Source organism: Pseudogemmobacter humi (genome assembly GCF_900609055.1).
Lineage (GTDB): Bacteria > Pseudomonadota > Alphaproteobacteria > Rhodobacterales > Rhodobacteraceae > Pseudogemmobacter > Pseudogemmobacter humi.
In genome coordinates this window covers 55,274-111,154 of sequence record NZ_UXAW01000051.1, presented here as the reverse complement: position 1 = coordinate 111,154, position 55,881 = coordinate 55,274, and the positions used below count along the sequence as shown (strand labels likewise).

General features: G+C 66.7%; 51 protein-coding genes and 2 pseudogenes (2 of these 53 only partly in view). 38 read left to right on the top strand and 15 right to left on the bottom strand.

Features of this window, described 5'->3' with window-relative positions:
• Window positions 1–1,249, bottom strand: partial view of an ABC transporter substrate-binding protein gene (locus tag XINFAN_RS06800; protein ID WP_233352152.1) — the 5' portion only. 74 nt of this gene lie to the left of the window's left edge; the window shows 1,249 of its 1,323 coding nt (coding positions 1–1,249); its start codon is at window positions 1,247–1,249; its stop codon lies off the left edge, out of view.
• A 401-nt stretch (window positions 1,250–1,650) separates the two neighbouring features.
• Between XINFAN_RS06800 and XINFAN_RS06795 the strand changes: the two genes are divergently transcribed.
• The 7 genes from XINFAN_RS06795 (at window position 1,651) to XINFAN_RS06765 (ending at window position 8,956) form a co-directional block, all read left to right on the top strand.
• The gene (locus XINFAN_RS06795; RefSeq protein WP_233352151.1) at window positions 1,651–2,355 is read left to right on the top strand and encodes a response regulator transcription factor; all 705 of its coding nucleotides are present in this window, start codon (window positions 1,651–1,653) and stop codon (window positions 2,353–2,355) included.
• Window positions 2,352–3,872 carry a hybrid sensor histidine kinase/response regulator gene (locus XINFAN_RS06790; RefSeq protein WP_124085732.1) on the top strand — a complete coding sequence of 507 codons (1,521 nt, stop codon included), beginning with the start codon at window positions 2,352–2,354 and terminating at the stop codon, window positions 3,870–3,872. Before XINFAN_RS06795 ends, XINFAN_RS06790 begins: the two co-directional genes overlap by 4 nt.
• A gap of 70 nt (window positions 3,873–3,942) precedes the next feature.
• Window positions 3,943–5,154, top strand: coding sequence for an ABC transporter substrate-binding protein (locus XINFAN_RS06785; RefSeq protein ID WP_124085731.1), 1,212 nt, complete (start codon window positions 3,943–3,945; stop codon window positions 5,152–5,154).
• A gap of 248 nt (window positions 5,155–5,402) precedes the next feature.
• Complete coding sequence (locus XINFAN_RS06780; RefSeq protein WP_124085730.1) at window positions 5,403–6,851, top strand: metal-dependent hydrolase family protein; 1,449 nt, start codon at window positions 5,403–5,405, stop codon at window positions 6,849–6,851.
• 10 nt (window positions 6,852–6,861) lie between these two features.
• Window positions 6,862–7,587: a hypothetical protein gene (locus XINFAN_RS06775; RefSeq protein WP_124085729.1), complete on the top strand. Its 726-nt coding sequence runs from the start codon at window positions 6,862–6,864 to the stop codon at window positions 7,585–7,587.
• Window positions 7,588–7,599: 12 nt separating this feature from the next.
• Window positions 7,600–8,646 (top strand): linear amide C-N hydrolase, encoded by a 1,047-nt coding sequence (locus XINFAN_RS06770; RefSeq protein ID WP_124085728.1) that lies wholly within the window; start codon window positions 7,600–7,602, stop codon window positions 8,644–8,646.
• A 13-nt stretch (window positions 8,647–8,659) separates the two neighbouring features.
• Window positions 8,660–8,956, top strand: coding sequence for a hypothetical protein (locus XINFAN_RS06765; RefSeq protein WP_124085727.1), 297 nt, complete (start codon window positions 8,660–8,662; stop codon window positions 8,954–8,956).
• A 929-nt stretch (window positions 8,957–9,885) separates the two neighbouring features.
• On the opposite strand, the gene XINFAN_RS06760 is transcribed toward XINFAN_RS06765, so the two are convergent.
• The 3 genes from XINFAN_RS06760 to XINFAN_RS06750 all read right to left on the bottom strand — a co-directional run bounded on the left by XINFAN_RS06760 (window position 9,886) and on the right by XINFAN_RS06750 (window position 11,833).
• Window positions 9,886–10,929, bottom strand: a complete 1,044-nt coding sequence (locus tag XINFAN_RS06760) for a YeeE/YedE family protein (RefSeq protein ID WP_124085726.1) — start codon at window positions 10,927–10,929, stop codon at window positions 9,886–9,888.
• 54 nt (window positions 10,930–10,983) lie between these two features.
• Entirely contained in the window at window positions 10,984–11,325 is a 342-nt protein-coding gene (locus tag XINFAN_RS06755; RefSeq protein ID WP_233352150.1) for an ArsR/SmtB family transcription factor, read from the bottom strand.
• Between the two features lie 115 nt (window positions 11,326–11,440).
• Entirely contained in the window at window positions 11,441–11,833 is a 393-nt protein-coding gene (locus tag XINFAN_RS06750; RefSeq protein WP_124085724.1) for a thioredoxin fold domain-containing protein, read from the bottom strand.
• Between the two features lie 62 nt (window positions 11,834–11,895).
• Here XINFAN_RS06750 and XINFAN_RS06745 point away from each other — a divergent pair, with 62 nt between their 5' ends.
• From XINFAN_RS06745 to XINFAN_RS06685, 13 genes are all read left to right on the top strand, one after another.
• The gene (locus tag XINFAN_RS06745) at window positions 11,896–12,645 is read left to right on the top strand and encodes a cytochrome c biogenesis CcdA family protein (RefSeq protein ID WP_124085723.1); all 750 of its coding nucleotides are present in this window, start codon (window positions 11,896–11,898) and stop codon (window positions 12,643–12,645) included.
• Between the two features lie 12 nt (window positions 12,646–12,657).
• Complete coding sequence (locus XINFAN_RS06740; protein ID WP_124085722.1) at window positions 12,658–13,212, top strand: SoxW family protein; 555 nt, start codon at window positions 12,658–12,660, stop codon at window positions 13,210–13,212.
• Window positions 13,213–13,355: 143 nt separating this feature from the next.
• Window positions 13,356–13,799, top strand: a complete 444-nt coding sequence (gene soxX, locus XINFAN_RS06735) for a sulfur oxidation c-type cytochrome SoxX (RefSeq protein WP_233352164.1) — start codon at window positions 13,356–13,358, stop codon at window positions 13,797–13,799.
• 65 nt (window positions 13,800–13,864) lie between these two features.
• Complete coding sequence (gene soxY, locus XINFAN_RS06730) at window positions 13,865–14,287, top strand: thiosulfate oxidation carrier protein SoxY (protein WP_124085720.1); 423 nt, start codon at window positions 13,865–13,867, stop codon at window positions 14,285–14,287.
• A 22-nt stretch (window positions 14,288–14,309) separates the two neighbouring features.
• Window positions 14,310–14,639, top strand: coding sequence for a thiosulfate oxidation carrier complex protein SoxZ (soxZ, locus tag XINFAN_RS06725; protein WP_124085719.1), 330 nt, complete (start codon window positions 14,310–14,312; stop codon window positions 14,637–14,639).
• A gap of 30 nt (window positions 14,640–14,669) precedes the next feature.
• On the top strand, window positions 14,670–15,542 hold the full coding sequence (soxA, locus tag XINFAN_RS06720; RefSeq protein WP_124085718.1) for a sulfur oxidation c-type cytochrome SoxA: 873 nt from the start codon (window positions 14,670–14,672) through the stop codon (window positions 15,540–15,542).
• Between the two features lie 118 nt (window positions 15,543–15,660).
• Window positions 15,661–17,355, top strand: a complete 1,695-nt coding sequence (gene soxB / locus XINFAN_RS06715; protein WP_124085717.1) for a thiosulfohydrolase SoxB — start codon at window positions 15,661–15,663, stop codon at window positions 17,353–17,355.
• A gap of 19 nt (window positions 17,356–17,374) precedes the next feature.
• The gene (gene soxC / locus XINFAN_RS06710; protein WP_124085716.1) at window positions 17,375–18,646 is read left to right on the top strand and encodes a sulfite dehydrogenase; all 1,272 of its coding nucleotides are present in this window, start codon (window positions 17,375–17,377) and stop codon (window positions 18,644–18,646) included.
• Window positions 18,630–19,739, top strand: a complete 1,110-nt coding sequence (locus XINFAN_RS06705) for a c-type cytochrome (RefSeq protein WP_124085715.1) — start codon at window positions 18,630–18,632, stop codon at window positions 19,737–19,739. The genes soxC and XINFAN_RS06705 overlap by 17 nt, the downstream gene beginning before the upstream one ends.
• Window positions 19,740–19,744: 5 nt before the next feature.
• On the top strand, window positions 19,745–20,449 hold the full coding sequence (locus XINFAN_RS06700; RefSeq protein WP_124085714.1) for a c-type cytochrome: 705 nt from the start codon (window positions 19,745–19,747) through the stop codon (window positions 20,447–20,449).
• 38 nt (window positions 20,450–20,487) lie between these two features.
• Window positions 20,488–21,750 (top strand): NAD(P)/FAD-dependent oxidoreductase, encoded by a 1,263-nt coding sequence (locus XINFAN_RS06695; protein WP_124085713.1) that lies wholly within the window; start codon window positions 20,488–20,490, stop codon window positions 21,748–21,750.
• Between the two features lie 14 nt (window positions 21,751–21,764).
• Window positions 21,765–22,673, top strand: a complete 909-nt coding sequence (locus tag XINFAN_RS06690) for an MBL fold metallo-hydrolase (RefSeq protein WP_124085712.1) — start codon at window positions 21,765–21,767, stop codon at window positions 22,671–22,673.
• Window positions 22,673–23,611 (top strand): MBL fold metallo-hydrolase, encoded by a 939-nt coding sequence (locus tag XINFAN_RS06685; RefSeq protein ID WP_124085711.1) that lies wholly within the window; start codon window positions 22,673–22,675, stop codon window positions 23,609–23,611. The genes XINFAN_RS06690 and XINFAN_RS06685 overlap by 1 nt, the downstream gene beginning before the upstream one ends.
• Window positions 23,612–23,961: 350 nt before the next feature.
• On the opposite strand, the pseudogene XINFAN_RS06680 reads toward XINFAN_RS06685, so the two are convergent.
• Together XINFAN_RS06680 and XINFAN_RS06675 are read right to left on the bottom strand one after the other, a co-directional pair.
• Window positions 23,962–24,183, bottom strand: a pseudogene (locus XINFAN_RS06680) (3-oxoadipyl-CoA thiolase); the annotation flags it as partial.
• Window positions 24,183–24,649, bottom strand: a pseudogene (locus XINFAN_RS06675) (CoA-transferase); the annotation flags it as partial. The pseudogenes XINFAN_RS06675 and XINFAN_RS06680, both read right to left, overlap by 1 nt.
• Before the next feature lie 260 nt (window positions 24,650–24,909).
• On the opposite strand from XINFAN_RS06675, the gene XINFAN_RS06665 reads away from it, so the two are divergent.
• Window positions 24,910–25,668: an IclR family transcriptional regulator domain-containing protein gene (locus tag XINFAN_RS06665; RefSeq protein WP_124085710.1), complete on the top strand. Its 759-nt coding sequence runs from the start codon at window positions 24,910–24,912 to the stop codon at window positions 25,666–25,668.
• 229 nt (window positions 25,669–25,897) lie between these two features.
• Here XINFAN_RS06665 and XINFAN_RS06660 read toward each other — a convergent pair whose 3' ends face one another.
• From XINFAN_RS06660 to XINFAN_RS06625, 8 genes are all read right to left on the bottom strand, one after another.
• Window positions 25,898–26,692, bottom strand: coding sequence for an IclR family transcriptional regulator (locus XINFAN_RS06660; RefSeq protein ID WP_124085709.1), 795 nt, complete (start codon window positions 26,690–26,692; stop codon window positions 25,898–25,900).
• Window positions 26,693–26,848: 156 nt separating this feature from the next.
• Window positions 26,849–27,661: a substrate-binding periplasmic protein gene (locus tag XINFAN_RS06655; RefSeq protein WP_124085708.1), complete on the bottom strand. Its 813-nt coding sequence runs from the start codon at window positions 27,659–27,661 to the stop codon at window positions 26,849–26,851.
• A gap of 28 nt (window positions 27,662–27,689) precedes the next feature.
• On the bottom strand, window positions 27,690–28,349 hold the full coding sequence (locus XINFAN_RS06650; RefSeq protein WP_124085707.1) for an amino acid ABC transporter permease: 660 nt from the start codon (window positions 28,347–28,349) through the stop codon (window positions 27,690–27,692).
• Window positions 28,346–28,987: an amino acid ABC transporter permease gene (locus tag XINFAN_RS06645; RefSeq protein WP_124085706.1), complete on the bottom strand. Its 642-nt coding sequence runs from the start codon at window positions 28,985–28,987 to the stop codon at window positions 28,346–28,348. The genes XINFAN_RS06650 and XINFAN_RS06645 overlap by 4 nt, the downstream gene beginning before the upstream one ends.
• Entirely contained in the window at window positions 28,987–29,763 is a 777-nt protein-coding gene (locus XINFAN_RS06640) for an amino acid ABC transporter ATP-binding protein (protein ID WP_124085705.1), read from the bottom strand. Before XINFAN_RS06640 ends, XINFAN_RS06645 begins: the two co-directional genes overlap by 1 nt.
• The gene (locus XINFAN_RS06635; RefSeq protein ID WP_124085704.1) at window positions 29,763–30,929 is read right to left on the bottom strand and encodes an NAD(P)/FAD-dependent oxidoreductase; all 1,167 of its coding nucleotides are present in this window, start codon (window positions 30,927–30,929) and stop codon (window positions 29,763–29,765) included. The genes XINFAN_RS06640 and XINFAN_RS06635 overlap by 1 nt, the downstream gene beginning before the upstream one ends.
• 32 nt (window positions 30,930–30,961) lie before the next feature.
• A complete protein-coding gene (locus tag XINFAN_RS06630) occupies window positions 30,962–32,281 on the bottom strand; it encodes an aspartate aminotransferase family protein (protein ID WP_124085703.1) in 1,320 nt (439 codons plus the stop codon).
• Between the two features lie 70 nt (window positions 32,282–32,351).
• Entirely contained in the window at window positions 32,352–33,899 is a 1,548-nt protein-coding gene (locus tag XINFAN_RS06625; RefSeq protein WP_124085702.1) for an aldehyde dehydrogenase family protein, read from the bottom strand.
• A 252-nt stretch (window positions 33,900–34,151) separates the two neighbouring features.
• Here XINFAN_RS06625 and XINFAN_RS06620 point away from each other — a divergent pair, with 252 nt between their 5' ends.
• The 3 genes from XINFAN_RS06620 to XINFAN_RS06610 are packed head-to-tail and all read left to right on the top strand — an operon-like array spanning window position 34,152 to window position 39,497.
• Window positions 34,152–34,742, top strand: coding sequence for an ImuA family protein (locus tag XINFAN_RS06620; protein WP_124085701.1), 591 nt, complete (start codon window positions 34,152–34,154; stop codon window positions 34,740–34,742).
• Window positions 34,657–36,132 carry a Y-family DNA polymerase gene (locus XINFAN_RS06615; RefSeq protein WP_124085700.1) on the top strand — a complete coding sequence of 492 codons (1,476 nt, stop codon included), beginning with the start codon at window positions 34,657–34,659 and terminating at the stop codon, window positions 36,130–36,132. Before XINFAN_RS06620 ends, XINFAN_RS06615 begins: the two co-directional genes overlap by 86 nt.
• Window positions 36,129–39,497: an error-prone DNA polymerase gene (locus XINFAN_RS06610; protein WP_124085699.1), complete on the top strand. Its 3,369-nt coding sequence runs from the start codon at window positions 36,129–36,131 to the stop codon at window positions 39,495–39,497. Before XINFAN_RS06615 ends, XINFAN_RS06610 begins: the two co-directional genes overlap by 4 nt.
• A gap of 167 nt (window positions 39,498–39,664) precedes the next feature.
• Here the strand turns inward: XINFAN_RS06610 and XINFAN_RS06605 are convergent, their stop codons facing one another.
• Complete coding sequence (locus XINFAN_RS06605) at window positions 39,665–39,919, bottom strand: hypothetical protein (RefSeq protein ID WP_124085698.1); 255 nt, start codon at window positions 39,917–39,919, stop codon at window positions 39,665–39,667.
• A gap of 207 nt (window positions 39,920–40,126) precedes the next feature.
• Here XINFAN_RS06605 and XINFAN_RS06600 point away from each other — a divergent pair, with 207 nt between their 5' ends.
• From XINFAN_RS06600 to pdeM, 14 genes are all read left to right on the top strand, one after another.
• Window positions 40,127–41,209: a helix-turn-helix transcriptional regulator gene (locus tag XINFAN_RS06600; protein ID WP_160144554.1), complete on the top strand. Its 1,083-nt coding sequence runs from the start codon at window positions 40,127–40,129 to the stop codon at window positions 41,207–41,209.
• Between the two features lie 233 nt (window positions 41,210–41,442).
• Window positions 41,443–41,769, top strand: coding sequence for a hypothetical protein (locus XINFAN_RS06595; protein ID WP_124085696.1), 327 nt, complete (start codon window positions 41,443–41,445; stop codon window positions 41,767–41,769).
• A gap of 14 nt (window positions 41,770–41,783) precedes the next feature.
• Window positions 41,784–42,803, top strand: coding sequence for an HlyD family secretion protein (locus tag XINFAN_RS06590; protein ID WP_124085695.1), 1,020 nt, complete (start codon window positions 41,784–41,786; stop codon window positions 42,801–42,803).
• Window positions 42,800–44,041 (top strand): hypothetical protein, encoded by a 1,242-nt coding sequence (locus tag XINFAN_RS06585; RefSeq protein WP_124085694.1) that lies wholly within the window; start codon window positions 42,800–42,802, stop codon window positions 44,039–44,041. The genes XINFAN_RS06590 and XINFAN_RS06585 overlap by 4 nt, the downstream gene beginning before the upstream one ends.
• 1 nt (window position 44,042) lies before the next feature.
• Window positions 44,043–44,732, top strand: a complete 690-nt coding sequence (locus XINFAN_RS06580) for an ABC transporter ATP-binding protein (RefSeq protein ID WP_160144553.1) — start codon at window positions 44,043–44,045, stop codon at window positions 44,730–44,732.
• Entirely contained in the window at window positions 44,729–45,892 is a 1,164-nt protein-coding gene (locus XINFAN_RS06575) for an ABC transporter permease (protein WP_124085692.1), read from the top strand. The genes XINFAN_RS06580 and XINFAN_RS06575 overlap by 4 nt, the downstream gene beginning before the upstream one ends.
• Before the next feature lie 552 nt (window positions 45,893–46,444).
• The gene (locus XINFAN_RS06570) at window positions 46,445–46,762 is read left to right on the top strand and encodes a hypothetical protein (protein ID WP_124085691.1); all 318 of its coding nucleotides are present in this window, start codon (window positions 46,445–46,447) and stop codon (window positions 46,760–46,762) included.
• A 154-nt stretch (window positions 46,763–46,916) separates the two neighbouring features.
• Window positions 46,917–47,378, top strand: a complete 462-nt coding sequence (locus XINFAN_RS06565) for a TspO/MBR family protein (RefSeq protein ID WP_124085690.1) — start codon at window positions 46,917–46,919, stop codon at window positions 47,376–47,378.
• Window positions 47,379–47,613: 235 nt separating this feature from the next.
• Window positions 47,614–48,678: a hypothetical protein gene (locus XINFAN_RS06560; RefSeq protein WP_233352149.1), complete on the top strand. Its 1,065-nt coding sequence runs from the start codon at window positions 47,614–47,616 to the stop codon at window positions 48,676–48,678.
• 131 nt (window positions 48,679–48,809) lie between these two features.
• Complete coding sequence (locus XINFAN_RS06555; RefSeq protein ID WP_124085689.1) at window positions 48,810–50,858, top strand: catalase; 2,049 nt, start codon at window positions 48,810–48,812, stop codon at window positions 50,856–50,858.
• Complete coding sequence (locus XINFAN_RS06550; protein WP_124085688.1) at window positions 50,855–51,850, top strand: ligase-associated DNA damage response exonuclease; 996 nt, start codon at window positions 50,855–50,857, stop codon at window positions 51,848–51,850. Before XINFAN_RS06555 ends, XINFAN_RS06550 begins: the two co-directional genes overlap by 4 nt.
• Window positions 51,847–53,400: a cisplatin damage response ATP-dependent DNA ligase gene (locus tag XINFAN_RS06545; protein ID WP_124085687.1), complete on the top strand. Its 1,554-nt coding sequence runs from the start codon at window positions 51,847–51,849 to the stop codon at window positions 53,398–53,400. The genes XINFAN_RS06550 and XINFAN_RS06545 overlap by 4 nt, the downstream gene beginning before the upstream one ends.
• Window positions 53,397–55,793 carry a ligase-associated DNA damage response DEXH box helicase gene (locus tag XINFAN_RS06540; protein WP_124085686.1) on the top strand — a complete coding sequence of 799 codons (2,397 nt, stop codon included), beginning with the start codon at window positions 53,397–53,399 and terminating at the stop codon, window positions 55,791–55,793. The genes XINFAN_RS06545 and XINFAN_RS06540 overlap by 4 nt, the downstream gene beginning before the upstream one ends.
• On the top strand, window positions 55,786–55,881 hold the start of the coding sequence (gene pdeM / locus XINFAN_RS06535) for a ligase-associated DNA damage response endonuclease PdeM (RefSeq protein ID WP_124085685.1). The gene runs 594 nt beyond the window's last position; only the first 96 of its 690 coding nucleotides appear in the window; the start codon lies at window positions 55,786–55,788; its stop codon lies beyond the right edge, outside the window. The genes XINFAN_RS06540 and pdeM overlap by 8 nt, the downstream gene beginning before the upstream one ends.

The window sequence follows — 55,881 nt, the reverse complement described above, 5'->3', positions numbered from 1 at the left end:
CCTGGACCTGGACGAAAAGCTGCGCCATGCCCTCTTCCAGCACATCGGTCTGGTTGTCGAAGCCGTTATTGGGGTAGTGCAGCCCCTCCTGGAGGTTGTTGTTCATGTTCATCATGCCGCAGACGCCGCGATAGGGATTGGCGCGGATCCAGGCGCAGTTGGCGGCGAAATCCTCGGGATTGCCGGTCGCCTCCCAGGCAAGCTTCAGATATTGCACGATATCATAGCCGTTTCCGGTATAGACGAGGCCCATATTGCCCGCATATTCCGGGTAGCGGGCCAGATATTTCTGCCGGTAGGCCTGGCCCTTCTCATCGCCATAGATGCCAAGCACGGTGCTCCAGCAGAAGCCCTCGGCCGCGCGGCCCGCCAGTTCCAGAAATTCCGGCTGCGAGGGACCGTATTGCAGATAGACCAGCGAATCCGGCACCGGATTGGCGGCGAATTGCTTGCAGAAAGCGGAATATTCCGAGGCGACCCAGTGGTCGATCATGATCGCCGCCGCATCCACCTCTTTCAGGCGGCGGATCACCGGGCTCCAGTCATTGACCGGGAACTGGATGTCGGTGACTTCGGCCAGCTCGAAATCATAGTTCGGGATCGCCTCGCGCGCGGCCTTGAGGATGGTCTGGCAATAGGCGACCTGCTCGGCGACGATGTGGATCTTGCGGTTCTTCGGCTTCCAGACCCCGGTTTCCTCCATCTTTTTCAGCCAGAGCGGATAGGTCCAGCCGTAATTGACCTCGGACGGGTCGGTCTGGAAGACATGGGCGTATTTCTCGGGATTTTCGCGGTAAGCCTCGGTCGCCGCGCGCTGCGTATTGCCCTGGACATAGGGGCAGCGGTATTTTGCGGATTCGTCCATGGCCGGGATCGGCGCGAAGATGAACGAGTTCGAGATCGCATGGACCTTGCGGTCGATACAGGCTGCGATGGTCTGGCGCGCGCTTTCCGGCGACAGCTTGTCCACATCGGCCACGAAAATCTCAAGCTCGCGCCCGAGCACGCCGCCCGCGGCGTTGATCTCCTCGACCGCCAGCATGGTGCCGTTCACATGGTCGGTATCATCCGCCACGCCGTAAGGCGTCGACAGCGAGGCGGGCACCCCGATCAGGATCTTGTCGCTGCCGACCTGCGCAAGGGCGGGGGCGGCAAGATGGGTCGCGGCGGCGCCCAGCGACAGTTTCACCGCGGTGCGGCGGGTCATCCGCAGCCCGCCGGCGGCGGTGCGGAACGGAAGGTTCTTCATCTTTCACCTCTCCTTGTTGGTCGGCCTTTGGCCGTCTGATTTGATGCTTTACACATCTATATTTATCGTTTCATCTAGACGTATGATCATGATGACTTCCGTGTCAATGGAAGATTTCAACGGAAATGTGCGTCGATCTCCCCAACCACACATTCAGGAGGCCAAATTTGACCGAAATCCAGCAAGACGACCGGAAAGCCTCGTCTTATGCAGACTTCCTTCACCGAAAGCGTCTAGACATTGCAGCCATACGCAGATCCTGCGCCAGAGGTATCGCGCTCCGGGCGTGCTCCGGCTCATCGTCTAGCTGTCAGCGTTGCAACCTTTGCCAGGAACAACTAAACAGCCTTCAATATGGCACTTTGCCCGAGGTGCCGGTCAGATGAAGGATATCGCGCAAGATGAGCATGATGGATCGCGCCCCTGACCTCGGCTCGCCGCTGACGATTCTGATCGCGGACGACCATTGGGTGGTGCGGGAATCGCTGAAGCAGGTCGCTCAGGGGCTGGACAGCAATCTGCGCATAGAAGAGGCGGGCGGCTTCAACGAGGCCCTGGCGGTGTTGCAGGACAACCCCGATGTGGGGCTGCTGCTGATCGACCTGGTGATGCCGGGCTTTACCGAGATGGAAGGACTGCGGCTGATCCGCAGCAACTACCCGTCGATCCCGATCGTCATCGTCTCGGTGCATGAGGATCCGCATTACGTGCTGCGCGCGATCCAGCACGGGGTGATCGGCTATATCCCGAAATCATCGGGGCCAGAGGAGATTCAGCTCGCGCTGCAACGGGTGCTGGCGGGTGAAGTCGCCTTCCCGCGCAACCTGATCGCCCGCGGCTGGAGCGAACAGCCCCCGCCCGAGACCCCGCCCGCACCCGATGCGGCCCGTGCCGGTCTCAGCCGGCGCGAGAGCGAGATCCTTGTCCTGCTGGGCAGCGGCTGCTCGATCCAGGACATCGCCGGGCAACTGGAGATCAGCCGCCAGACGGTGCGGGTCCACCTGGGCAATGCCATGCGCAAGCTGGACCTTCGCACCCGCGAAGCCGCGATCCGCTATGCGGTCGAGAACGGCGAGGCGCTCGCCCAGATGCGCGACCGGGCATGAGCGCCGCCGCGGCCGGGCAATACGCTGCCGCGACGCTGGACAACCTTCGGCTTCCCGTCTCCTACTGGTCGGCCGATCTGAAACTTTTGTCCTGGAATCCGGCATTTGCCGAGCGGTTCAGCTGCTTCCCCGCCGGTATTCCCACCGGCATCACCCGCGACCGGTTCATCGACGCGGTGGAGCGCGCGGGCCTGCTGGTGCAGATCGAGACCCGGCCCGCCGAAACGGGCGAGGCCACCGATGCGCCCACGCTCTATTTCTCGGACGGCAGCATCTACCGCCTGGAAAGCTGGCAGGCGCCGGATGGCTGCCGGACCACCATTTGCCTCGACATCACCACGGCGCAGCGCAACGAGCGCGCGCTTCGCAAGGCCCGCGACGCCGCCACCGCCGCCGATCAGAGCAAGTCGCGGTTTCTGCGCGCCGCGAACCACGACCTGCGCCAGCCGCTCGCCGCGATGAAGATCCTGATCTACAGTTGCATCGGCGCCCGGGAAGAGGCCGAACGCCAGCAGGCCCTGCACGCGATGGAAGTCTCGGTCGCCATCATGGAGGATCTGCTCGGCGCGCTTCTGAACATCGGGCAGCTTGATGCAGGCCGCATCCATCCTTCGATCCAGACCTTCCAGATCTCGGCCATCCTGGAGCGGCTGCGCATCCAGTTCGACCACCAGGCCCGTGAAAAGGGGCTGGAACTGCGCATCATCCCCTCGACCGCGGCGGTGGTCAGCGACCGGGTGCTGCTGGAGCGCATCCTGTCCAATTTCGTCAGCAACGCGATCCGATACACCGAGGTGGGCCGGGTGGTGATCGGCTGCAAACAGGCCGGAGGGCAGTTGCAGGTCCATGTCATCGACACCGGCCCCGGCATCGCGCCCGAGTTCCGCGAAGAGATCTTCGAGGAATTCTTCCGCATCTCGAAACATCAGGACAAGCGCCGCCACAGCCTGGGCCTGGGTCTCAATATCTCGCGCCGGCTGGCCGACATCCTCGGCCATCGCATCATGTTGCGCAGCCTGCCGGGGCGGGGCTCGGATTTCGCCATCGAGATGCCGGTGGGCAATATCTGGCACAGCACCATCAGCGAACCCGAGATCAGCGAACAGATCGGCGGCGAGTTCGCCGGTCTCGCCTGCCTGCTGCTGGAGGACGACCCCCATGTGCGCGAGGCGCTGGCCGCGCTCTTGGAACGCTGGGGGATCACGGTGCTCAACCTTGTCGATCTGAGCGACATCCCCCGCAGTCTCGCCGCGCTGGACCGCGCGCCCGACATCATCGTCACCGACTACCGGCTGCACCGCGAATATCTGGGCACCGAAATCGTCAACGAGGTGAACGACATCCTGGAAAAGCCCTGCCCGGCGCTGGTGATCACCGCCGACACCGGGCCCGAACTGATCGCCGGCATCCGGGCCCAGGGCTATCCGGTGCTGATCAAGCCCGTCGGCCCGCCGGGGCTGCGGGTGGTGATGCACAATCTTCTTTTCGAGCCGGAGGCCGTTCCTGAACTGAACTGACCAAAGCCGCCGGGCAACGACCCCGCGGCCGCACATCGCAAAAAATCATAAAAGCCGGGGAGGCACGACGATGCGCACAGATCCGATCCGCATAGGCAGCATGGTTCCCCTGAGCGGAACCTCTGCCAGCGATGGCCGCGAATTCCGCAACGGCCTGATCATGGCCGCCGGAGAGATCAACGCCCGCGGCGGCATTCTCGGCCGCCGGATCGAGCCGGTCTTTGCCGATACCGGCAGTCAGACCGCCGAAGTGGTGGTGCGCGCCGCGCGCGGCCTGATCGCCACCCACGGCGTCAGCGCGATCATCAACGGCTACAACATCGGGCCACAGAATTCGGAATACGAACCTATCGCGGATGCCGGCATCATCTACATCCACCACAACACGCTCTTGCAGCATCACGACACGGTGGCCAGCGACCCAGAGCGCTATTTCGGCTGTTTCATGGGTGATCCGGCGGAATACTGGTATGGCCAGGGCTTCATCAAATTCATCTCCTGGTTGCGCGACACCGGGCGCTGGAAACCGAGGAACCGCCGCATCGCGGTGATCTCGGGGCCGAAGCCCTACAGCATCGTCATCGCCAATGCGATGGACGCCTGCGCCGCGCAGTTCGGCTGGACCCCGGCCTTTCCGCCGCGGATCATGCGCAGCCTCAAGACCGACTGGGGCGCCTTGCTCGACGAGGTGCGCGGCACCGATCCGGCGGTGCTGGCCTTCACCCATTTCCACGCCGGAGATCTGGCGAAATTCCATCTGGAATTCATGCGCCGGCCGCTGCCGGCGCTGCTCTATCTGCAATATGGCGCGCTGCATAAGTCGTTTTCCGAGATCGTCGGCCCGCAGGGGCGCGGCACCATCGTCGGCACCGTGATCGGCCTGTTGCGCGACGAGCCCGGGCGGCGCTTCACCGAGGCCTACAAGGCGCAGTTCGGCCCGCATTCCACCCCCGAGATCGGCTGCCAGCCCTATGTCGCGCTGCATCATTACGCCATCGCCGCGGCGGTGGCGGGCGGCGTGGGCGACCCGGGCGATTTCGCCGCCAACCGCCGGATCGCCGAAGTGCTTCTTCAGCTCCCCTATCGCAGCGTGGCGGGGATGATCCGCTATCATCCGAAATGGCAGGCGGCGGTGCCCTATCCCGATGCGACCAGCGATCCCTCGATGGGGCTGCCGCATCTGTTCTATCAGCTGCACGAACCCGAGGACGCGCCCGCACTGATCGCGCCCGAGCCCTTCGCCGACTCGGCTTTTGAATTGCCGCCCTGGCTGGCGCGGTAGCCGCAACGGGGCCGCGCATCGCCCTCCGGCCGGAGCGGCGAGGATCCGCGCTGCCTCACCGCGTCGTTGCAGGCGTCCCGGTTCGATATGCGGAAATCGCCATCGCTCAGGCCCGTGATCACGCCCGGTCTGACGATGGCCCCAGGCGCGGGAAATCCATGTAAAAAATAGCTTTCATCCTCTGATTGTTTCTGTTGAATATATCCGAAATATTGGATTTCTTGTCTTTTCCTCGCAGGAGCCATCGCATGTGTCAAATCTGCTTTGAGGCTGTCGCAGGCAGCGGTCTGATGCACTTCTGCCATTGCGGCAGCCCTGACACTCTGGCCGCCATGCGCCGCATCGAGGCGGATCTCTCGCGGCGTCAGATGCTGGGGGGCATGGCGGCGGTCATGGGAATGTTCGCAGGTTTTGGCCTCGCCCCGAAGGAGGGGCATGCGCAGGCGGCGGGCGCACCGCTTTTGCTGACCAATCTGAAATATTTCGACGGCAATACGCTCAGCCTGCACAGCGGCGTCGACATTCTGATCGAGGAGGGCCGTATCGCCGCGCTGCCGGCCGCAGGGCAAGGCCCGGCCGAGGCCGAGCGGATCGACTGCGGCGGGCGCACCGTCATTCCGGGCCTGATCGACAGCCACTGGCATACGACGCTGGCCTCGGTCAGCCAGCTGGCCGCCATGACCCAGGACATCGGTTTCGTGCATCTGATGGCGGGGAAAGAGGCGGGCGCCACCCTGATGCGCGGCTTTACCACCGTGCGCGATGTGGGCGGGCCAGCCTTCGGGTTGCATGCGGCGGTGGATCGCGGCGTGGTCGCCGGCCCGCGCATCTTCCCGGCGGGGGCGATCATCAGCCAGACCTCGGGCCATGGCGATTTCCGCTTTCAGAACGCGCTGCCGATGATGCCGGTCGATCAGGCCGATTACGCGACGAAGGCGGGGGTGTCGGCGCTGGCCGATGGCGTGCCCGAGGTGCTGCGCCGCGCGCGCGAGCAATTGATGAAGGGCGCAAGCCAGATCAAGATCGCCGCAGGCGGCGGTGTGGCCTCGCAATATGATCCGCTGGAATCGCTGCAATTCACCGAAGAGGAAATGCGCGCGGCGGTCAATGCCGCGACGGACTGGGGCACCTATGTCTGCGCCCATGTCTATACCTCGGCAGGGATTCAGCGCTGCATCAGGGCGGGCGTGAAGTCGATCGAACATGGCCAGCTTGCCGATGAGGATACCGTCCGCATGATGGCCGATCACGGCACCTGGTGGTCGATCCAGCCCTTCCTCGCCGATGAGGACGCCAATAAATACACCGACCCGAAGGCGGTGGCCGCGCAGAAAATGGTGGCCGAGGGCACGATGCGGGCCTTTGAATGGGCCGACAAGCACAAGGTCAACTGGTCCTTCGGCACCGATATTCTTTACGGCGGCGGCGAGACCCAGGCGAAACAACTGACCAAGCTCGCGCGCTTCATGTCGCCGCTGACGGCGCTGCACCGCGCCACCGGGGCGGCGGGCGATCTTCTGGCGATGTCGGGCGCGCGGGCGCCCTATGATGGCAGGCTGGGCGTGATCTCCGAGGGGGCCTTCGCCGATCTTCTGGTGATTGATGGCGATGCCGAGGCCGGGCTCGACTGGCTGGCCGACAGTGACAATCTGCGGGTGATCCTGAAAGGCGGCCGCATCTTCAAGAACAGCCTGTGAGGTGAGTGAAATGATCCGCAATCTGTCGGGTGCTGTGGCCATCGCTGTCCTGGGATCGCTTCCTGCACTGGCCGAAGACTGGTCAGGCCAGATCACCCCTTATATCTGGGCGACCGGCTTCGGCGGCGATATCACCCCCTTTACCGGCGCGCCGACGCTGTCCTTCGACAAGAGCTTTTCCGACGTCCTGGAGGACCTTGACGGCGCTTTCTTCCTCTCGGGCTATGCGCGGCAGGACCGGCTGGTCCTGATGGGCGATCTCAGCTGGTCGTCAAGCTCGAAATCCGGCCGGGTGCCGCCAGGCCTGCCCGCCGAGGGCAAGCTGACCCAACGCTCGCTGACGATGCTGATGGGCTGGCGCGCGGTGGAGAACCAGGGTTTCTCGCTGGACCTGCTGGGGGGCGCGCGGGCCTGGAGCATCAAAAGCAGCATTGCCGTTGCGGGCGGGCTGATTCATGCCTCGCCGGGCAAGAATTTCGTTGATCCGATCCTCGCGGCGCGGGCCAATATCGCGATGGGCCCACAATGGTCGGCGCTGGTCTATGCCGATTTCGGCGGCTTTGGCGTTGGCTCGGAAAGCACCAGCCAGGTTCTTGCCACGGTGAATTATGAGGTGAATGACAACCTGTGGTTGTCTTTTGGGTATCGTCAGTTGAATGTCGATTACCGCAGCGGCGGCACCGAGGTGGATGTCCGCATGGGCGGCCCGCTTATCGGCGCGACCTGGCGCTTTTGAGGAGAGAAAAAGATGATCAAATCCCTTACTCTTGCCCTTGCGCTGGCTGTCGCCGCCGCCCCGGTTGCCGACGCCTGCACCCGCGTCGTCTATCACGGCCCCGAAGGCCGCGTGCTGACCGCGCGCTCGATGGACTGGAGCATGCCGATGGTCTCCAATCTCTGGGTGATGCCGCGCGGCGTGACCCGCACGGGCGAGGCGGGCCCGCGCTCGCTGGAATGGACCTCGAAATATGGCAGCCTGATCGTCTCGGGCTATGACATCGCCACCGTCGACGGCATGAACGAGGCGGGTCTGGTCGCGAATATGCTCTGGCTGGTCAGCTCGGATTACCCGGAAGATGACGGCAAGACCCCGCGGATGTCGCTCGCCCTCTGGGCGCAGTATTTCATGGACAATTACGCGACCGTGGCCGAGGCGGTGGCCGATCTGGAAGCCAACCCCTTCCATGTGGCGACACGCGATGTGCCGATGCAGCCCGGCAAGCTGACCACGGTGCATCTGTCCCTGTCGGATACCAGCGGGGACAGCGCCATTCTGGAATGGATCAATGGCGAACTGGTGATCCATCACAGCCGCGACTTCAACGTCATGACCAATGACCCGCCCTATGATCAGCAGCTTGCGCTGGCCTCTTACTGGAAAGGCGTCAACCCGCGCGAGGTCTTGCCCGGCACCACCCGCGCGTCTGATCGTTTCGTGCGGGCGGGCACCTATATCGACATGGTCGTCCAGTCCGATGACCCGCGTGAGGCGGCGGCGGCGGCCTTCAGCGTGATCCGCAACGCCTCGGTCCCTTACGGCATTTCGACGCCCGATTCGCCGAACCTCTCGACCACGCGCTGGCGGGTGGTGGCGGATCAGAAGGACCGGCTGTTCTATGTGGAATCCGCGATCTCGCCGAATGTGTTCTGGGTCGATCTGAAGCAGCTGGACTTTGCCGCGGACAGCGGCGTACGCCTGCTGGATCTGGGCATGGATATGGGCAGCATCCTCTCGGGTGAGGTATCGGGCGCCTTTGTGCCGGCGGAACCCTTCCCGTTCGAGCCCGCCGACTGAGAGAGAAATCGCGATGACAAAGACCCTGATCCTGTTGCCGGCGCTGGCCCTGCTGGGCCCGGTGCTGGCGGCCTGTGTGACAACCGGACAGGATCAGCCTGTGCGTATCCTGCGCAGCACGGCAGATGGTGTCGTGCTGCATGGGCTGATCGATGCCACCCGCAGCAGCCCGCCCGCCCGCTACGACACGCTGGCACAAAGCGAATGCGCCCGGGCCGGCAAAAAAGCCGCTTTCATGGGCATGGAGCAGAGATCGACCTTCGGCTTCGATGTGACCTATCGTTGCATTGGACAGGCTGAGGCCGTCTGATCAGTCGTGTCCGCCCCCGGGTTTCATCCTCCCGCAAACATCAGGCGATCTCCTGCCCAGGGCACCCCTGGAACAAGGCCGCGAGATCGCCAGCATGGCCACGCGAACCGCGACAGGGGCGATCCGGCAGCGCCCATCCTGCGCGATGTATGAATGACTGCCTCCGGTGTTGTGATCCCATAGCCGCACTGCCGTCAGCCCGCTTTCCGCCGAGGCTGTGTGGAAACCCGGTCGGGGATGGCTGGGGAATGATACTTTTCCACAGGCCAGACGGCGGCCTCTCGTTCCGCTGCGATCTGCCTTGATCAGGATTCAGAGGAAGTCGTTCTTCGCAGGTTCTGCAAACCGGAGCTCTGGCACAACTTCGCCGCGCCTGTGTGAAAACCCCAACACATGCCTGGGGTTGGCAGGCCTCACATGGCGGGCTTCAGTCGGGATCAGACCGCTTTTCCCGAAGCGACCGGACGGCCAGGATCACGGAAGACACCCTGGCTCGTGCCGTGGATATTTTCATCGATGAAGCCAATCTGGCAGGGCTCGGTTTCCACCGCCAAACCGTCGCGCGGACTGGCCGTCGCGCCTAGCCTGCGGTGCTGCTGAAGCGTTCTTCCATGGCGACCTGAACCGGCCCCGAAGCGCCCTGACCGCAGGAGCGGATACGACGTCCCCCGAACACCCTCAGGCGGGATGGGGCGCCCCCCCGGCCCTCGCCGGACCGCAACCCCGGAGGTCTCCCGCATGAGCAGGGGCCTCAGGGCGTCTTCGGCGCTGCTGCCGAGCCCGCGACATTCGCCTGAGCCGTGCCAGAGCGGCGCGGCTCAGGCGAATGTCGCTGGCCGGGATCTGCCCGGGCTTCGGCTTTCCCCGCCCCTTCGGTGATTCCAGCCGGCAGCCGGTCCGGGATGGCGCCGCCCGGGCGGGCGCGGGCCTCACTCCGGCTGAAAGCCGCTGATCAGGTGATGCAGGCCGAAGACCGCGCCGACCGCGATGGCGGCCAGCGTCACCGGCCCCGACCAGGCCAGCGCGGCGAAGGCGGTGACGCCCTGCCCCACCGAGCAGCCCATGGCGATCACGCCGCCCATCCCCATCAGCGCGGCACCGCCGACCTGCCGGCCAAGCTCGCGCGGGTCCTCGCAGGCTTCCCATCTGAACAACCCGCGCAGGGTCGAGCCGATCAGCGCCCCCGCCATCACCCCCACCACCGAGCCGACCGAGAAGGTGATCCCGCCGGCGGTCGAGGTCATCAGGAAGATCAGCGTCCGCCCGACCGGGGCGGTGAAAGAGGGGCCTTCGACCGGAACGCCGCCGAGGCTCTGGTCGTAAAGCCAGCTGGTGCCCAGGAAGCACCAGGCCACCGCCAGCCCCGCGGCGGCGCCCCAGAGCACCATCCGCGGCCGCCGGCGCAAAGGCTCGTGCGAGAGGCCCCAGGCCAGCGCGCCGAAGCCGATCAGCGCCACCGTCGCCGCCGCCGGCAGGCCGAAGAGACCAAGTTGATGAACGATCCCCTGCGGCCCCGCGGCCTCGGGCTGGGGGAACAGCGCCACCCGCAGCGGCGCCAGCGGGCCGGAAAGCGCGATGAAGCCGGTGATGCCCATCACCACCACCACGACGAGCGAGCGAAGATCGCCGCCCCCGAACCGCACCAGCGCGCCGAAGCCGCAGTTTCCGGCCATCGCCATGCCATAACCGAAGATCAGTCCGCCGACGATCGAAGCCACCGGATTCCATTCGATATTGTGGTAAAAACTGCCCGAAAGGTCGACCAGCCCGGCCAGTGCCAGCCCCTGGGTCGCCAGAACCGCCACGCCGAGCACCACGCCCCAAAGCCGCAGCCGCCGCTGATCCTTGCCGTAGATCGCCGCTTCCAGCGCCCCGAGTGTGCAGAAATCGCCCAGCCGGGCCGCCAGCCCCAGAACCACGCCGCCGGTCAGACCGACGAGGGCCGCGAGCGCCCCGAATGGCAGCTCATCCATATCGCCTCTCTCCCTTGCGTCGTGGCAGCCTGCCCGGGCGCGCAGACTCCGCGCTCAGCAGGCAGGTCCATACAGCCTTTGCAGAACATGCAAAATGTCAACGACCTTCGGATCGAGCAAGGCGTAATAAATTGTCTGCCCCTCGCGACGGGCGGTCACCAGGCCCTCGTGGCGCAGCCGGGCCAACTGCTGGCTGACCACGGCCTGGCGCGACTCGAGCAGGTTTTCCAGCGCGGTCACGCTTTTGGGGCCGCCAAGCAGATGGCACAGGATCATCAGCCGCCCCTCATGGCCAAGCGCCTTGAGCAGCGTCGCGGCTTCGGTCGCCGCGCGCAGCAGGGAATCGAAATCCGCTTCCGGTTCCGGCCTGTCAGGGATGCTATCGATATTCCCCAATGGACATATCCTATTCATGCCGTTCCCTACATGCAGGCGAAACCGCCGTTCGGCAACCGAAACTCGTACCGGAACAGGAAACTGCGACAAAAAACCGGGGGAAACGGCGTGTCGGCTAAGGCGTGGCGCCGGCTTCGGCGATCATCCGCGACAGAAGCGGCCAGAAGAAATCCTCGCCCGGATAGCCCTCCAGCCGCGCGGTCTCGGCCCCGTCGGCCACCAGAACGAAGGTGGGGGTGAAGGTGACAGGGCGTTGAAGCGCCAGCCCCCCGGGCAGCGGCTCGCGCAATTGCAGCCGCCGCAGCGGCGCCGCCCGGCCTTCGTCGGTCAGCGGATATTGCGGTGCGACCTCGGCATTCCAGCGGGCACACCAGCCACAGCCCGGCTGTTCAAACATCAGAAGCTGCAATTCCCCCGCCGCCAGCGCCCTCCCCGGCACCAGCGCGGCCAGGAGGACGAGTGCCCGGACCGGGAACCGGGCAAGGGATTGACGGAAGAATTTTAACATATGAATATTCTAATATAAGAGGGTTCCCCGGGCAAGCCGCCCGAGGGACGGGGAGGAATGCAATGCCGGATATCACCTGGGGCGGGGCCGCGCTGGCGGGGCTCTTGTCCTTCCTGTCGCCCTGCATCCTGCCGATGGTGCCGTTCTACCTGTCCTATATGGCCGGTGTCTCGGTAAGCGAATTGCGGGAGGGCGGCGCCGGGCAGGCCGGGTTTGCGCCTGGCGCACGCAGGCGGATGGCGTTGCGCGCGCTGGCCTTCGCGCTCGGGGTGACGACGATCTTCCTGCTGCTCGGCCTCGGGGCGACGGCGATGGGCCGGGCCTTCGCGCAATGGAAAGGGATGCTGTCCTGGGCAGCCGCGGCGGTGCTGATCCTGTTCGGGCTGCATTTCCTCGGCATCTTGCGGATCGGCCTGTTCTACCGCGAGGCCCGCGTGCAGAGCGCCGCGAAACCCACCAGCGCACTGGGCGCCTATATCATGGGGCTGGCTTTCGGCTTCGGCTGGACGCCCTGCGTCGGCCCGGCGCTGGCGGCGATCCTGATGGTGGCCTCGGGCATGGGCGAGCTGTGGCGCGGCGGGCTTCTCCTGGTGATCTACGGTCTGGCGATGACCCTGCCCTTCGTGCTGGCCGCGCTTTTCGCCGGGCCGTTCCTGGCCTGGGTCGCACGCCACCGCGCGCTGATGGGGCATGTGGAAAAGGCCATGGGGGCGATGCTGATCGTCTTCGGCCTGCTGATCGCCACCGATTCCGTGAACCTGATCGCCGAATGGATGATCCGGCATTTCGACTGGTCCGCCACGCTCAGATAAGAGGAGCCTCAGATGAAACCGCTTCGGCTGCTTGCCGCCCTGTTGCTGATCGCCGCCCCTGCCGCCGCCGAGATCGGCGACGACGGGCTGCACAAGCCCGCCTGGCTGCGCGAAACTTTCAGGGATCTGCGCGAGGATCTGGCCGAAGCGAATGGCGAGGGCAGGCGCCTGCTGATTCTCGTCGAGCAACGGGGCTGCATCTACTGCCGGAAGATGCATGAAGAGGTCTTCCCCGATCCGCAGATCGACGCGCTTTTGCGTGAAAACTACTTCGTGGTGCAGATGAATCTGTTCGGCGATGTCGAAGTGACCGATTTTGACGGCACCGCGCTGCCCGAGAAGGAGATGGCGGCCCGCTGGGGGGTGATGTTCACGCCGACGATGATCTTCCTGCCCGAAGAGGTGCCCGAAGGGGCAACGGCGGCCGAGGCGGCGGTGGCGCAGATGCCCGGCGCCTTCGGCAAGGGCACCACCCGCGCTCTGCTGACCTGGGTGCGCGACCACGGCTATGAGAACGGCGAGCATTTCCAGAAATTCCTTGCCGGTCAGGTGAATCCTGCCGATTGAAGAACCCTGTCGCGCAATAGAAGATATAAATATTCAGATATTGCTATATTAATATTGTCAGAGCTCTGCCCGGGCGGTTATCCTGTCGCAAGGGAGAGCACAGGGAGGACAGCATGAACAGCCATCTGTGGCGAGTGTCTGCGATGGTAACGGTCATCGCAACGCCCGCCATCTGTGAAACGGCGCCGAAAGACGTGAGCTTCGCCGAAGGTGCGGTAGAGGCCTCGCTGACCGGCGTGCCGGGTGATCCGGCGAACGGCGTCAAGGTGATGACCACCAACGCCCTGGGAAATTGCGTGGCCTGCCATCAGATCGGCGCGCTGCCGGATGTCGAATTTCCCGGCACCATCGCGCCGCCGCTCGACGGGGCGGGCGACCGCTGGTCCGAGGCCGAGCTGCGCGGCATCGTCGCCAATGCGAAGATGACCTTCGAGGGCACGTTCATGCCGGCCTTCTACAAGGTCGACGGCTTCGTCCGCCCCGGCGACGGCTTCACCGGCAAGGCCGGAACCGAGCCGCTGGCCCCGATCCTGAACGCCCAGCAGATCGAGGATGTCGTCGCCTTCCTCGTGACGCTGAAGGAATGACGACCCGGATACATATCCGGCCCCGGCTGCGCCCCGCGCCCGGCCCCGAAACCAGGAGGAACGATATGACCCTTTCACGACGCGATGCACTCTGGCTCGGCTTCGGCGGCGTTGCCGCCGCCGTCCTGCCCGGCACCGCAGCGTTTGCCGCCACCGTAGACGAGCTGACCGCGGCCTTCACCGGCGGAGCCACCCCGGGCGAGGGCGGGCTGACGCTGACCGCTCCCGAGATCGCCGAGAACGGCAATACCGTGCCGGTCGAGGTTTCGGCCCCCGGCGCGGTGGCGATCATGCTGCTGGCGGCAGGCAACCCCGAGCCTGCGGTGGCCACCTTCACCTTCGGCCCCGCCGCCGCCGCACAGCGTGCCGCCACCCGCATCCGTCTCGCGCAGACCCAGGACGTGATCGCGCTGGCCAGGATGGGCGACGGTTCGGTCATCCGGGCGCAAACCACCGTCAAGGTCACCATCGGCGGCTGCGGCGGCTGAGAACAGGAACAGGAGAACAGAGATGGCAGACGATGCAAAGCCGCGCGTGAAGGTTCCGAAATCGGCCAAAGCCGGCGAGGTGGTGACGATCAAGGCGCTGATCTCGCACAAGATGGAATCGGGTCAGCGCAAGGACGCCGAGGGCAAACTGATCCCGCGCTCGATCATCAACCGCTTCACCTGCGATCTGAACGGGGCGAACGTGGTGGATGTGGCCATCGACCCGGCGGTCTCGACCAACCCCTATTTCGAATTCGACGCCAGGGTGGATGCGGCGGGCGAATTCAAGTTCACCTGGTATGATGACGACGGCTCCGTCTACGAAGACGTGAAGCCGATCGAAGTCGCCTGAGCCCCGCATCCGTCCAGGGAGGAGACGCGGATGGCGCGCTTTACCAAGACCATGAAATCTCTGGCCGCAACGGCCCTCGGCCTCGCCCTCGCGGGTGCGGCCCTCGCCGGTCCGGCAGAGGACGAGCTGGTCATCGAGACCGATGACGGCCCGGTCCGGATCGTGACCAAAACCGCGGCGCCCGCCTTTCTGGCGGACACGTTCGACACGATCTATTCCGGCTGGCTGTTCCGCGACGACACCACCCGCGATATGGAGCGCGACGATTTCGACAACCCGGCCATGGTGTTCGTCGACCGCGGGATGGATGCCTGGAACGCCGCCATGGGGGCGAACGGCGAAAGCTGCGCGGGCTGCCACCAGGGGCCCGAGTCGATGGCCGGCCTGCGCGCCGTTCTGCCGCGGGTGGATGCGGAAAGCGGCAAGCTGATGATCCTTGAGGATTACATCAACGCCTGCGTGACCGGGCGCATGGGGCTGGAGAAATGGGGCACCACCTCGGACGACATGAAGGACATGCTCTCGCTGATCTCGCTGCAATCGCGCGGGATGCCGGTGAATGTGGCGATCGACGGCCCCGCCGCCCATTTCTGGGAGCAGGGCAAGGAGATCTACTACACCCGCTACGGCCAGCTTGAGATGTCCTGCGCCAATTGCCACGAGGACAATTACGGCAACATGATCCGGGCCGACCATCTGTCGCAGGGCCAGGTCAACGGCTTCCCGACCTATCGCCTGAAGGATGCCGGCATGGTCAGCGCGCAGCAGCGTTTCGTCGGCTGCGTCCGCGACACCCGCGCCGAGACCTTCAAGGCCGGCTCGGACGAGTTCAGGGCGCTGGAGCTTTACGTCGCCTCGCGCGGCAACGGCCTGACGGTCGAGGGCGTCTCGGTCCGGCACTGATCCTTGCGGCCGCCGGAGCGCCCGGCGGCCGTCTTCCTTTCCATCCGACGGGGCAATCGCCCGACGCGCCCCGGCGCGGCGGCGTGGTTTTGCCCGAAACCTACAGGAGTGACCGGGGATGATCACCCGCCGTGAGTTCTTTCAGGCCGCCATGGCCGCCTCGGCGCTTTACGGCGCTTCGGGCTTCGGCAGATGGTCGCGGCTGGCGGCGCAGCAGGCCCTGACCCAGGATCAGTTGTTGCAGTTCGACGATTTCGGCAATGTGACGCTGATCCATGTCACCGACATCCATGCCCAGTTGAAGCCGGTCTGGTTCCGCGAACCCGAGATCAATATCGGCGTGGGCGAGGCCAGGGGCCAGGTGCCCCATGTCACCGGCACCGAATTCCAGCAGATGTTCGGCATCAGCCCCGGCTCGCCCGAGGCCTATGCGCTGACCAGCCCCGATTTCGAGGCCCTGGCCCGGACCTATGGCAAGATGGGCGGCATGGACCGGGTGGCGACGGTGGTGAAGTCGATCCGCGCCGCCCGGCCCGAGTCGATCCTGCTCGATGGCGGCGACACCTGGCACGGCTCGATGACCTCGTTCCTGACCAAAGGGCAGGATATGGTGAACGTGATGAACGCGCTCGGCGTCGACGCCATGACCAGCCACTGGGAATGGACCTACGGCACCGACCGGGTGAAAGAGATCGTCGACACGCAACTGAAGTTCCCCTTCCTCGGCGCCAATATCTTCGACGCCGAATGGGACGAGCCCGCCTTCGAGCCCTACCAGATCTTCGAGCGCGCCGGTCAGCGCATCGGCGTGATCGGCCAGGCCTTCCCCTATATGCCGATCGCCAATCCGCGCTGGATGTTCCCGGAATACTCTTTCGGCATCCGCGAGGAACGGATGCAGGCGGTGGTGGACGAACTGCGCGCCGAGGGCGTCGATCTGGTGGTCGTGCTGTCGCATAACGGCTTCGATGTCGACAAGAAGATGGGCGGCCGGGTCCGGGGCATCGACGTGATCCTGTCGGGCCATACCCATGACGCCGTGCCCGAGCCGATCCTGATCGGCGAGACCATCCTGATCGCCACCGGATCGAACGGCAAATTCGTCAGCCGCGTCGATCTGGATGTGCGCGACGGCAAGATGATGGGCTTCCGCCACAAGCTGATCCCGGTCTTCTCGGACGTGATCGCGCCCGACCCGGATATGGCCGCCCTGATCGACGCCGAACGCGCACCGTTCCAGGAGCAGCTGGAGGAGAAGGTCGGCACCACCGAAAGCCTGCTCTACCGCCGCGGCAATTTCAACGGCACCTGGGACGACCTGATCTGCGACGCCATCCGGCAGGAGCGCGACGCCCAGATCGCGCTGTCGCCCGGCGTCCGCTGGGGCACCACGCTGCTGCCGGGCGAGGCGATCACCCGGGAGGACATCCACAACGTCACCTCGATGACCTACGGCGCCTGCTACCGCAGCGAAATGACCGGCGGGATGCTGCGGACGATTCTGGAAGACGTGGCCGACAACATCTTCAACACCGACCCCTATTACCAGCAGGGCGGCGACATGGTGCGGGTGGGCGGGCTCGCCTGGGAAATCGACGTGTCGAAGCCGATGGGCAGCCGCATCGGCGCCATGGCGCTGGCCGATACCGGCGAAGAGATCGACCCCGCGAAATCCTACACGGTCGCAGGCTGGGCCTCGGTCAACGAGGGCACCGAAGGCCCGCAGATCTGGGATGTGGTGGAAACCCACATCCGCAAGACCGGCACCGTCCGGCTGGAACCCAACACCTCGGTCACCGTGACCGGCCTCTGAACCAAGGGAGAGTTCGCCCATGACTGACGAACCCGAAACCGGCCCCTCGCGCCGCGGTTTCCTGCGCCAGACCGCGCTGGCCGGCGCAGGCCTGGTGGCCGGAGCCACCGCCGCCCGCGCCGATACGCCCGACCCGCTGATCACCGAAGTGCAGCCCTGGGCCACCGAATTCGGCGATGCGGTGGACGCCCATGCCTATGGGATGCCCATCCGCTTCGAATCGCATGTGCGGCGGCAATATGTGGAATGGCTGACCGAAAGCCCGGTCAGCTCGATCAACTTCACGCCGATCCATGCGCTGGAAGGCACGATCACGCCCCAGGGCTGCGCTTTCGAGCGGCACCATTCCGGGGCGATCGAGCTGTCGAAACAGGACTACCGGCTGATGATCAACGGGCTGGTGGAACGCCCGCTGGTCTTCACCTTCGAGGACCTCCTGCGCTTCCCCCGCGCCACCACCACCGCCTTCTGCGAATGCGCGGCGAACGGCGGCATGGAATGGGGCGGCGCGCAGCTGGAGGGCTGCCAGTATACCCAGGGCATGATCCACAACATGGAATATGTCGGCGTCCCCCTGCGCGTGCTGCTGGAAGAGGCCGGCGTGAAGCCCGAGGGCAAATGGCTTTACGCCGAAGGGGCCGACGCTTCCTCCAACGGCCGCTCGATGCCGATGGAAAAGGCGATGGACGACGTGATGCTGGCCTTCTTCGCCAATGGCGAGGCTTTGCGCAAGGAACACGGCTACCCGGCCCGGCTGGTGGTTCCCGGCTGGGAAGGCAACATGTGGGTGAAATGGGTCCGCCGCCTCGGCGTTTACGACCAGGCGGTCGAAAGCCGCGAAGAGACCTCGAAATACACCGATCTGATGCCCGATGGCCGCGCCCGGAAATGGACCTGGGTGATGGATGCGAAATCCGTCATCACCTCGCCCAGCCCGCAGGTGCCGATCCGCCACGGCAAGGGGCCGCTGGTGATCTCGGGCCTCGCCTGGAGCGGCAACGGCGCCGTGACCCGGGTGGACGTGTCGCTGGACGGCGGCAGGAACTGGACGCCCGCGCGCATCACCGGCGAGGCGCGGGCCAAGGCGCTGACCCGCTTCCATCTGGATATCGACTGGGACGGATCCGAGATGTTCCTGCAATCGCGCGCGGTGGACGAGACCGGCTATGTCCAGCCCACCAAGGACGCGCTGCGCGAAATCCGCGGCCGCAACAACGTCTATCACAACAATGCCATCCAGACCTGGTGGGTCAGGGCCGACGGGGAGGTCGAGAATGTCGAGATCGCTTAAGCTGCTGGCGCTCGCGCTGATCGTCCCGGCCTTCGTCGCCCCCGCCCTGGCCGAGCCCCTGGGGCTGGGGCGCCCCGCCCTGCCCGACGAGATCGCCGCCTGGGACGTGGCGGTGCTGCCCGATGGCCAGGGCCTGCGCCCCGGCTCCGGCGATGTGGCGACGGGGGATGAGATCTTTGCCGGGCACTGCGCCTCCTGCCATGGGGATTTCGCCGAAGGGCTGGACAGCTGGCCGGTGCTGGCAGGGGGCGACGGCAGCCTGACCGATCCGCGCCCGGTCAAGACCATCGGCAGTTACTGGCCCCATCTTTCCACCGTCTACGACTACATCCACCGCTCGATGCCTTTCGGCGCGGCGCAGACGATGAGCGTGGACGACACTTACGCCATCACCGCTTTCCTTCTGTATTCCAACGGCCTGGTGGATGAGGACTTCGTGCTGACGCACGAGAATTTCACCGAAGTGGTGTTGCCGAACGCCGATGGCTTCTATCCCGACGACCGGCCGGAAACCGAATATCCGCTGTTCTCGGGCGAGCCCTGCATGACGGATTGCCTGTCCCCGGCGCAGATCACCAGGCGCGCGGTCGAGCTGAACGTGACGCCCGAGGACCCGGACGGCCGCCCGGCGGGCTCGATGCCCCACATCTCGCCCGGCGCCGCGCTCGTCCCCGCCGCCGCGCCCGCCGAAGAGGCCGCCCCGGCGCAGGAGGCTGCGGCCGAGGAGGCTGCTGCAGAGGCCCCTGCCGAAACCCCGACCGCATCCGCCGATCCGGCGCTGCTGGCCGAGGGCGAGAAGCTGTTCAGGAAATGCGCCGCCTGCCACAAGGTCGGCGAAGGCGCGAAGAACGCCACCGGCCCGCAGATGAACGGCATCGTCGGCCGGGCGGCGGGCACGGTGGACGGGTTCAAATACTCCAAGGCGCTGATGGATATGGCCGCGGAGGGTCTGGTCTGGGACGACGCCAGCCTGCACGCCTTCCTGACCGATCCGAAGAAGTTCATGAAAGGCACCAAGATGTCGTTCGCCGGACTGAAGAAGGAGGAGGAGCGCACCGCGATCATCGCCTGGCTGGCGACCTTCGCGGAATAGAGGTCATGGCGGCCCGCCGCGCCTTCCTCGCGCTGATCCTCGCCGTGGCGGGCGCTTCCGCCGCGGCCGAGGAGATCGGCGACGCCGTCCGGGGCGAGGGTCTGTTCCAGCGCCAGTGCCTCGCCTGCCACAAGGTCGGCCCCACCGCGAAGAACGGCGTCGGCCCCCGCCTGAACGGCATCTTCGGGCGCAGGGCCGGGGGGCTGGCCGATTTCAAATACTCGAAATCCATGGCGCGCATGGGCACCGACGGGCTGGTCTGGACGCTGGAAACCCTTGATGCCTATATCGAAAACCCCAAGGCGCTGGTTTCTGGCACCCGGATGAACTATCGCGGCATGGCCGACGGGCAGGCCCGCGCCGACCTGCTGGCCTTCCTGCGCGAATGGTCCGACCGGCCGCAGAACATCCCCGAGGCCGAGCCGACCGCGCGGCGCAGCACCCACGACCTGGATCCGGCGATCCTCGCGATCAGGGGCGATCCGGCTTACGGCGAATATCTCGCCTCGGAATGCCAGACCTGCCATCGCCGCGACGGCGCGGACGAGGGCATCCCTTCGATCACCAACTGGCCCGAGGCGGATTTTGTCGTGGCCATGCATGGCTACAAACGCGGGCTGCGGCCGCATCCGGTGATGCAGATGATGGCCGGGCGGCTGTCAGACGACGAGATCGCGGCGCTGGCGGCTTATTTCGCCACGCTCGAATGACCGCCGGGGAGCCCGGCCAATCAGGGGAGGAAACGCGCATGATCCTGAACAGACGGCATTTCATCGGAACCGGCCTTGTTGCCGGAGGCCTGCTCGCGGCGCCCATGGTTCTGGGGCAGGCGAAACCGAAGGTGGTGGTGATCGGCGGCGGCGCGGGCGGCGCCACGGCGGCGCGCTATCTGGCCAGGGACGGCGCGGGCGCGCTTGATGTGACGCTGGTCGAGGCCAACCCGGTCTATACGACCTGCTTCTTCTCGAACCTCTACATCGGCGGCTTCCGCGATTTCGAGAGCCTGCAACATGGCTATGACAAGGTGACGGCGGGCGGGGTGACGGTGATCACCGATACCGCCACCGCCGTGGACCCCGCGGCGCGGACGGTGACGCTGGCCGGCGGGCAGGTGCTGGACTACGACCGGCTGATCCTCTCGCCCGGAATCGACTTCAGAGAGGGCTCGGTCCCCGGCTGGTCGCTGGCCGATGCCGAAGTGATGCCGCATGCCTGGAAGGCCGGGCCGCAGACCCGGCTCTTGAAGAGCATGGTCGAGGCGATGCCCGAAGGCGGCACCTTCGCCATGGTGGCGCCCCCCAACCCCTACCGCTGCCCGCCCGGCCCCTACGAACGGATCAGCATGGTGGCGCATCTGCTGAAGCAGACAAACCCGACCGCCAAGATCCTGATCCTCGACCCCAAGGACAAATACTCCAAACAGGCCCTGTTCGAGGAAGGCTGGGGCAAGCATTACGACGGAATGATCGACTGGATCGGGCCGGAATTCGGCGGCGGCGCCGTCGAGGTGCGCCCCGATACGATGGAAGTGGTGATCGAGGGCGAGGCGCAGAAGGTCGATTGCTGCAATGTCATTCCGGGCCAGATGGCAGGGCAGATCGCCGCCATCGCCGGGGTCACGGACGAGACCGGCTGGGCGCCGGTCGATCCCGGCAGCATGAAGGCGAAGCTGGACGAGAACATCTTCGTCCTCGGCGATTCCTCGGCCCAGGGCGACATGCCGAAATCCGCCTTCTCGGCCAACAGCCAGGCCAAGGTGGCGGCGATGGCGATCCGGGGCGAACTGACCGGATCGAAAGTGTTCCCGGCGAAATACTCCAACACCTGCTGGTCGCTGATCGCGCCCGAGGACGGGGTGAAGGTCGGTGCCAGCTACGAGCCGACGGCGGAAAAGATCGCCAGCGTCGCCAGCTTCATCTCGGACACCGGCGAGGATGCGGCCTTGCGCAAGGCGACCTACGAGGAAAGCCTCGGCTGGTACAGCGGCATCACCGCCGACATCTTCGGCTGAAGGGGACGGATGCGATGAAACTGAGCCGCCGCCATTTCCTTGCCGGGGCCTGCGCCCTGACCCTGCCCGCCCCGCGGGTCTGGGCCGCCAGCACCCTGACCTTCGGCCCGCTGCGGATCGACAGCCTGTCCGACGGGCATCTGGTCCTGCCGCTGGAGTTCGGCCTTGCCGGTCTGCCCGAGGCAGAGCTTTCGGCGCTGGTCGCCCGGCACGGACTGGCGGCGGACGGCCTGACCCCGCCCTGCAACCTGACGCTCTTGCGCGACGGCACCCATACGGTGCTGTTCGACGTGGGCGCGGGGCCGGATTTCATGCCCTCCGCCGGGAAACTGGCCGAGGCGCTGGACCTGCTGGGCGTTGCGCCCGAAGAGGTGACGCATGTGCTGATCACCCACGGCCACCCCGATCACCTCTGGGGCCTTCTGGACGAATTCGACGAGCCGGTCTTCACCGAAGCCGAATACATGATCGGGCGGGCGGAATTCGACTACTGGATGGACCCGGCCACGGTGGAAACCATCGGCGAAGAGCGCGCCAGTTTCGCCGTGGGCGCCGCGCGGCGGCTGGAGGTGATCGCCGGTGCCGTCCGCAAGCTGGAGGATGGCGAGGCGGCGCTGCCCGGCATCACCGCCCGGCTGACCCCGGGCCATACCCCCGGCCATATGGCGTTCGGGATCGCCGGCCCCGGGGGCGCGGTGATGGTGGCGGGCGACGCCATCGGCAACCACCACATCGCTTTCGAGCAGCCGGACTGGCCCTCGCCTTCGGATCAGGATCCGGCGCTCGCCGCCGCCACCCGCGTGGCGCTGATGGAAGAGTTTGCCGCCAGCGGGATGCCCTTCATCGGCTATCACCTGCCCGAAGGCGGCATCGGCCGCGTCGAAAAGGCCGGTTCCGCCTATCGTTTCGTCGGGAGTATCTGATGCGCCGCCTTGCCCTGTGCCTTCTGGCCGGACCCGCTTTCGCTTCGGAGGATATCCCGGATCAGTATCCGCAATCGGTGCTTTACGCGAAGCCGGTCGAGGTGATCCCGCATGTCTTCTCGGCCATCGGCGCCACCGCGCCGCCGACCTATGAGAACGCGGGCCACAACAACAACCTCAGCTTCGTCGTCACCGGCGATGGCGTGGTGGTGGTCAATTCCGGCGCCTCATGGCAGCTGGCCGAGGCGCTGCACGCCGAAATCCGCGCGGTCACCGATCAGCCGGTCAGGCTGGTGATCAACGAGAACGGCCAGGGCCATTCCATGCTGGGCAACGGCTATTGGGCGGCGCAGGGCGTGCCGATCCTCGCCCATGAGGAGGCCGCGGCCGATTTCGCCGACCATGCGCCGCAGGATCTGACGAACCTGCGGAGCTACGCCCGCGACCGCGCCGAGGGCACCGTCATCGCTCCTCCGACCGAGACCTTCACCGACCGCAAGCAGGTCGAAATGGGCGGCCTCACCATCGAGGTCCTGCATCTCGGCCCGGCCCACAGCCCCGGCGACACCCAGGTCTGGATCCCCGAATGGTCGATGATGATCGCGGGCGACATCGCCTTCCACGAACGGATGCCGCCGATCTTCGAGGGCACCTGCACCGCCTGCTGGATCGAAACCTGGGACACTGCGCTGGTCCCGCTGGCGCCGACCTATGTCATCCCAGGCCACGGCCATCCGACCAACCTCGCGCAGGTGCAGCGCTATACCCGCGACTACCTGCTGGACCTGCGCGAAAAGATCGGCGCGCATATCGAGGCGGGCGGCGATCTGGGCGGCGCCTATTACGTCGACCAGTCGCAATGGTCGCATCTCGACACGTTCGAGGAACTGGCGACCAGGAACGCCGGTGTGGTCTTCGCCGAGATGGAGTTCGAATAGCTTACCCGGCCTCGCCGGGCCCGACCGTCTCCATGGGATGACCGGGCCCGGCAGGACCAGATGCCTAGCGGAAAATTCTCCGCGAATGGGGGGCTTTCCCGCGTTTCACCGCATACTCGGGCGGTTGCGGTATGAACTGCGATGAACACGCGGGGCGAACGCATTTTGCCCCCTGAATACGGGGTTTTCGTTGTAATCCCCGATCAGGCCACCGAGCAGTCCGAAACAGTCTGCGCGTCCGGCAACGGCGTCACCCGGACGCAATCGTGCTTCAAAAATCTGCCGCATCATCCGCTTGCGCAATGGCCCCTCCCCGACAATATGCCCGGGGAACGAGCGACCTGGAACACTCAGCCCCGCTCCGGTGCGATGGCGATGCCCTGCCCCACGCCGACGCACATCGTCGACAACGACCGCCGCCCGCCGGTTTCGCGCAGTTCCAGCGCGGCGGTGCCGGTGCTGCGCGCGCCGCTCATACCCAGCGGATGGCCGAGCGCGATGGCCCCGCCGTTGCGGTTCACGCGCGGATCGTCGTCGGCCACACCAGGCTGGCGCAGCGTGGCGATGCCCTGCACCACTTCACCAGCCTGGGCTTGCCGTCCTTCGTTAAATGATCGGTGATCACCGCTTCGCGCCATGCACCAGATCCATCGCGCCCCTCACGGCGGGCACGCCCTTCGGCCCGGTGGACCAGTTCGTCAGATCGCCGGTCTCGGCCACCTCGCAGGCGCCGGGGATCGCGACATCCGGATGCCCGCCGCGCATCATGGCGAAACTGTCGGCGCGGTGGAAAAAGGCGGTGCCGGGCCTGATCGTCACCGCCTTCTTGCCGGTGTTGATCAGACCCCGGTCCTCCGCCCCCGGCGCGGGAGCCTCGCCGAAGCCGGGGATGCCGTTCCCGGTGTGGAAGATCGCCTCACGTCCGGGCGGCTGGAACCGCGCCACCATCTCGGGAAAACCGATCCCGAGGTTGACACAGGCGCCTTCGGCAATGTCCTGCGCGGCGCGCCATGCCATCTGCCTGGGGGTCAGTTTCATGCGGAAACCTCCGGGCAGACGGCTCTGGCGCGGTTCAGGTCTTCCTCCTGCGCCGGGTTTCGCACCTCGACCACGCCCTGCGCGAAGATGCCGGGGTCCCCGCCACGGCGGCGGCGAGGTCGGAAAGCCTCTTGTCCATCGGTGAATGTCCCTCCGGGGCGGGTCTCCCCGCGCGGGCCGGAATAGCTGCCGATGGGGTTTGCGCTCATCCGGATTGTGCGATATGTATTTTTTGTTTACATATCGCACAGAGGGCGGTGATGATCAGCGAGCGCGACATCATGGGCGGGCTGGCCAAGGGACTGGCCGTCATCGAAACCTTTACCGCCGAGAAACCGCGCCAGTCGATCACAGAGGTCGCTACCGCCAGCGGACTGGACCGCGCCACCGCCCGGCGCTGTCTGCTGACCCTGGCGCACCACGGTTATGCCGATTGGGACGGCAAGTTTTTCACCCTTACGCCGCGGGTCCTTCGGCTGGGCACCGCCTGCCTTGCCACCATGCCCCTGCCGCAGATCGTGCAGCCGATGCTGGACGACCTGTCGGAAAAGATCGGCGAAAGCTCGTCGGTGTCGATCCTTGACGGGGCCGAAATCGTCTATGTCGCGCGTGCTGCGCAGAAGAAAGTGATGTCCATCGCGCTGATGCCGGGCTCGCGGCTGCCCGCATATTGCACCAGCATGGGAAGGGTGCTGCTCGCCGCCCTGCCCGAGGCCGAGGCCCGCGCCCTGCTGGGCCCCGGCCCGCTGCCCGCCCGGACCGGCCTGACCCTGACCGACCCCGGAGCGGTGATGGCAGAGCTTGCCCGGGTGCGGGCGCAGGCCTTCGCGGTCAACGATCAGGAGATCGAGACCGGCCTGCGCTCGATCGCGGTGCCGGTGACGAATGCGCGCGGCCAGGTCATCGCGGCCCTGAACATCGGGCTGTCGGCGGCCCGCGGCGATGCAGCCGAACTGCCGGCGCGCTTCCTGCCCAGGCTGCGCCAGGTTCAGGCCGACCTGCGGGCCATGCTGCGTTAGCGCCCAGGACCCATTGATTTGCGATGCCCTTCGCGAAGGGCCCGCCCGGGGACCCTCTGCAACCGCCGGAGCCTGACGGGCGTGTTCACCCGGATCATGACCCGGCAGGCCGAATGACGGGCCAGATGCAATTGTCGCGCAATCGCGCAGATCTCTCCGCGCCGGATACAGGCCCGGGGAACAAGCCCGCGCAAAGAATGCCACCGACCGGAGGTGCGGTGCGCGCGGATCAGGTCATCGGCAGGGTAAGCGTCCGCGCCAGCTTTTCGCTCGCCTCGGCCAGCGCGGCCAGGTTGTGGTCCTTGTTCGGGCCGAGGATGCTGTTCTCGGGGCCGGTCAGGCCGACCACATAGCGCACCTCGCCCGACGGACCGAAGATCGGCCGCGCCACCGAGGCCAGGCCGTAGACGTGTTCGCCGCATTCGATGGAATAGCCGCGCCCCGGAACCTGGGCGATATCCTGAAGCAGCTTTGTCCGGTCAATCAGCGTGCGCGGGGTGAAGGCTTCCAGTTCCTGCGCGTCAAGGATGCGGTCGCGCCGATCGGGCGGCAGATAGCTGAGGATCGCCTTGGCCGAGGCCGAGGCATGCGGCGGCATCAGCGTGCCGGGAACGATATGCAGCCGCACCGTGGTATCGGGCGCGACACAGTTCACCGAACGGATCTCGGCCTCGTAAAGCCGGGCGAGGAAGGCCGACTGCCCGGTCGCCGCCGCAAGCTGCTGCAACGACCGCCCGCTGATGCGCTCCAGCCAGGCGGTGTCGCTGGTGCCGTGCAGCAGATGCAGGATGCGCGGACCCAGCTGAAAGGCGCGCGCGCGGCCGGGGCTGGGCGCGATCAGCCCGCTGTCCAGCAGGACATGGACGATCCGGTTGACGCTGGCCTTCGGCAGATCGAGCGCGCGTTCCAGCTCGGACGAGGTGAGCCCGTCGGTATGCGGGGCCAGAAGCTCCAGGGTCGTCATATACCGTTCGAGCGGTGTGTCGCGGTTTTCCGATGCGGCCATCGAGCCAGTGCCAGCCATTTTCAGGTAAATCCCGTCACATCTACTCCGAGGCCGTGCGGCGGCGCAACCTTATAGCTGGCCGGGGTTACGCGGCCTGTCCGCCGCCCTCGGTGAAGCGGCGCCGAAACTTCCGGCGCCGCTTCTGCCCTTGCTGTCAGCCAGGGCGGGCAGAGATCACTCGATCACGCGGCTTTCGCCCACCTCGGCCGCCGACGGGTCGAGGCCGTAGGCCGCCAGCACCTCGCCGATCACCCCGGCGGCGCGGTAGTCTTCCAGCGAAGCGTTGACCGCGGTCACGAAGTCCGCGTTGTCCTTCGGCAGCAGGAACGCGGTCTGCGAGGCCAGCGTGGTGGCGGTGACGCGCGGATCGGCTTCCAGCAGAACCACCTTCACATCGGTGCCGGCATGAAGCAGCACAGCCGCGCCGAAGCCTTCCAGCCCGGCATCCAGCCGCCCGGCCTGCACGTCCTGCGCCAGGTTCAGCGAAGAGGGATAGGTGGTCGAGCCCTCGATCGTATTCTCCATCTCGATCACCCAGTCATAGCCCTCGACGGTGCCGACCTTCCTGCCGATCAGCTGGTCGACGGTCGAAAGCCCTTCCTTCGACGCGACGGCCAGCTGGTCCAGGTAGACCGGGGTCGAGAGCGTGATCACCTGGTCACGCGCCGCAGTGCGGTAGAACCCGCCAAGCGCGACATCGGCGCGGCCGGACTGCACCGCCGAGACCGCGGCCGGGTAGGTGAAGATCTCGTAGGTGATCTTCAGGCAGTTCTCCGCGGCGAATTTCGCCAGCAGATCGCCGTCGATGCCGCTGACGGTGCCGTCCTTCTCGGCCGAATAGGGCGGAGTGTTGGTCAGGGCGACGGTCAGCGTGCCTTCGGTCAGGGTGGTGAAGCTGTGCTTCGGGCTGCAATCCTGCGCCATGGCGAGCCCCGCCCCCGACAGGGTCAGCGCGGCGGCGGCGAGCGAAAGTCTTGCGGTGTTCATGGTCTTTCTTCCTCCTGTTGGATGGGTTTCAGCCAAGATGGCTGCCGAGGCGCCGCGCGGCACGGTTGACGAGCCAGCCGAACGGAATGGTGATGGCCAGGTAGACGAGGCCGGCAAGGACCAGCACGTCGAAATAGAGATAGGTCGCCGCCCCGATCCGGTAGGCCCGGGCCAGCAGTTCGGGGATCGCGATGGTGAAGGTCAGCGCCGTGGCCTGGAAGATCAGGATCGCGAAGCCCATCAGCGCCGGAACCGCGAAGATCACGCCCTGGGGGATCACCACGAAGCGCAGCACGTCGCCCGGGGTCATGCCCAGTGCATGGCCGGCCTCGACCTCGCCCTTCGGCACGGCATTGATGCCGGCGCGCAGGATCTCGCTGGTATAGGCGCCGGTGGTCAGCGCCAGCGCCGTCGCGCCCGAGACGAAGGCGCTGACGCTGATCCCCGCCGAGGGCAGGCCGTAATAGACCATCTGCAACACCACCAGGGCCGGCGCGCCGCGCCCCACCTCGACCAGCGCGATCGCGGGCCATTTCAGCCAGGGCGCCCGCGCCGCGCTCAGCAGCGCCAGCGCCAGCCCGAGCGGCAGCCCCGCCGCCAGCGCCGCCCCGGTCAGTTGCAGGCTGACCAGCAGCCCCTTCCACAGTTGCGGCAGCCAGTCGGCCCAGTTCGCCAGAAGCCCGCTCATGCCGTGATCCTCCTGCGCATCCGGGCGTCCATCGCGCGGGCGAGGGCCGCCACCGGGATCGACAGCAGGATGTAAAGCACCGCCGCCGCGATGAACGGGGCGAAACCGCCGCCCGCCGCCTGGGCCTGCTGCGTCACCAGCATCATCACGTCGCGCACGCCGATGGTCGAGGCGACGGTGGTGTCCTTCAGCAGGCTGACGAGAAAGGTCGCCATCGGCGGGACCGAGACCCGCAGCACCTGGGGCGCCAGCACATAGCGCAGGGTATCCAGCCGGGTCAGCCCAAGCGCCACCGCCGCCGCATTCTGCCCCGCCGGCAGCGTCAGAAAGCCGCCGCGGTAGATCTCGGCCAGATAGGCCGCCGAGATCAGCCCCATGCCCAGCACCGCCGCCTGGAACGGGCTGAGCGTGACGATGCCGCTGCCGAGGCCGAAGAAGATGATGAACAGCCAGACCACCGGCGGGATGCCCCGCATCACGTCGATGTAGATCCGGGCGGCCAGCCGCGGCAGCACCGACCGGGCGCGCCGCATCAGCACCAGCGGGATGCCGAGGACGGCGCCGATCAGGAACGACAGCCCCGTCACTGCCAGCGCCACCGGCACCCCTTTCAACAGGGCAAGGAAGGTCTCGGTCATCAGTGGCGGTCCAGAATGGCGCGGAAGAATTTCTGCGTCCGCGGCAGCTTCGGGTTGCGGATCACCTGGTCGGGTGGCCCCTGTTCGATGATCTCGCCATCGGCCATCACGATCACCCGGTCGGCCACCTCGGCGGCGAAGGCGATCTCATGGGTGACGACGATCATGGTCATGCCGTCGGCGGCCAGCTCGCGCATCACCGCCAGCACCTCAAGCCCCAGTTCCGGATCCAGCGCCGAGGTCGGCTCGTCGAACAGCATGACCTTGGGGTCCAGCGCCAGCGCGCGGGCGATGGCGATGCGCTGCTGCTGGCCGCCCGACAGCCGCGCCGGATAGGCCGCCGCCTTGTCGGCCAGATGCACCCGCTCCAGCAGGCGCGCGGTCACCTTGTCGGCCTCGGCGCGCGACCGGCCCAGCACCCGCATCTGCGGCAGCGAGATGTTCTTGCCCACCGTCATATGCGGGAACAGGTTGAACTGCTGGAACACCATCCCGGTCGAGCGCCGCAGCGCCAGCAGATCCTTCTGGCCCAGCCTGTGATCAAGTGAAAAGGTGAAATCGCCAACGCGGAGCGTGCCGGAAACCGGGGTCTCCAGCATGTTGATCGCCCGCAGCAGCGTGCTTTTGCCCGCCCCGCTGGGCCCGACCATGGCGACCACCTCGCCGCGCGCGATGTCGAGCGAGACATCGCGGATCGCGTGATGGTTGCCGTAGCGGATGTTGATCTTCTCCAGTGAGACGACGGGCGGTGCAGCCGGACTTTGCGCTTCGGTCATCAGGGACGCTCCTCCTGGCCAACGGGACGGTTCCGGTCGGGCGAGGGCCGCAGCGCCTCCAGCCCCGGGGCCGAGACGACGGCGCCGTGCAGCGCCCAGTCGGCGGCGGCGATGCCGATCACCGGGGCAAGCTGGATGCCGTAGCCGCCGCCGCCGCCCGCGGTGATCAGCCCCGGCTCGGCCGGGTCCACCGGCCCGGCGAAGGGCCGGCGGTCGGCGGTGATCGGGTAAAGCCCCGCCCAGCCCCGGCCGAGCCGCGCGCCCGGCAGATCGGGCAGCCGCTCCAGCAGCAGCTCCGCCAGATATTCGCGCGATTCGTCCATGCACTGGTCGTTGTAGTCGTCGGGGTCCGAAGGGGCGCCGGTCGAGACCTTGTGGATCTCGGAGATCAGCTCATCCGGCTTTTCGTGGCGAAAGTTCAGCCCGGTGCCCTCGCCGTCGATCAGATCCATCACCATCGGCATCGTGTAATCGAGCGGCTGGTCGAGCAGGATCGCCATCGCCTCGTGGCGCTCGGGGAAGATGTGAAGCTGCTGGCCGAACATCGCCGCCACCTTCGGCGCCCAGGCTCCGGCGGCATTGACCACGACATCGCAGTCCACCGCGCCTTTTGCCGTCTCCAGCCGGTAGCCGCCGCTGCGGCGCGCGAGACCCGTCACCTTGCAGAACTGGCGGATCTCGCCGCCCAGTTCGCGCAGGCGCGCGCCGAGGAAGGTGCAAAGCTCGTAGGGGTCGAGAAAGCCGTCGTCCGGCCCGAAGATCCCGCCGGCCAGCCCCTCGGCCGACAGATGCGGGATCAGCCGTACCATCTCGTCCGGGGTCAGGACGCGGGCGCGGAATCCCGCCTCTTCCTGCATCTGCTGCGAGCGTTCCAGCGCGCGCATCTGCGCCGCGCTGCGCGCCAGCCGCAGATAGCCGATATGGTTGAAGCGGAAGCCCTGCCCTTCCCATTCGCGGAACCGGGCCTGGCCGTAGCGCCGCATCAGCAGCTGGAACGGATCGGTCATCTGGGTGCCCACCACCCCGACCGAACGCCCCGACGAGCCCGAGCCGAGCGCATCCGCCTCGATCACCGTCACCCGCGCGCCTTGGCGCGCCAGTTCCAGCGCCGTGGCCATGCCGGCTGCGCCGCCGCCGATCACCGCGGCATGAAGTTTCGCTGTCATCTTCTTTTCCGTCCTGTTGGCCTCGGGCCGTTTCAGCCCTGGCGGGCGATCTCGCCCAGCGTGTCCTCGATGGCCGAAAGGATTTCGGCGGCATCGCCCCGGGTCATCGGCGTCGAAAGGGCGAAAAGCCCGTAGCTGGCCGAAAGCACGCCACGGTCCAAGAGCCCGCGGTGGAAAGCGCCGAGGCGGCGCTTCTCGACCGGGCCGGGCCAGACCGAGCGGTAGTCGGTGATCGGCTGCGCGGTGAAATGCACCCTGAACAGCGAGCCGAGCCCGACGCAGCGCCCAGGCAGCGCCAGCCGCGCCAGCGCCGCGTTGATGCCGTCGCGCAGCATATCGCCCAGTTCGTCGAGATGGGCGAAGGCCGCGGGCGTCAGCGCGCGCATCGCCGCCAGCCCCGCCCGCATCGTCACCGGGTTGGCGGTGAAGGTGCCGCCATGGGGCAGCGCCGGCTTGCCGGAGGTGGGATCGAACACCGCCATCACCTCGGCCCGGCCCGCGACCGCGCCCACCGGGAAACCGCCGCCGATGATCTTGCCCAGCGCGGTGAGATCCGGCCGGATGCCCCACAGGCCCTGCGCCCCGGCATGGCTCAGCCGGAACGAGATCACCTCGTCGAAGATCACCAGCGCCCCGGCGTCATGCGCAATCCGCGTCATTTCCTCCAGATAGTCCCGGCGCGCGGGGATCAGCCCGGCGCGGTTCGGCATCGGGTCGATCAGCACGCCGGCGATGGTGTCGCCCTCGCGGGAGAAGACGGCGCGCAAGGCCTCGGTATCGTTGAAGGGCACCACGATCACATCGGCCAGAACCCCCGCGGGCGTGCCCCTCGCATAGGCGGTCGAGACGGGCATGTCGCCCCAGTTCCCCGGCGCGCTGTCGAGGCTGACCTCGGCGAAATCGTAGGAGCCGTGATAGGCGCCCTCGATCTTGACGATCTTCGGCCGCCCGGTGAAGGCGCGCGCGGCCTTGATCGCCATCATCACGCCTTCGGTGCCGGAATTGGCGAAGCGGATCTGGTCCATCGCCGGCAGGCGGCCGGTCAGCAGTTCCGCCAGTTCGATCTCGGATTCGGTGGGCGCGCCGAAGGCGGTGCCAAGCGGCAGCTGCGCCGCGACCTCGGCCACCTGTTCGGGCTGGCCGTAGCCGTGGATCATCGAGGTGAAGTTGTTGATGCAGTCGTAGAACACCTGCCCGTCGGCGTCCCAGACCCGGCATCCCTCGCCCCGGACGGCATAGATCGGGAAGGGGTCGAGGAAAACCGTGGTCCGGGTGTTTCCGCCCGGCATCACCTTGCGGGCGCGCTCGAAAAGGCGGCGGGAGGCGGGAAAGCTGTCTGGATAGGTCGGCATGATGATCCGCAGGGAGAGAGGTCGGGAAAGGTGCGCGCCCCCGGCAAGGCCCGGGGCGCGCCGGATTCGCTCAGACGGTCATGATCGTGTGGCTCTGCTCGTGCATGAACTGCGGCAGATACCAGGTGCCCAGCCCGCCCTTGCCGCCGACGCCTGTGCCCTTCCAGCCGCAGAACGGCTGGCCGCCCGGCCAGGCGCCGGTGGTCGCGCCCGAGGCGCGGTTGGCGTAAAGCACCCCGGCCTCGGCATGGGCCAGGAAATGGCTGATCTCGCCTTGGTCCTGCGAGAAGATCCCCGCCGAGAGGCCGTAGGAGACATCGTTGCCCTCGGCCAGCGCGGCCTCCAGCCCGTCCACCCCGCGCAGGACGAGGAAGGGCATGAACAGCTCTTCCCGGGTCAGCCGCGACGGCCCGTCCATCTCGACCAGGGCCGGGGCGAAGTAGTTGCCGGGCAGATCCGCGATCCGCTCGCCGCCCAGCAGGACCCTGCCCCCGGCCCGGGCCTCGGCCATGGCGGCGATGAAGCGCGCGGCGGCGGCATCGTTGTAGAGCGGGCCCATGAAGGTGGCGCCATCGCGCGGATCGCCCACCTGCAACTTCGCCACGAAGGCCCGGAACGCCTCGACGAACCGCTCCTTCACGGCATTGTCGACATAGACCACCGAACAGGCCGAGCATTTCTGGCCCTGAAGCCCGTAAGCCGAGCGCGCGACACCCGCGGCGGCGCGTTCGATATCGGCGTGTTTCGTGACATAGGCCGGGTTCTTGCCGCCCATCTCGGCGATGACCGGGCGCATCCAGGGCCGCGTGGCCATGTGGCGGAAGATCGACATGCCGGTCTTGTGCGAGCCGGTGAAGACCACCCCGTCGATGCCGGGGTCGGTGGTCAGCGCCTCGCCGACCGCGGCACCGCCGAGGACGATGTTGAACACGCCCTCGGGCAGGCCGGCCTTGCGCAGCGTTTCCGCCAGCAAGAGCCCGGTCAGCTGGCATTCCGGCGAGGGCTTGTAGACCACCGCATTGCCGGTCAGCAGCGCGCCGCAGAGCATCCCCACCGACAGCGCCACCGGAAAGTTGAAGGGCGCGACCACGGCGAAGACGCCATAGGGCCGCTGGACCGAGACGGCGGTCTCGCCCGGCACCATCTCGATCATCTCGCGGCGGTAGCCGGCGTTCGCCTTCAGCTCGCCGGGGTAGTAGTCGAGCATGTCGACCGCCTCGTCGGCCTCGCCGATGGCCTCGATCCGCGACTTGCCCACCTCGAACAGCGCGGCGATGCCCAGCCGGTATTTCGCTTCGTCCAGCGCCGCCCGCCAGCGCGCGGCAAAGGCGAGACGCTCATCGAGGCTGGCCTTGTTCCAGACCGCCGCGCCCTTGCGCGCCGAGGCGATGGCGGCCTTCACGTCGGCTTCGGTCGATACCGGGAAGCGGCCGAGATCCAGCGCCGGGTCGATGGGGCTGGCCACCGCGGCAACCGGGCCGGTGGCGAAAGGCGTGGCCCAGGTCTTGCCCGACATCCCGGCCTGGAACGCGGGGATCTCACGGTCGAGGAAGGCGTGCAGCGGGGAAAAATCGGCTCCGATGTTGGAATAGGTTACCCGGGGCAGCGTATCTGTCATCTGATTTGTCCTGATTTTCGGGCTTTGTATCAAAAATCAGTATATACGGCTGGTTGTCAACTCTTTTCTACAGCTTGTTGCCCGGCCTTATGCCGCGCGGGCAAGCCGCCGCCCGGCATCGCCCGATAGTGCGATACGGTATTTCCCGAAGCAGCCGTTCGGCTTGCGACATGGTTTGCGGCCCGGCATTCCGCGGAACCTTTCTGAAAGAGCTCCTGTCGCTCTTTTGCGCATATGGTATGACTTCAACCCATGACCGCGACATCGAACAGCCTTCCTTCCTTGCGTTCCGCCCGCGTTCATGAGGTCTGCGGACCGGGTGCGGCCGGTTTTGCCGCGGTCGCCTGCGCGCAGAGCGGGGGGGATCTGCTCTGGCTGCGTGGGGCCTGGCAGGCGGGGGCGCTTGACCCTGTGGGCCTTTCGGAGATCTGCGATCCCGCGCGCATTCTGATCGCGCGGGCGAAGGATCAGACCGACATGCTCGCCATTGCCGAAGAGGCGCTCAGGGATGGTGCGGTCACGCTGGTGGTGATCGAGATCAGCCATCCGCTTGATCTGCGCGAGGGGCGGCGGCTGCAACTGGCGGCGAAGGCCGGGCAGGCGACGGGCCTGTGCCTGATCCCGGATGGCGGGGGCAGCCCGGCCAGCGAGACGCGCTGGCATTGCGCCCCGGTCCTCGACCCGGAGGGGCGGCCCGACTCGACTCTGATGCGATGGGAAATTATAAAGAACAAATCAGGAACAACTGGAGTCTGGCATGTTCGTTGGGACGCGGCGGCGCATCGTCTCGATGTGGTTTCCCCGGTTGCCCAGCGACCGGGTTCTGCGGCTGCGCCCGGTTGAGGGGCCGTTCGCCCTTACCCTGCGGCTCAACAATGCCGGGCAGATCCATTGCCTGAACCCTGCGGCAGAGGCCGGAGGACTGCATCGCGGCATGCCCCTTTCGGAAGCCCGGGCCTTTTGCCCGGCGCTGCAAAGCGCCCCGGCCGATCCGGCGCAGGAGGCCCGCATGCTGGGCATCCTGCGCCGTTGGGCGACCCGCTACTGCCCCTGGGTGGGAACGGAGGGAAAGGACGGGCTGACCCTCGACATCACCGGCGCGGCGCATCTCTGGGGCGATGAGCCGGCCATGCTCGCCGATATGCAGGCGCGCCTGGAACGGGCGGGTTTCGGGGTGCGGATCGGGCTGGCCGATACGCGCGGCGCGGCCTGGGCGCTGGCCCGTCATGGCGGGGGAATCGCGGCGCCGGGCGAAAGCCTTGCCGCGCTGGCGGCGCTGCCTGTCGCGGGCCTGCGGCTGGATGAGGACACGAGCATCGCCCTGCAACGGCTGGGTCTGCGCACCATCGGCGCCCTGGCGGGCGCATCCCGTGGCCCCCTCGCGCGGCGCTTCGGGCCGGAGCTGCTGCGACGGCTCGATCAGGCGACCGGCGCGCAATGCGAGTCGATCACCCCGCTTGCCGATCCGCCCCATTACGCGGCCCGCCTGACCCTGCCCGAACCGATCGGGCTGACCGCCGATGTCATGGCGGGAACGGCGCGGCTGCTCGAAGCGCTTTGCGGCAGGCTCAGGGCGCAGGAAAGCGGGGCGCGGGCGCTGCGTCTGAGTCTGCGCCGGGTCGACCGGCAAAGCCTGTCGGTCGATCTGCGGCTGGCCACGGCGATGCGCGATCCCGCGCGCATCCTGCCGCTTTTCGCCCGCGGGGTGGAAGGGGCCGATGCGGGTTTCGGCATCGACCAGTTGCGGCTGGAGGCCACGCGGGTCGAACCCCTGCCCATCCGGCAGGCCGGCCCGGTGTCGGAGGCCCCCGACCGGCTGGACGATCTGATCACCCGGATCGGCACCCGGATCGGGCTGGACAATATCCTGCGTTTCCTGCCCGCCGACAGCCATATCCCCGAGCGCAGTTTCGTCATGGTGCCCGCCGCCGGAACGAAGGCCTGCGACGGCTGGCATGCCCCGCGTCCGCGCCCCCTGCGGCTGTTTCCGCCCGAACCCATCTCCGGCCATGGCGCGGCCCCGCCCGCCCGGTTCCGCTGGCGGCGGATGCGCCTGACCACCGCCCGCGCCACCGGGCCGGAACGCATCGCACCGGAATGGTGGGTGGAGGATGACAACTGGCGTTCGGGTCTGCGCGATTACTGGCGGGTCGAGACCCATCAGGGGCGGCGGCTCTGGCTGTTCCACACGCCGCAGAATCCCGGCTGGTTCGTGCAGGGAGAGTTCGCATGAGCGCTCCCACCCTCTCCCCGGCGGCGGAGGATCTTCCGCAGGCGCGGTATGCCGAACTTTGCATCACCACGAATTTCACCTTTCTGACCGGGGCCTCGCATCCCGAGGAACTGGTTCTGCGCGCCACCGAACTGGGGCTGGAGGCGATCGCGATCACCGACCGCAACTCTCTGGCCGGGGTGGTCCGGGCCTGGTCCGCGTTGAAAACCCTCAGGAAAGAGGCCGAGGAAAGCCTGCGCATCCGCTCGACGACCCGGATGGATACATCCTCGCGGCAGGAGACCGGACAGCCCCGCGACCTCGCGCGGCCCGAAACGCTGCGGCTGCCGAAGCTGATCGTGGGCGCGCGGCTGGTGCTGCGCGACTGCCCGGTCGAATGGCTGGCGCTGCCCACGGACCGTCCGGCATATCACCGGCTCTCGCGCCTGCTGACACTGGGGAAGGGTCGGGCGGGAAAGGCGGAATGCCATCTGACAGCCGCCGATCTGGCCGCCCCCGATTCAGAGGGGGGGTGCCGGGGCATGATCCTGATCGCGCTGCCGCCGCCGGACCCGGGGCAGGCGCTCGATCCGGTCCGCAACATGGCGCGCCGCTATCCCGGCCATGTCTTCCTGGGGGCTGCGCCGCGCTATGACGGGTCGGATCAGGCGTGGTTCGACACCTGCGCCGATCTTGCGCTGCGGGCGTCGAGCCCGATGGTGGCGGTGGGCGATGTGCTGATGCACCGCGCCGCCCGCCGGCCGCTGGCCGATGTGCTGACCTGCATGCGCGAGCATATCACCATCGACCAGATCGGCACCCGCGCCCTGTTGAATGCCGAGCGGCGGCTGAAGGACGCCCCGGCCATGGAACGGCTTTATCATCGCCATCCGGGCGCTGTCCGCCGGACGCTGGAAATCGCGGCGCGCTGCGGCTTCGATCTGTCCGAACTCAGCTATGAATATCCCGACGAAATCGCGGATGGCGAATTGCCCCAGGGCCGGCTGGAGCGGCTGACGCGCGAAGGGCTGGCGCGGCGCTGCCCGGACGGCATCCCCGAACGCTATCACGCCCTGCTGGCGAAAGAGCTGACCGTTGTCGGCGAGCTCGGCTATGCCGCTTATTTCCTGACCGTTCATGACATCGTATCCGAGGCCCGCAAGCGCGGCATCCTGTGTCAGGGACGGGGATCGGCGGCGAATTCCATCATCTGCTGGTCGCTCGGCATCACCGATGTCTCGCCCGATATGATCGGCATGGTGTTCGAGCGGTTCCTCTCGCGCCACCGCGGCGAGCCGCCCGATATCGACGTGGATTTCGAGCATGAGCGGCGCGAGGAGGTGATCCAGTGGATCTATGAGAAATACGGTCGCCACCGTGCCGGGCTCTGCGCCACCGTGATCCATTTCCGCTCGCGCGCCGCGATCCGCGAGGTGGGCAGGGTCATGGGCCTGAGCGCGGATGTGACCGCAAGCCTGTCGGGGCAGATCTGGGGTCTGTCGAACGGCGGCGCGGACCCCGCGCGGATCCGCGAACTGGGCCTGAACCCCGAGGATCGCCGCCTCGCGCAGACCATTGCCCTGATCGGCGAGATCATCGCCTTTCCGCGGCATTTGTCCCAGCATGTCGGCGGTTTCGTCATCACCAAAGGCAGGCTGGACGCGCTGTGCCCTATCGAGAACGCCGCGATGGAGGGGCGCACCTGCATCGAATGGGACAAGGACGATATCGACGCGCTGAACATCCTGAAGGTCGATGTCCTGAGCCTGGGCATGCTGACCTGCATCCGCAAGGCCTTTGCCCTGCTTGAGGAGCACGAGAATATCCGCCACACAATCGCCTCCGTCCCGCAGGGGGACGAGGCGACCTATGACATGCTCTGCCGCGCCGATGCGGTGGGCGTGTTCCAGGTCGAAAGCAGGGCGCAGATGAATTTCCTGCCCCGGATGCGGCCGCGCGAATTCTACGATCTGGTGATCGAGGTCGCCATCGTGCGCCCCGGCCCGATCCAGGGCGGCATGGTCAAGCCCTATATCAAGCGGCGGCAGGGGCTGGAAAAGCCGGAACCCTTCGGCCCCGCGCTGGCCGCCGTGACACACAAGACGCTGGGTGTGCCGCTGTTTCAGGAACAGGCTTTGCAGATCGCCATGATTGGGGCGGGCTATACCGCCGAGGAGGCCGACCAGTTGCGTCGCTCGCTGGCCTCGTTCCGGCGGATGGGCACCATCGGCCAGCATAAGCGGAAATTCATCACCGGCATGCTGGACAACGGCTATAGCCTGGAGATCGCCGAGCGCTGCTTCAGCCAGATCGAGGGTTTCGCCGATTACGGCTTTCCCGAAAGCCATGCGGCGGCCTTCGCCATGCTGACCTGGGTCTCGTCCTGGCTGAAATGCCGCCATCCGGCGATCTTTGCCTGTGCGCTGCTGAATTCGCAGCCGATGGGCTTCTACGCCCCCGCCCAGATCGTGCGCGACGCCCGAGAGCATGGGGTGGAAATCCGCCCCGTCTGCGTGAACCACAGCACCTGGGACAACCGGCTGGAACGGCGCGCGGACGGGGCCCTCGCTTTGCGGCTGGGATTTCGCCAGATCAGGGGCTTCCGCGAGGCGGATGCCGGATTGATCGCCCGGGCGCGCGGCAACGGCTATCACGATCCCGAAAGCCTCTGGCTGCGCGCGGGCGTCATGCCTCCGGTTCTGGAGCGTCTGGCCGAGGCCGATGCCTTTGCCGGCATGGGGCTGACCCGGCGCGACGCGCTTTGGGCGGTGCGGGCGATCCGCGCGCCCGCGCCGCTGCCGCTGTTCTCGAACCCGACCGACGGCGAGGGCGTGCGCGAGCCCGCCGTGCCCCTGCCCGCCATGCGTCCGGGCGAGGAGGTGGTCGAGGATTACATCGCCATGCGCCTGACGTTGCGCGCGCATCCGATGGAACTGTTGCGCCCCTCGATCCCCGGTCTGACCCCGCATGCGGAACTGTGCCAGACACCGTTGCGCCGCATCTCGGTCTGCGGCCTGGTCATCACCCGCCAGCGCCCCGGCACCGCATCGGGCGTGATCTTCCTGACGCTGGAGGACGAAACCGGCGTATCCAACGTCGTCGTCTGGCCGAAGACCTACGCGCGGTTCCGGCGGATCGTGATGGGCGGGCGGCTCTTGCGCGTGACGGGGCGGCTGGAGCGCGAGGGCATCGTCACCCATCTGATCGCCGACAGGATCGAGGATCTCTCACACCGCCTTGCCGATCTTGGCCATCCGCTGGAAAGCGCGGTCGGCATCACCCGGCCGGAAGCCGACGATGCTCCGCGCCCCGCGCGGTATGCCGCCCGCGCGCACCATCCGCGAGAGCAGGCGAAACGCCTGTTCCCCAGCCGGGATTTCCATTGAGGTGGCCGCCGCCGCGCGAATGGCACCGTTTTCCGCTCCCGCAACAAACGGGACAACCTCCTGCCCCGCCCGCCGCCAGCCAGGCGCAAAGCGGGCATGTTTCGTGGCCCATTTTTCCCGAACGCACCGAGCCCGGCGGCGGCCATAGTTGCGCATGGTCCGGCCGCTCAGATTTCGATCTGCTGACTGCGGCAGAAGGCCTGCACCGCCGCAATGCGCTGCGGATCCTGGCCCGCGCCCGGTACGCGGTAGGGCACGAACGGCCCCGACGACAGCAATGTGCCGGCAAAAAGAGCGGGCGGCGGCGTCCGTCCGCCCGTCACGGTGGTGACATAGCCGCAAACCTGCACATTGCCATCGCCAAGACCATAGCTGCTGCGCAGCCCGCTCAGCTGAACCGGCGTTTTCAGATATCCGGCCATACCCGCCTCGATCCGGGCCCGGTCAGCCGCTGTGAGGCTGTGCTCGCTATGGGTCAGCACACCGTCGCCGCCGGGATCGACGCAGGCGGTGCAAACCAGGACCATGAGCGGGGACAGGATAAATGAGAGGCGCATAAGCTTTCCTTTTCAGCGTCTTGTGTGGAAGGATATGGAATCAACAGATGCAGCAACGGGATGGCGCTGGTCATGAACGCCCCAGAAACCCTGATTCAGGGCCTGTATGCGGCCCTACTGGGCGAAACCGGATGGCAGGGTTTCATTGATGATTTCGCACGGCATGCCGATGTGGAATGCGCCACCCTGTTCTTTCACGACGCCCCCAGCGGCCGGGGCGCGATCACCCTCCAGACCGGCATCCCGGACGCCGCGCAGCGCGACTATTTCTCTCATTTCGGAGGATTGAACCCCTGGATGTGGCAGGTCGGCGCAACTCCGATCGGAACCGCCATACTCGGAGATCAGCTGGTGGCGCGCGACCGCTTCACCCGGACGGAATATTATAACGATTTTCTGCACCGCTATGAAATTGAGACCGGCGTCGGTGTCACCATCGAACGGCAGGACGGCCGGTTCCTGCTGCTTTCCACGCTGGTGGGCGACACCGATGAGACGCGCAATCTGGCCCGGGCCGATTTGCTGACTGCGATCGCCCCCCATCTGCGCCGCGCATCCGATTTCTATCGGCGACACCGGCTCGGCAGCCTTGGTCAGGACCTTTCGGTCCATCTGGGCGAACGCGCGGGCATGGCGGTGGCCTTTACCGACTTCATCGGCAAGGTGGTGCATGCCAGCCCGGGGGCGGCCGATATCCTTGACCGGGGCGGCCCTGCGGGTCTTGGCCCGGGGCGCAGCCTGCGCTTTGCCGACCCTGATCTGCAGGAGGCGTTCCAGCAGATGCTGCGCGGCACCGGAGCAGAGCGCCCTGTCACCATGACCCGCGCAGGGATCGAGATCACTCTCCTGCCCCTGGGCCAGCACGAGGCCGCAGAATGTTTCAGCGGCCGTATGGTCGCGGTTATCTTCGCGCGCGGACCCGGCGATATCGTCGCTCTGGCCAGACGGTTCGAACTGACCCCTGCCGAAGCCCGGGTGGCGGCGGCCATTCTTGACGGCAGGCGCCCCGCCGCAATCGCGCGCGACGCCGGGCTTTCGGTGGAAACCGTGCGCAGTCAGCTGAAGGCGGTCTTTGCCAAGACGGGTGCCGAAGGGCAGGCGCATCTGGTGCGCATTGCCACGGGATTGGCCGGGGGCTGGTCGCATCAAGCCTGATATCCATGATTGCGTTCAGCCTCAGATTTACAGCATCGGCCATGTCGCGCCTCACCTGAACGGGTGAACAGGAAGGCAAAGCCAGGACCTTCCGCCTGTTCCACAGGATTCGTCACCCGTTTGGGGGATTTCCGGTTCGCATGCAGCGCCTATCGCTCAGGGATCAGTCACCACCCCGCCGGACTGGCCAGGCCTTGCGCTGACGCTCCGGCGGCCCTGAGGGAGCCTTTACAATGCGTTTTATGAAACTTGTCGCCATACTGGGAACGGCCATCCTGCTGGCCGGATGCTACGAAACCGGCGACACCTCGACCGGCACCGACTGGGGCGACGGGGGTGGCAGTGTGTCGGTCCGCCCGCGGTATTATACCTGCCCGTCCAACTGCGCGAACGTCCAGACCCGCACCAGCTGCCAGGCGTCGGAATCCTACTATCAGGTCTATGTGCAGAATGCGCAGGCCGGGGCCTCGGCCAGCGTTCTGGATCAATTGTATCAAAACCATTCCAGCGCCGCGAGCCTCGCGCGCAGCATGGTGCAACAGATCGGTTGCAATCCCTGATCCTGCGCCATCAGATGCGACCTTTGCTTTATGTCGCCGCCGCAGCCCTCGCCCTGACGGCTGCGGTGATCGCCCTGGCATTGCGCCCGGGCGCGGGTACGACGGCGCCGCCTGGCGCTGTCGCACTCGCCAAGAGGCCACCTGACACCCCGGCTCCCGAGGCCTATCGCAGCTGCTTCCTGCTCTGGGCGAGCGAGATCCCCGTCATCGCGCAGCGCGATGGTCTTGCCCGCATGACGCTGGCCGCGCGCGAACGGGTTGTCCATGGCACCGCGCTGCTTCACTACCGTGAGGAGGAGGAAACGACCCGTCTCGCGATCCTCGATCTGCGCGCCGACAGCCTCGTCAGCCGCGCGGCGCTGGCAGAGGCCAGCCTGCGCGAGACAGAGGCCCGGCTACAGGCCGAGGCCGCCGCCCTGTCGCGCCGTCTGAAACGCGCGGAACAGAATGAAGACCTGCTTGCCGCGCGCCACCGCGAGGGGCGCGTGGATCGCCTGACGCTGGATCAGGCTGCCGACCAGCATGCCGAACTGCGCGAGACCGTCGCGCGCACGGACCTGGCGCTGTCGCTGCTTCATGCCGAACATGCGCAGCGGCTGGCCGAATTGCGGGTAGAGCAGGCGCTGCTTGACGCAGAGCGCGAGGCTCTGGAAACAGCGCGCGACCAGCTGGTCCTGCGCGCCGAGGCAGAGGGCGTGATCACCGATATCGCGCCGCAGCTGGCCGCTGGCGGATTGGCCGGCATCCGGCGCGGCGACCACCTGGCCAGCATCGCGGCCCCCGGACGGTTTCTCGCCCGCATCCCGGTCCATGCCCGTGATCTGCCGCTGTTCGCAGAGCGCAGGGTCACGGCGACACTGATGGCCGATGGCACGGTGCTGTCGGGGCAGGTCACGGATATCAGCGCCTTGCGCCATTCGCTGCCCGATGGCAGCACGCATGAGGTCGGCATCCGCTTTGACCCCGTCGCGAAAGAGATCGAACCGCAACCGGCAAGCTGCGTCTTTACTGAAAATCCGGTGTCAGCGCCATGATGCGGGGGCTGATCCTGGGGCTGGTCCTTGTGCTGAACGCGGCCTGCCGGGCCCCTGAATATGACCGCGCAGCCGCGCTGGTCGATCAGGTGGATTCAGACCTCGCCAACCCTGACAAGGGCGCAGCTCTGCCCTTCGCCCAACATGCCCGCCGCCACGGACCCGGCTTCCGGCAGGCCCGGCTGCGCGAGGCGTCTCTCTGGCTCGAACTGGATGAGTTGCGCCGGGGTGCGCTGCCCCGTTTCAGCCTGCTGATGCAGGGCACCCTGCAATTGCGCAGCGATCCGGCAGCGCTGGAGTTGCGGGGGCGCAACCATGCCTTTGTCATCGAATGGGATTTCGTCCGCGCGCTTTATGTCTTCTTTCGCCGCACCCCTGAAACCTTTGCCCGGCTTGTCGCGCAGGACAGCGCTCTCGCTGTGCAGGAGGCCGAAAAGGACCTGCTGGACCAGCTTGCTGCCGCATTGCTGGCAGACCTGGATCTTGAACGCGATGCGCTGCGGCTTCAGGCGGAACAATGCCTGCTGCAACAGATGCGCAGCGATCTCGCCGCCGGGGCCGTCGCCGGCGCGGCCGTCGCCGAAAAGGAAAGCGAGCACCGCCGCCTGCAGGCGCTGACCGGAGCGGTCCGGACGCTGAACGCCGCCACCTGGGCAAAGCTGTCCCATAGCGGCGGGGGCGCCCCGGTTCAGCCCCGCCCCACGATCACCGCCCTTCTGCCCGTGACCAGGATCAGCGAGGACGCGGCGCAGTGCTATGCCGGATCGGCCCTGCGGGCGCGCAACGACGCCCTTCACGACATCGCGCTTGGCGGGCTGGAGGCGGCCCGGATCGAAAAATGGCTGAACCTCTCGGGGATCGTGCCCAATCAGCTTGGCAGTCAGAACCCGGCCCGGATCGAACTGCTGCTGAACCTGATGGTGCCGCTGATCGATCAGGGCCGTGGCGACCGGCAGGTGATGCAGGCACGGATCGCAGTGGCCAATGCGCTGATCACCGCCGGGGACAGCCGCGCCGCCTTTCTGCTGGCCCATGCCCGAATGCGTGTCACCCTGGCCGAGGCAGAGCTGGAAATGCTGCGACCGGCGACACCGCCCGCGACCGATGACTGCACCGCCGTGCTGAGCGCGCGCCAGGATGACATCGCGCGCCGCCGCGCGGCGCTGACCGCCGCCCATATGCGGGCCAGCCTGCATCTGCTTTGCACCCCCGCCGCGTCAGTGCCAGCCCGTGAGTGACATGCAGGACATTCCCTTGCAGCTGGACCAGGTTTCGGTCCGCCATGGCGGCGCGACGGGCCGCTGTGTGCTTGACGCCGTCGACCTCACCCTCGCGCCAGGCGAGAGGCTGTGCATCCTTGGCGAAAGCGGCGCTGGCAAGACCACGCTGCTGGAACTGATCAGCGGGTTCCGCCGCCCGGATGCGGGCCGGGTCCGGCTGTTCGGCATGGATCCGGCACGGGCCGCAGATTCCCTTCGTTCGCGGTTACGTCGGCAGAGGATGGGGTTCATGTTCCAGGATTATGCGCTGATCGAGCATCTGACCGCCGCCGCAAATATCGCTCTGCCGCTGCGCCTGGATGGTATGGCGGCTTCCGCCGCGCATCGCCACGCCCTTGAACGGCTGGCCGATCTGGGCCTGTCCCATCTGGCGGCAGTCTCGGCAAGCGCGCTCTCCGGGGGCGAGAAACAGCGTGTGGCCTTCGCCCGCGCCACGGTACACACGCCCGGCCTGATCCTTGCCGATGAACCAACGGGCAGTCTTGATCCGGCGACGGGGGCAGAGATCCTGCGCCTGATCCTCGCCCGGGACGCCGATGCCGGACGCAGCGTGGTCGTCGTGACCCATAACCATGCACATTGCCCTCATTTCGACCGTGTTCTTGTCCTGCGGGGCGGGCATCTGGCCGAGGCGGGGGCACCGGCATGAAGCAGTCCCGGCCCGGCGGGCGCGTCATGCTGCGGCGATTGCTGATCCTCGTGCTGGTCGCGGCCTGTTTCTCGGTGGTGCTGGCCAACCGGATCGTCACCTCTGCCGCAACGGCGGGGTTCGAGACCCGCATCGCCTCCGGCCTCAGCAATGAGGCGGTGCTGAGCTTCCCGCTGATCGCCGCGCCGGATGTCAGCCGCGGCCGCGCCGATGCGGCCCATATCGACCTTTACATGCAACGCGCGATCCATGCGGCCTTTGCCGATGCCGGATTGGCCTTCGCACCCTTCTCGCGCCAGTTTGTCCGTCTGGCCGAGGCTTCCGATACCGGCCAGGTCGAACTGCTGACGACAGAGCCCGGCTTTCTGGCGGCCTGGGGAGTCGGCCTCGCTCCCGATGTTGCTCCCACCGCGGACAGCTGTCTTGTCGGGCGGACGCTGGCGGCTTCCCTTGGCGATCCGCTGCCGCAATGGCTGCATTTCGGCGACCGCCGTTGCCCGCTGGCGGGCGTGTTCGATGCGACGGGGCGCGCCCCCTTCTGGACGCTGGACCGCGCCGTGCTGCGGCTGGCCCCGCCGGGCCGGGCGATGACCGGGGAAACATTCGTCTGGAGCGGCTTTCTGCATTCGGACGGGCTGTCCTTTGGCGCTGAGCGGCTGCGCGAGGGACTGACACCATGGATCGACCCTGACATGGTCGAGATCTGGTCCAGTCGCGATCAGGCCGCCCGCGCCGCCGAGATCCTGACAATCTACCGCTTTGTCTCGGGCACGATCAGCGGCATCGCGCTTGGCATCTCGGCCTTTGCCATTGCGACAACCTTCACATTTTCCGTGTCGGGGCAGTTGCGCGACATCGCTATCCGCCGGGCACTGGGCGCCACGCAATGGCGCATCATGATCGGCGTCCAGTCCGAGGTCGCGGGCCTTGTCGGCGCCGGCCTCGGGCTCGGGCTTGTCGCAGGCCCGTATCTCGGCCATCTGCTGTTGCAGCATATGGCAGGGGCAGGCGTTCCCGGGCTGTCATCCGAAGGCTCGCTGGCTCCACAGTACATAGCCGGGCTCGGGCTGCTCTTTCTGCTGACCGGGCTGATCGCCGGGCTGATCCCCGCCATCACCGCTGCCCGGGTGGATCCCGCGATCATCCTGCGCGGCAGCTGAGGTGCAGGGGTGCCGGGTCACACGCCAGCCGGCACCCGAAACAACCATCCGCCCCCTCCGGAGCGGACCTGGTTCAACAGCAGTAACAGCAGGCAGACATGGCTTCGGGATTGACGGATACCCATAGCTTTCGGCGTCGCCTTATTTTCTGCATTGGCCAAAAATAAATAATGATAAATTGGACTTGTGTAAAAACATCGCCAATGAGACTGGCCATGGAGCATGGCATAAGGCTTTGTTGCACAATAGAAGAAAACTATCGTGCTCAGGCCGCGTTCAGGCCATATTGACCGGCCAGTGTCGGCCGCGAGAGAAAAGCGGCGCATAAATTGATCTGCTTCCGAGCAAAATCTTCTGTTGTGCAACAAAGCCCAATCAAGGCGCCCCAGACCATTGTGATGCTCCCCGGCGCGGACAAATGAAAATGTCGCATCGACGGCCCTAAGAGAACCCTACGTCACCTCCCGGAACCAGATCGACCTCAGCGCATTTTCTGATCCAGGGCTCAGCGACGGCTCACGAGCCCGGGTAGTTTCATCAAGGAGTGCAGTGATGGCCGATGCCGCAAATGATATCCGCGCCGATCTCGAAAAACAGATCGCCGATCTGAAAAAGGAAATGTCGAAGATCAGCAAATCGCTGGCATCGCGCGCCTCGGATGCGATGGATGACGCCGAAGAGATGTTCGAAGATGGCAAGGGCCGCGCAGGTCAGGCGGTGGCCCGGGTCCGCGATCAGGCCAGTGCCGCGGTCGGCGCCATGCGCGAAAACCCCGGCACCACCGCAACCGTGCTCTCGACCGTCGGCCTTCTCGGCCTTGCCGCCGGTATGCTCCTCAGTGGCGTTCTGTCCGGCGACCGTCGCCGCTGAACGCGCTTTTCGTCGGGAAAGGACCTCCCTCCCTTTCCCGACGGTTGCGGCCCGCTCTGCTCCCGCGCGGGCCGCGACCCTGTCTGGCGGACCTGGCAGCGGTTCGGCTTCGCCGCGGACCAGGGCACCTTCACCCCCACATAAGGATCGCAGCATGTTCCTGAGAGCAGCCCTTTTCGTCGTTCCTGTGGTTCTCGCAGGCTGGGTGATCGGTTGGTTCAACATCCCCGGCCCATGGTATGAGAGCCTTTCCAAACCCGCTTTCAACCCGCCAAATTGGGTGTTCGCCCCGGTCTGGACGATCCTCTATCTGATCATCGGGGTGGTGGGCTGGCGGGTATTCGGGCGGACGACAGACAGCCGTTCCGGCACCGGGAGCCTCCGCGCCCTGTGGGGGCTGCAACTGCTGCTGAACTACGCCTGGTCGCCTGCTTTCTTCGGGCTGGAGAGCGCGGGCCTTGCCTTGGTCCTGATCTCTCTGTTGCTCGCCACGATCCTTGCTTTCATTCTGCGGGCGCTGCCGCGGGACAGGCTTTCGGCGGGTCTGTTCATTCCCTATCTGGCCTGGGTTTCCTTTGCTGCGTTGCTGAATTTCGAAATCTGGCGCCTGAACTGAACGCGGCACGCAGCCCGGCCGCGCGCATAAAACATGGAACCAGTATACATTTTTTGCGTTTTGCTCCGGATGCGGCACCCGGTGCCCCCGCCGCATCCGGAGGTTTTATCTGTAATCGCCTGAACAGGCATTTTCGGGAGGGACGTTCATGCACAGCATCATCTATCTGGTCGGCCTTGTGGTCGTGGTTCTCGCCATCCTGTCGTTGCTTGGCCTGCGCTGAGGAGGAGTTGAAATGGAACGCACAGAAACCATGACCGCCGCCTCGGCACCGCGTCGTGAAACCGGCGGCGCCTATATTGACTGGGCTGCGGTGTTCGGCGGCGCGGTTGTTGCCGCCGCCACCGCCGGGCTCTTCACCGCATTCGGGGCGGCTCTCGGTCTCTCGACGATTTCGGCCGAGCCGGGTGAGGGATCGTTCAGTCTCTGGCTGATCGTGACGGCGCTCTGGCTCGTGATATCGCTGGTCGCAAGCTATCTGGCCGGAGGCTATATCGCCGGCCGGATGCGGCGGCGCGTCGATGATGCCTCCGCCGATGAGGTCGCGGCCCGCGACGGGATCAACGGCCTTGTGGTCTGGGGTCTTGGCATGCTGGTGACGGCCTGGATGGCTGCCGGGGCGATCAGCGGTGCGGCCTCTGCGGTGGGCACCGCCGCAACGGCTGCCGGATCGGCTGTCGGCGGCGTCGTCCAGGGCGCTGGCAACGCGGTCGGCGGCGCGGTTCAGGGCGTTGCCCAGGCCGTGGGCGCGGCCATCCCCGATGATGCGGATGAGGGGCTGATGGACTATATCAACAGCACCCTGATGCGCCCCGAAGTAAGTGCCATGCGTCAGGGAGTGCAGCAGGCCGACGGCACCACCTCACCGGGCACGCCGTCGATGGATGATGCCGAACTTGCGCGTCAGAGCGGTATCGTTTTGGGGAATGTCCTGCGGAGCGGCGAGATTTCTGAGGATGACCGCGCCTTCCTCATCGCCGCTGTCGCACGGCGCACCGGACAAACCGAGGCCCAGGTCGAGGCGCGTGTGGATCAGGCGGTAGCCGCCGTCCAGGACGCCCGCGAGAAGGCCGAAGCCGCCGTGGCGGAGGCACGTGCCGAGGCCGAACGTCTGGCCAAAGAGGCCGAGGAAGCCGCGATCGCCGCCGCCGAGACCGCCCGCAAAAGCGCGATCCTGACCGCCTTTCTGCTGACGGCGGCCGCTCTGGTGGCGGGTGCCGCAGCCGTCTCCGGCGCGGTTCGCGGTGGCCGTCACCGCGACGAAGGCCGCATCTGGGGCGGGTTCAGCTACCGCTTCTGACACCCGTCATACCTTCGCGGGGCGCGCGCACCGTTCAGGCGCGCGCGCCCCGCCTCACGACAGAGCCGGCGCCACGGGCCTCGGACATGCCCGCCAGCGCCACCCTTTCCCACCTTTGAAAGGCAGGACAGATGGCACGGAAATCCTATGACAGCACCACCGGCAATGCGGGTGAGACGCAGCAGCGCGGCGGCGCCGTGCTGACCACGAACCACGGCATCCCGTTTTCCGACAACCAGAACTCCCTGCGCGCAGGGGCGCGCGGCCCGACCCTGCTGGAAGACTTCCTCCTGCGCGAGAAGATCTTCCATTTCGACCATGAGCGCATCCCCGAGCGCATCGTCCATGCCCGTGGTTCCGCCGCGCATGGGGTCTTCACCTGCACCGATCCGATCCCCGGGCTGACCCGGGCAAGCCTTTTCGCCGAAAAGGGTAAGCAAACCCCGGTTTTCGTGCGCTTCTCCACCGTCGCGGGCGGTGCGGGATCGGTCGACACGCCGCGCGACGTGCGCGGGTTTGCGGTGAAATTCTACACCGATCAGGGCAACTGGGATCTGGTCGGCAACAACATCCCGGTCTTCTTCATTCAGGACGCGATCAAATTCCCCGACCTCGTGCATTCGGTGAAGATGGAGGCGGATCGCGGCTATCCGCAGGCGGCTTCGGCGCATGACACGTTCTGGGATTTCGTCTCGCTGATGCCGGAAAGCCTGCATACGGTGATCTGGGCGATGTCTGACCGGGCCATCCCGCGATCCTTGCGCATGATGGAAGGATTCGGCGTCCACACCTTCAAATTCGTCAATGAGACGGGCGAGGCCAGCTTCGTCAAATTCCACTGGCGCCCGGTGCTCGGCATGCAATCACTGATCTGGGACGAAAGCGCCAAACTCCAGGGCGCCGATAACGATTACCACCGTCGCGACCTGTTCGAGGCCATCGCGGCGGGGGACTTCCCGGAATGGGATTTCGCGGTGCAGGTCTTTGATCAGGCGCTGGCCGACAGCCTGCCTTACGACGTGCTTGACCCGACCAAGATCATCCCCGAGGAAATCGTGCCCCTGCGGGTGATCGGCCGCATGGTTCTGAACCGCAACCCCGACAACCATTTCGCCGAGAATGAACAGGCGGCCTTCCTGCCCTCAAACATCGTGCCGGGGATCGACTTCAGCGATGATCCTTTGTTGCAGGGGCGGCTGTTTTCCTATCTCGACACCCAGAAATCGCGGCTTGGCACGACGAATTTCCACCAGATCCCGGTGAATGCGCCGAAATGCCCCTATGCCAATATGATGCGCGACGGGCTGATGCAGACGCAGGTGCCGAAGGGCCGCGCGAATTACGAGCCGAACAGCCTGGATCAGGCGGGCGAGGATCCCGGGCCGCGCGCCAGTGCCAGTGGCTTCGTGACCGCCCCGCAGGAGGTTGCGGGCGACAAGCTGCGCATCCGGTCCGAAACCTTCGGCGATCATTACAGCCAGCCGCGGATGTATTGGCGCTCGATGACCGAAAATGAGCAGGCGCATATCGCCTCGGCCTTCGTCTTCGAACTGTCGAAAGTCGGGCTCGGCCATGTGCGCGAACGGGTGGTGTCGCATCTGCGGGTGATCGAAGAGGATCTCGGTCAGCGCGTCGCAGACGGGCTGGGGATCGCCCTGCCCGAACCCGCCAGCCCCTTCCGCGCGCCGCTGGACCTTGCCCCCTCGGACGCGCTTTCGATCCAGAAAAACTGGCACGAGACCCTGAAAGGCCGCAAGGTCGGCCTCCTGATCGCCGAGGGGTCGGACAAGGCGGGCATCGACAAGCTGACCAGCGCCATCGAGGCCGAAGGCGGCACGGTGTTCACCATCGCGCCCAAAGTCGGGCCGCTGAAGCTGAAGGGCGGTACCCTCACCCCGGACGGTCAACTCGCCGGCAGCCCTTCGGTGCTGTTCGATGCCGTCGCGATGATCCTGATGCCCGATCAGGCCGAAAAGCTGGCGCGTGACAGTGCCGCCATCGGCTTCGTGATGGATGCTTTCGCCCATCTGAAGGCCATCGGCCATTGCAAAGGCTCGGCCGTGATCCTGGCCCGCGCCGGGATCGAGGATGGCGAGGGAGTCGGCCCCTGGGAAGACCTGCCCGACATGGCCAGGCGCCGCTACTGGGCGCGTGAGGCGGGGGTGCGTGATCTGGCATGACGCTCAGGGCGGAGGAGATCGTCTGTCCCACCGAGGCCGGGCTTTACTGCGCCCCGGGGGATTTCCATATCGACCCCCTCCGCCCGGTTGCACGCGCCCTCGTGACCCATGGCCATTCCGACCATGCCCGCCCCGGGCACGGCGCGGTGATGGCCACGCGCCAGACGCTCGACATCATGGCGATCCGCTATGGCGAGGAGTTCACCGCCAGCCGCCAGATCGCCGAAGGCCCGGTGCGGATCGGCGATGTCACCGTCAGCTTTCATCCGGCGGGCCATGTGCTGGGATCGGCCCAGATCCTCATCACCCCCGATAGCGGGCCGCGCATCCTGATTTCCGGCGATTATTGCCGCACGCCAAACCCCTGCTGCCAGGCCTGGGAGCCGGTCGCCTGCGATATCTTCATCACCGAGGCGACCTTTGGCCTGCCGGTCTTTCGCCACCCCGACCCGCTGGCCGAGGCCGGGCGGCTGATCGCCAGCATGGCGGAATTCCCCGAGAGGCCGCATCTGGTCGGCGCCTATGCGCTCGGGAAGGCGCAGCGGGTGATCGCGCTGGCGCGCGCGGCGGGGCATCTGGCCCCCATCGCCATCCATGGCGCGCTGAAGCGGCTTTGCGATTATCACATTGAGCAGGGGATCGACCTTGGCCCGCTGGTTCCCGCCACCGATCCCGGAGAGGCGCAACTGGTGCTGGCGCCGCCCTCGGCCTTCGCAAGCCCCTGGGTGCAGCGGTTCCGCGATCCGGTCCTGTCCTATGCCTCGGGCTGGATGACGGTGCGCGCCCGCGCCCGCCAGCGCGGGGTCGAACTGCCGCTGGTGATCTCGGATCATGTCGACTGGCCGCAACTCACGCAAACCATCCGCGACCTTGGCCCCGAAGAGGTCTGGATCACCCATGGCACCGAAGACGGTCTGCTGCGCTGGTGCGAGATGAATGGCATCCCCGCCCGTCCGCTGCGCCTGATCGGCTATGAGGATGAGCCGGAATGAAGGCCTTCGCCCGCCTCCTGGAGCGGCTGGCCTTCACCCCCGGCCGAAATGCCAAACTGACGATCCTGGCGCATTATTTCCAGACCACGCCCGACCCTGATCGCGGCTATGCGGCTTCCGTCCTGACCGGCGAGCTGGATCTGCGGCAGGTCTCGCCTTCCCTGCTGAAACGGCTGGCGGCGGATCGGGTGGACGAACAGCTTTTCCGCCTCTCCTATGATTTCGTCGGCGATCTGGCCGAGACGATTTCCCTCCTCTGGCCCGGTGAGGCCAGCGGCCCGAACGCTGAGGTTTCCGTCACCGAGGCCGTCACGCTCATGAACGAGACCGGCAAGCTGGCACTGCCGGGCGTGATCGCGGATCTTCTCGACCGCCTCACCCCGCCCGAGCGGCTGGCGCTCCTGAAACTCGCCACCGGCAATCTGCGGGTCGGGGTCTCGGCCCGCCTTGCGCGCACCGCGCTGGCCATGGGCACCCCGCGCAGCGTGGATGAGGTCGAGGAGATCTGGCACGGGCTGACCCCGCCCTATCTTCCGCTTTTCCACTGGCTGGAAGGCGGCGACCCGCCCGCGCCCGCCGAGGCGCCGTTCCGGCCAGTGATGCTCTCTACTCCCGTGACGCCCGGGGAACTGGCGGCATTTGATCCGACGGACTATCTGGCCGAATGGAAATGGGACGGCATCCGGGTGCAGGCGGTGGCCGAAGGGCAAAACCGCAGGCTTTACACCCGCACCGGCGAAGAGATCGGCGCCGCCTTCCCTGAAATCATTGCGGCAATGGATTTCGAGGGCGCGGTCGATGGCGAGTTGCTGATCCGGCGCGGCGGCGAAGTCGCGCCCTTTGCCGATCTGCAAAGGCGGCTCGGTCGCAAGGCGGTCAGCGCGAAGATGCGCGAAACCCATCCCGCCGCCCTGCGCCTTTATGACATCCTGACCTGGCAGGGCGAGGATCTGCGCCCCCTGCCGCTGGACCAGCGCCGCGCGCGGCTTGAGGCGGCGGTTTTCAACCCGCACCGGATCGACCTGTCGCCCCTTTTGCCGTTCCGGACATGGGACGATCTGGCCAGTTTGCGCGCCGCCCCGCACGAGCCCGTGATCGAAGGCGTGATGATCAAGCGCCGCGACAGCGCCTATATCGCAGGCCGCCCGCGCGGGCCGTGGTTCAAGTGGAAACGCGACCCGATGGTGGTCGATGCGGTGCTGCTTTATGCGCAGGCAGGGCATGGCAAACGCTCGGGCTTTTACTCGGATTTCACCTTCGGGCTCTGGGATGGTGCTGATCTGGTGCCGGTCGGCAAAGCCTATTTCGGCTTCACCGATGAAGAGCTGCGCGAACTGGACCGCTTTGTGCGCAAACATACGGTGCAGCGTTTTGGCCCCGTCCGCCAGCTTGCGCCCGCGCTGGTGGTCGAGGTGGCGTTCGAGGGGCTGAATGCCTCGCCCCGGCACAAATCCGGGCTGGCGATGCGCTTCCCGCGCATCTCGCGCATCCGCTGGGACAAGCCCGCCGCAGAGGCCGACCGGCTGGAAACGCTGAGGGCCATGCTGTGACGCTGCCCCCGCTGTTTTCAGACTGGTTCGCGGGTAATGGCTGGCAACCGCATCCGCATCAGCTTGCGCTTTTGGCCGCGCGAGGCGACACGCTCCTGATCGCGCCCACCGGCGGCGGCAAGACGCTGGCGGGGTTTCTGCCTTCGCTGGTCGATCTGCATCTGAACCCGGGCAAAGGGCTGCACACGCTTTATGTCTCGCCTCTGAAGGCGCTGACGGCGGATGTCGGGCGCAATCTCGCCCGCCCGATTACCGATATGGATCTGGCCATCCGGGTCGGCGACCGCACCGGCGACACACCGACAAGCCAGCGCCGCCGCCAGCGCGCCGATCCGCCGGAAATCCTGCTGACCACGCCGGAATCGCTGGCGCTGATGCTGTCCTGGCCCGAGGCAGCGAAGATGTTTTCGTCTCTGAAGCGCGTGGTGCTGGATGAGTTGCACGCGCTGGCGGAATCGAAGCGCGGCGATCAGCTGATGCTGGGCCTTGCGCGGCTCAAGCGCCTTGCGCCCGGCGTGCAGACAACCGGGCTTTCCGCAACCGTCGAAGACCCCGCCGCGCTGGCCTGGTTCATGGGGGCGGAAAGCGTTTTGCAGGCCGATCCCGGCCCCGCGCCCGACATCGCGCTGCTGCCCACGCTCCAGCCGCCGCCTTGGGCCGGGGGCGGCGGGCGCTATGCGGTGCCCGATGTGCTGGACGCGGTGGCGGGCGCGAAAACCACGATCATCTTCCTCAACACCCGCGCGCAGGCCGAGCTGTTCTTCCAGGCGCTCTGGCTGGCCAATGACCAGGCTCTGCCCATCGGCCTCCACCACGGGGCGCTGGCGCGCGAAGCACGACAAAGGGTCGAGGCCGCGATGGCGGCGGGCGAATTACGCGCCGTGGTGGCGACCGGCAGCCTTGATCTGGGCATCGATTGGGGCAATGTCGATCTGGTGATCCAGGTCGGCGCGCCGCGCAATATCAAGCGTCTCGTTCAGCGGATCGGGCGGGCGAACCACCGCTATAACGCGCCATCGCGCGCGCGGATCGTGGCCGCGAACCGTTTCGAGGTCATCGAATGCGTCGCAGCACTTGAGGCCGCCCGTGCGGGCGAGCTGGACGGTGAGCCGCGCGGGCCGGGGCCGCTGGACGTGCTGATCCAGCAGATCCTGCTGACCGCCTGCGCCGCGCCATTTGATGCGAATGCGCTTTATGCCGAGGTCATCACCGCGGGCCCTTACCGCGCGCTCAGCCGCGATGATTTCGACGCCTGCCTCGATTTCGCAGCCACCGGCGGTTATGCCTTGCGGATCTACGAACGCTGGCAGCGGCTGGTTTTACGCGGCGGGCTCTGGCAACTGCGCGACCCGCGCGCGGCCCGCGATCTGCGGATGAATATCGGCACCATCACCGAGGCCGAAAAGCTGAAGGTGCGCAGGCGCGGGCGCGGCGGTGGCCCCTTGGGCGAGATCGAAGAGACCTTCGCCGCCAGCCTTTCGCCCGGCGACACCTTCCTTCTGGGCGGCCAGGTGCTGCGCTATGACCGGATCCGCGATCTGGTGATGGAGGTCACGCCAACCCCCGGCCGCGAGCCCAAAATCGCCACCTTCTCCGGCCTGAAATTCGCCACCTCGACCGAGCTTTCGCAGCGGATGCTCAGGGTCCTTGCCGATCCCGACCGCCATGCGGAACTGCCGCAAAACATCCGCGACTGGCTGGCGCTGCAAGCGCGGTTCAGCGCCCTGCCCCGGCCCGGCACGCTTTTATGCGAGACATTCCCCCGCGCGGGCCGCTGGCATCTGGTGATCTACGGCTTCGCCGGGCAGAACGCGCATCAGACGCTCGGCCTGCTCGTCACCCGCCAGATGGAGGGCCTTGGCCTTGATCCGCTGGGGTTTCTGGCAACGGATCACGCGCTGATGATCACCTCGCTGCAACCCGTCACCGATGTTGCGCCGCTGCTGACCACGCCAGGTCTTGAACAGGGGCTGGAAGACTGGATCGCCGCCAGTTCGCTGATGAAACGCAGCTTCCGCGCTGTCGCCACCATCGCGGGGCTGATCCAGCGAAACCGGCCCGGCGCGCGCAAGACCGGCAAACAGGCGACGTTTTCCAGCGACATCATCTACGACACCCTGCGCCGCCATGATCCGGGTCACATCCTCCTGCGCGCGACCCGCGACGAGGCGCGGCGCGGGCTGATCGATTTCGACCGCATCGCGGATATGATTGCGCGCAACCCGCAGATCGGGCCGCGCGCTTTGCCCCGCGTCTCGCCGCTCGCGGCGCCGCTTCTGCTGGAGCTGGGGCGCGTCCGCCTTGCGGGCGAAGGCCAGCTGCGTCTGGCGGAAAAGATGGCGCGGGATCTGATGGAAGAGGCCGGTCTGAACAGGGTTCGGGGCGATGACTGAGGGCTGTCCCTTCCGCTTTGCAGGCGAGGATTTCCTGGCCCGCCCCTCCGGCGCGCTGTGGTGGCCTGCGCAGGGAACGCTGGTCGTG

Bases quoted from the DNA above. Each gene is read 5' to 3' on its own strand.
- soxB (WP_124085717.1), top strand. From the start codon at position 15,661: ATGATCACCCGCCGTGAGTTCTTTCAGGCCGCCATGGCCGCCTCGGCG.
- soxA (WP_124085718.1), top strand. From the start codon at position 14,670: ATGGCGCGCTTTACCAAGACCATGAAATCTCTGGCCGCAACGGCCCTC.
- soxX (WP_233352164.1), top strand. From the start codon at position 13,356: ATGGTAACGGTCATCGCAACGCCCGCCATCTGTGAAACGGCGCCGAAA.
- XINFAN_RS06555 (WP_124085689.1), top strand. From the start codon at position 48,810: ATGGCACGGAAATCCTATGACAGCACCACCGGCAATGCGGGTGAGACG.
- XINFAN_RS06560 (WP_233352149.1), top strand. From the start codon at position 47,614: ATGGAACGCACAGAAACCATGACCGCCGCCTCGGCACCGCGTCGTGAA.
- XINFAN_RS06615 (WP_124085700.1), top strand. From the start codon at position 34,657: ATGTTCGTTGGGACGCGGCGGCGCATCGTCTCGATGTGGTTTCCCCGG.
- XINFAN_RS06785 (WP_124085731.1), top strand. From the start codon at position 3,943: ATGCGCACAGATCCGATCCGCATAGGCAGCATGGTTCCCCTGAGCGGA.
- XINFAN_RS06665 (WP_124085710.1), top strand. From the start codon at position 24,910: ATGATCAGCGAGCGCGACATCATGGGCGGGCTGGCCAAGGGACTGGCC.
- XINFAN_RS06765 (WP_124085727.1), top strand. From the start codon at position 8,660: ATGACAAAGACCCTGATCCTGTTGCCGGCGCTGGCCCTGCTGGGCCCG.
- soxY (WP_124085720.1), top strand. From the start codon at position 13,865: ATGACCCTTTCACGACGCGATGCACTCTGGCTCGGCTTCGGCGGCGTT.
- XINFAN_RS06780 (WP_124085730.1), top strand. From the start codon at position 5,403: ATGTGTCAAATCTGCTTTGAGGCTGTCGCAGGCAGCGGTCTGATGCAC.
- XINFAN_RS06590 (WP_124085695.1), top strand. From the start codon at position 41,784: ATGCGACCTTTGCTTTATGTCGCCGCCGCAGCCCTCGCCCTGACGGCT.
- XINFAN_RS06705 (WP_124085715.1), top strand. From the start codon at position 18,630: ATGTCGAGATCGCTTAAGCTGCTGGCGCTCGCGCTGATCGTCCCGGCC.
- XINFAN_RS06610 (WP_124085699.1), top strand. From the start codon at position 36,129: ATGAGCGCTCCCACCCTCTCCCCGGCGGCGGAGGATCTTCCGCAGGCG.
- XINFAN_RS06625 (WP_124085702.1), bottom strand. From the start codon at position 33,899: ATGACAGATACGCTGCCCCGGGTAACCTATTCCAACATCGGAGCCGAT.
- XINFAN_RS06750 (WP_124085724.1), bottom strand. From the start codon at position 11,833: ATGTTAAAATTCTTCCGTCAATCCCTTGCCCGGTTCCCGGTCCGGGCA.
- XINFAN_RS06685 (WP_124085711.1), top strand. From the start codon at position 22,673: ATGCGCCGCCTTGCCCTGTGCCTTCTGGCCGGACCCGCTTTCGCTTCG.
- XINFAN_RS06650 (WP_124085707.1), bottom strand. From the start codon at position 28,349: ATGAGCGGGCTTCTGGCGAACTGGGCCGACTGGCTGCCGCAACTGTGG.
- XINFAN_RS06600 (WP_160144554.1), top strand. From the start codon at position 40,127: ATGAACGCCCCAGAAACCCTGATTCAGGGCCTGTATGCGGCCCTACTG.
- XINFAN_RS06550 (WP_124085688.1), top strand. From the start codon at position 50,855: ATGACGCTCAGGGCGGAGGAGATCGTCTGTCCCACCGAGGCCGGGCTT.
- XINFAN_RS06635 (WP_124085704.1), bottom strand. From the start codon at position 30,929: ATGACAGCGAAACTTCATGCCGCGGTGATCGGCGGCGGCGCAGCCGGC.
- XINFAN_RS06700 (WP_124085714.1), top strand. From the start codon at position 19,745: ATGGCGGCCCGCCGCGCCTTCCTCGCGCTGATCCTCGCCGTGGCGGGC.
- XINFAN_RS06570 (WP_124085691.1), top strand. From the start codon at position 46,445: ATGGCCGATGCCGCAAATGATATCCGCGCCGATCTCGAAAAACAGATC.
- XINFAN_RS06565 (WP_124085690.1), top strand. From the start codon at position 46,917: ATGTTCCTGAGAGCAGCCCTTTTCGTCGTTCCTGTGGTTCTCGCAGGC.
- XINFAN_RS06790 (WP_124085732.1), top strand. From the start codon at position 2,352: ATGAGCGCCGCCGCGGCCGGGCAATACGCTGCCGCGACGCTGGACAAC.
- XINFAN_RS06575 (WP_124085692.1), top strand. From the start codon at position 44,729: ATGAAGCAGTCCCGGCCCGGCGGGCGCGTCATGCTGCGGCGATTGCTG.
- XINFAN_RS06660 (WP_124085709.1), bottom strand. From the start codon at position 26,692: ATGGCTGGCACTGGCTCGATGGCCGCATCGGAAAACCGCGACACACCG.
- XINFAN_RS06620 (WP_124085701.1), top strand. From the start codon at position 34,152: ATGACCGCGACATCGAACAGCCTTCCTTCCTTGCGTTCCGCCCGCGTT.
- XINFAN_RS06545 (WP_124085687.1), top strand. From the start codon at position 51,847: ATGAAGGCCTTCGCCCGCCTCCTGGAGCGGCTGGCCTTCACCCCCGGC.
- soxC (WP_124085716.1), top strand. From the start codon at position 17,375: ATGACTGACGAACCCGAAACCGGCCCCTCGCGCCGCGGTTTCCTGCGC.
- XINFAN_RS06595 (WP_124085696.1), top strand. From the start codon at position 41,443: ATGCGTTTTATGAAACTTGTCGCCATACTGGGAACGGCCATCCTGCTG.
- XINFAN_RS06770 (WP_124085728.1), top strand. From the start codon at position 7,600: ATGATCAAATCCCTTACTCTTGCCCTTGCGCTGGCTGTCGCCGCCGCC.
- XINFAN_RS06585 (WP_124085694.1), top strand. From the start codon at position 42,800: ATGATGCGGGGGCTGATCCTGGGGCTGGTCCTTGTGCTGAACGCGGCC.
- XINFAN_RS06640 (WP_124085705.1), bottom strand. From the start codon at position 29,763: ATGACCGAAGCGCAAAGTCCGGCTGCACCGCCCGTCGTCTCACTGGAG.
- XINFAN_RS06580 (WP_160144553.1), top strand. From the start codon at position 44,043: ATGCAGGACATTCCCTTGCAGCTGGACCAGGTTTCGGTCCGCCATGGC.
- XINFAN_RS06695 (WP_124085713.1), top strand. From the start codon at position 20,488: ATGATCCTGAACAGACGGCATTTCATCGGAACCGGCCTTGTTGCCGGA.
- soxZ (WP_124085719.1), top strand. From the start codon at position 14,310: ATGGCAGACGATGCAAAGCCGCGCGTGAAGGTTCCGAAATCGGCCAAA.
- XINFAN_RS06775 (WP_124085729.1), top strand. From the start codon at position 6,862: ATGATCCGCAATCTGTCGGGTGCTGTGGCCATCGCTGTCCTGGGATCG.
- XINFAN_RS06795 (WP_233352151.1), top strand. From the start codon at position 1,651: ATGAGCATGATGGATCGCGCCCCTGACCTCGGCTCGCCGCTGACGATT.
- XINFAN_RS06630 (WP_124085703.1), bottom strand. From the start codon at position 32,281: ATGCCGACCTATCCAGACAGCTTTCCCGCCTCCCGCCGCCTTTTCGAG.
- XINFAN_RS06690 (WP_124085712.1), top strand. From the start codon at position 21,765: ATGAAACTGAGCCGCCGCCATTTCCTTGCCGGGGCCTGCGCCCTGACC.
- XINFAN_RS06645 (WP_124085706.1), bottom strand. From the start codon at position 28,987: ATGACCGAGACCTTCCTTGCCCTGTTGAAAGGGGTGCCGGTGGCGCTG.
- XINFAN_RS06760 (WP_124085726.1), bottom strand. From the start codon at position 10,929: ATGGATGAGCTGCCATTCGGGGCGCTCGCGGCCCTCGTCGGTCTGACC.
- XINFAN_RS06605 (WP_124085698.1), bottom strand. From the start codon at position 39,919: ATGGCCGGATATCTGAAAACGCCGGTTCAGCTGAGCGGGCTGCGCAGC.
- XINFAN_RS06655 (WP_124085708.1), bottom strand. From the start codon at position 27,661: ATGAACACCGCAAGACTTTCGCTCGCCGCCGCCGCGCTGACCCTGTCG.
- XINFAN_RS06740 (WP_124085722.1), top strand. From the start codon at position 12,658: ATGAAACCGCTTCGGCTGCTTGCCGCCCTGTTGCTGATCGCCGCCCCT.
- XINFAN_RS06745 (WP_124085723.1), top strand. From the start codon at position 11,896: ATGCCGGATATCACCTGGGGCGGGGCCGCGCTGGCGGGGCTCTTGTCC.